This window comes from Azospirillum mesophilum, from assembly GCF_053470405.2.
Genome location: NZ_JBPXMQ020000011.1, coordinates 56,340 through 113,496, shown reverse-complemented (window position 1 = coordinate 113,496; position 57,157 = coordinate 56,340). Strand labels below are relative to the sequence as shown.

General features: G+C 68.1%; 46 protein-coding genes (2 of these 46 only partly in view). 30 read left to right on the top strand and 16 right to left on the bottom strand.

The genetic code is table 11. The features are described from left to right. On the top strand, window positions 1-366 hold the 3' portion of the coding sequence (locus ACSVC7_RS13150; RefSeq protein ID WP_448204742.1) for a response regulator. Its footprint begins 30 nt before the window's first position; 366 of the gene's 396 nt are visible here — the last part of the coding sequence; the start codon falls outside the window, past its left edge; it ends in the stop codon at window positions 364-366. 9 nt (window positions 367-375) lie between these two features. Here the strand turns inward: ACSVC7_RS13150 and ACSVC7_RS13145 are convergent, their stop codons facing one another. The 4 genes from ACSVC7_RS13145 to ACSVC7_RS13130 all read right to left on the bottom strand — a co-directional run bounded on the left by ACSVC7_RS13145 (window position 376) and on the right by ACSVC7_RS13130 (window position 9,684). After that, on the bottom strand, window positions 376-1,269 hold the full coding sequence (locus tag ACSVC7_RS13145; protein ID WP_448204743.1) for a transglutaminase family protein: 894 nt from the start codon (window positions 1,267-1,269) through the stop codon (window positions 376-378). Between the two features lie 28 nt (window positions 1,270-1,297). Further along, window positions 1,298-3,913 carry a circularly permuted type 2 ATP-grasp protein gene (locus ACSVC7_RS13140; RefSeq protein WP_448204744.1) on the bottom strand — a complete coding sequence of 872 codons (2,616 nt, stop codon included), beginning with the start codon at window positions 3,911-3,913 and terminating at the stop codon, window positions 1,298-1,300. Between the two features lie 125 nt (window positions 3,914-4,038). Then, window positions 4,039-6,087 carry a di-heme-cytochrome C peroxidase gene (locus tag ACSVC7_RS13135; protein WP_448204745.1) on the bottom strand — a complete coding sequence of 683 codons (2,049 nt, stop codon included), beginning with the start codon at window positions 6,085-6,087 and terminating at the stop codon, window positions 4,039-4,041. Window positions 6,088-6,330: 243 nt separating this feature from the next. Then, window positions 6,331-9,684, bottom strand: coding sequence for a transglutaminase family protein (locus tag ACSVC7_RS13130; RefSeq protein ID WP_448204746.1), 3,354 nt, complete (start codon window positions 9,682-9,684; stop codon window positions 6,331-6,333). A 306-nt stretch (window positions 9,685-9,990) separates the two neighbouring features. On the opposite strand from ACSVC7_RS13130, the gene ACSVC7_RS13125 reads away from it, so the two are divergent. Together ACSVC7_RS13125 and ACSVC7_RS13120 are read left to right on the top strand one after the other, a co-directional pair. Continuing rightward, window positions 9,991-10,914 carry a hypothetical protein gene (locus ACSVC7_RS13125; RefSeq protein WP_448204747.1) on the top strand — a complete coding sequence of 308 codons (924 nt, stop codon included), beginning with the start codon at window positions 9,991-9,993 and terminating at the stop codon, window positions 10,912-10,914. Window positions 10,915-10,925: 11 nt separating this feature from the next. Beyond that, entirely contained in the window at window positions 10,926-11,738 is an 813-nt protein-coding gene (locus ACSVC7_RS13120) for a lysozyme inhibitor LprI family protein (protein ID WP_448204748.1), read from the top strand. A gap of 3 nt (window positions 11,739-11,741) precedes the next feature. Here the strand turns inward: ACSVC7_RS13120 and ACSVC7_RS13115 are convergent, their stop codons facing one another. After that, on the bottom strand, window positions 11,742-12,647 hold the full coding sequence (locus tag ACSVC7_RS13115; protein WP_448204749.1) for an aldose 1-epimerase: 906 nt from the start codon (window positions 12,645-12,647) through the stop codon (window positions 11,742-11,744). 270 nt (window positions 12,648-12,917) lie between these two features. On the opposite strand from ACSVC7_RS13115, the gene ACSVC7_RS13110 reads away from it, so the two are divergent. Next, window positions 12,918-15,653: a protein kinase domain-containing protein gene (locus tag ACSVC7_RS13110; RefSeq protein WP_448204750.1), complete on the top strand. Its 2,736-nt coding sequence runs from the start codon at window positions 12,918-12,920 to the stop codon at window positions 15,651-15,653. 74 nt (window positions 15,654-15,727) lie between these two features. On the opposite strand, the gene ACSVC7_RS13105 is transcribed toward ACSVC7_RS13110, so the two are convergent. Further along, entirely contained in the window at window positions 15,728-16,255 is a 528-nt protein-coding gene (locus ACSVC7_RS13105; RefSeq protein WP_448204751.1) for a peptidylprolyl isomerase, read from the bottom strand. Between the two features lie 196 nt (window positions 16,256-16,451). Here ACSVC7_RS13105 and ACSVC7_RS13100 point away from each other — a divergent pair, with 196 nt between their 5' ends. Genes ACSVC7_RS13100 through ACSVC7_RS13085 form a run of 4 tightly spaced genes read left to right on the top strand, consistent with a single transcriptional unit; the run spans window position 16,452 to window position 20,497 of the window. Beyond that, window positions 16,452-17,870 (top strand): intermembrane phospholipid transport YdbH family protein, encoded by a 1,419-nt coding sequence (locus ACSVC7_RS13100; protein WP_448204752.1) that lies wholly within the window; start codon window positions 16,452-16,454, stop codon window positions 17,868-17,870. After that, entirely contained in the window at window positions 17,867-18,148 is a 282-nt protein-coding gene (locus ACSVC7_RS13095) for a YnbE family lipoprotein (RefSeq protein ID WP_448204753.1), read from the top strand. The genes ACSVC7_RS13100 and ACSVC7_RS13095 overlap by 4 nt, the downstream gene beginning before the upstream one ends. After that, a complete protein-coding gene (locus ACSVC7_RS13090; RefSeq protein ID WP_448204754.1) occupies window positions 18,145-18,474 on the top strand; it encodes a YdbL family probable chaperone protein in 330 nt (109 codons plus the stop codon). The genes ACSVC7_RS13095 and ACSVC7_RS13090 overlap by 4 nt, the downstream gene beginning before the upstream one ends. Before the next feature lie 10 nt (window positions 18,475-18,484). Continuing rightward, the gene (locus tag ACSVC7_RS13085; RefSeq protein WP_448204755.1) at window positions 18,485-20,497 is read left to right on the top strand and encodes an O-linked N-acetylglucosamine transferase, SPINDLY family protein; all 2,013 of its coding nucleotides are present in this window, start codon (window positions 18,485-18,487) and stop codon (window positions 20,495-20,497) included. A 7-nt stretch (window positions 20,498-20,504) separates the two neighbouring features. Here ACSVC7_RS13085 and ACSVC7_RS13080 read toward each other — a convergent pair whose 3' ends face one another. The 4 genes from ACSVC7_RS13080 to ACSVC7_RS13065 form a co-directional block, all read right to left on the bottom strand. Beyond that, complete coding sequence (locus ACSVC7_RS13080) at window positions 20,505-21,230, bottom strand: hypothetical protein (protein WP_448204756.1); 726 nt, start codon at window positions 21,228-21,230, stop codon at window positions 20,505-20,507. Window positions 21,231-21,392: 162 nt separating this feature from the next. After that, on the bottom strand, window positions 21,393-23,627 hold the full coding sequence (locus ACSVC7_RS13075) for an LPS-assembly protein LptD (RefSeq protein ID WP_448204757.1): 2,235 nt from the start codon (window positions 23,625-23,627) through the stop codon (window positions 21,393-21,395). 281 nt (window positions 23,628-23,908) lie between these two features. Further along, complete coding sequence (locus tag ACSVC7_RS13070) at window positions 23,909-24,151, bottom strand: Lrp/AsnC ligand binding domain-containing protein (RefSeq protein ID WP_448204758.1); 243 nt, start codon at window positions 24,149-24,151, stop codon at window positions 23,909-23,911. Between the two features lie 5 nt (window positions 24,152-24,156). Beyond that, window positions 24,157-25,689: a DEAD/DEAH box helicase gene (locus ACSVC7_RS13065; protein WP_448204759.1), complete on the bottom strand. Its 1,533-nt coding sequence runs from the start codon at window positions 25,687-25,689 to the stop codon at window positions 24,157-24,159. A gap of 278 nt (window positions 25,690-25,967) precedes the next feature. On the opposite strand from ACSVC7_RS13065, the gene ACSVC7_RS13060 reads away from it, so the two are divergent. Further along, on the top strand, window positions 25,968-26,510 hold the full coding sequence (locus tag ACSVC7_RS13060) for a hydrolase (RefSeq protein ID WP_448204760.1): 543 nt from the start codon (window positions 25,968-25,970) through the stop codon (window positions 26,508-26,510). A 32-nt stretch (window positions 26,511-26,542) separates the two neighbouring features. Beyond that, window positions 26,543-27,247 (top strand): alpha/beta fold hydrolase, encoded by a 705-nt coding sequence (locus ACSVC7_RS13055; protein WP_448204761.1) that lies wholly within the window; start codon window positions 26,543-26,545, stop codon window positions 27,245-27,247. 6 nt (window positions 27,248-27,253) lie between these two features. Here ACSVC7_RS13055 and ACSVC7_RS13050 read toward each other — a convergent pair whose 3' ends face one another. Further along, entirely contained in the window at window positions 27,254-27,808 is a 555-nt protein-coding gene (locus tag ACSVC7_RS13050) for a hypothetical protein (protein ID WP_448204762.1), read from the bottom strand. A gap of 113 nt (window positions 27,809-27,921) precedes the next feature. Here ACSVC7_RS13050 and ACSVC7_RS13045 point away from each other — a divergent pair, with 113 nt between their 5' ends. Continuing rightward, on the top strand, window positions 27,922-30,084 hold the full coding sequence (locus ACSVC7_RS13045) for a HAMP domain-containing methyl-accepting chemotaxis protein (RefSeq protein ID WP_483508345.1): 2,163 nt from the start codon (window positions 27,922-27,924) through the stop codon (window positions 30,082-30,084). A gap of 204 nt (window positions 30,085-30,288) precedes the next feature. Here ACSVC7_RS13045 and parE read toward each other — a convergent pair whose 3' ends face one another. Continuing rightward, on the bottom strand, window positions 30,289-32,277 hold the full coding sequence (parE, locus tag ACSVC7_RS13040; RefSeq protein ID WP_448204764.1) for a DNA topoisomerase IV subunit B: 1,989 nt from the start codon (window positions 32,275-32,277) through the stop codon (window positions 30,289-30,291). A 109-nt stretch (window positions 32,278-32,386) separates the two neighbouring features. Here parE and ACSVC7_RS13035 point away from each other — a divergent pair, with 109 nt between their 5' ends. Then, complete coding sequence (locus tag ACSVC7_RS13035; RefSeq protein WP_448204765.1) at window positions 32,387-32,782, top strand: acyl-CoA thioesterase; 396 nt, start codon at window positions 32,387-32,389, stop codon at window positions 32,780-32,782. A gap of 65 nt (window positions 32,783-32,847) precedes the next feature. On the opposite strand, the gene ACSVC7_RS13030 is transcribed toward ACSVC7_RS13035, so the two are convergent. Then, the gene (locus tag ACSVC7_RS13030) at window positions 32,848-33,135 is read right to left on the bottom strand and encodes a hypothetical protein (RefSeq protein WP_448204766.1); all 288 of its coding nucleotides are present in this window, start codon (window positions 33,133-33,135) and stop codon (window positions 32,848-32,850) included. A 271-nt stretch (window positions 33,136-33,406) separates the two neighbouring features. Between ACSVC7_RS13030 and ACSVC7_RS13025 the strand changes: the two genes are divergently transcribed. The 9 genes from ACSVC7_RS13025 to ACSVC7_RS12985 all read left to right on the top strand — a co-directional run bounded on the left by ACSVC7_RS13025 (window position 33,407) and on the right by ACSVC7_RS12985 (window position 41,647). After that, window positions 33,407-33,796 carry an FtsB family cell division protein gene (locus ACSVC7_RS13025; protein ID WP_448204767.1) on the top strand — a complete coding sequence of 130 codons (390 nt, stop codon included), beginning with the start codon at window positions 33,407-33,409 and terminating at the stop codon, window positions 33,794-33,796. 175 nt (window positions 33,797-33,971) lie between these two features. Then, window positions 33,972-34,988 carry a pyruvate dehydrogenase (acetyl-transferring) E1 component subunit alpha gene (gene pdhA / locus ACSVC7_RS13020; protein ID WP_448204768.1) on the top strand — a complete coding sequence of 339 codons (1,017 nt, stop codon included), beginning with the start codon at window positions 33,972-33,974 and terminating at the stop codon, window positions 34,986-34,988. Window positions 34,989-35,066: 78 nt separating this feature from the next. After that, the gene (locus ACSVC7_RS13015; RefSeq protein WP_448204769.1) at window positions 35,067-36,461 is read left to right on the top strand and encodes a pyruvate dehydrogenase complex E1 component subunit beta; all 1,395 of its coding nucleotides are present in this window, start codon (window positions 35,067-35,069) and stop codon (window positions 36,459-36,461) included. A gap of 13 nt (window positions 36,462-36,474) precedes the next feature. Continuing rightward, on the top strand, window positions 36,475-37,839 hold the full coding sequence (locus tag ACSVC7_RS13010; RefSeq protein WP_448204770.1) for a pyruvate dehydrogenase complex dihydrolipoamide acetyltransferase: 1,365 nt from the start codon (window positions 36,475-36,477) through the stop codon (window positions 37,837-37,839). Window positions 37,840-37,854: 15 nt separating this feature from the next. Continuing rightward, window positions 37,855-38,187 (top strand): chorismate mutase, encoded by a 333-nt coding sequence (locus ACSVC7_RS13005; RefSeq protein WP_448204771.1) that lies wholly within the window; start codon window positions 37,855-37,857, stop codon window positions 38,185-38,187. 3 nt (window positions 38,188-38,190) lie between these two features. After that, window positions 38,191-39,588: a dihydrolipoyl dehydrogenase gene (gene lpdA / locus ACSVC7_RS13000; RefSeq protein WP_448204772.1), complete on the top strand. Its 1,398-nt coding sequence runs from the start codon at window positions 38,191-38,193 to the stop codon at window positions 39,586-39,588. 34 nt (window positions 39,589-39,622) lie between these two features. After that, a complete protein-coding gene (locus ACSVC7_RS12995) occupies window positions 39,623-40,120 on the top strand; it encodes a DUF29 domain-containing protein (RefSeq protein WP_448204773.1) in 498 nt (165 codons plus the stop codon). A gap of 60 nt (window positions 40,121-40,180) precedes the next feature. Beyond that, the gene (lipA, locus tag ACSVC7_RS12990; RefSeq protein WP_448204774.1) at window positions 40,181-41,137 is read left to right on the top strand and encodes a lipoyl synthase; all 957 of its coding nucleotides are present in this window, start codon (window positions 40,181-40,183) and stop codon (window positions 41,135-41,137) included. Window positions 41,138-41,179: 42 nt separating this feature from the next. Beyond that, entirely contained in the window at window positions 41,180-41,647 is a 468-nt protein-coding gene (locus tag ACSVC7_RS12985; protein WP_448204775.1) for a type II toxin-antitoxin system RatA family toxin, read from the top strand. 12 nt (window positions 41,648-41,659) lie between these two features. On the opposite strand, the gene ACSVC7_RS12980 is transcribed toward ACSVC7_RS12985, so the two are convergent. Next, the gene (locus tag ACSVC7_RS12980) at window positions 41,660-42,163 is read right to left on the bottom strand and encodes a CinA family protein (RefSeq protein ID WP_448204776.1); all 504 of its coding nucleotides are present in this window, start codon (window positions 42,161-42,163) and stop codon (window positions 41,660-41,662) included. A gap of 32 nt (window positions 42,164-42,195) precedes the next feature. Continuing rightward, window positions 42,196-43,350: a bifunctional 2-C-methyl-D-erythritol 4-phosphate cytidylyltransferase/2-C-methyl-D-erythritol 2,4-cyclodiphosphate synthase gene (locus tag ACSVC7_RS12975; protein WP_448204777.1), complete on the bottom strand. Its 1,155-nt coding sequence runs from the start codon at window positions 43,348-43,350 to the stop codon at window positions 42,196-42,198. A gap of 166 nt (window positions 43,351-43,516) precedes the next feature. Between ACSVC7_RS12975 and ACSVC7_RS12970 the strand changes: the two genes are divergently transcribed. From ACSVC7_RS12970 to ntrC, 4 genes are all read left to right on the top strand, one after another. Then, window positions 43,517-44,332 carry a cytochrome C assembly family protein gene (locus ACSVC7_RS12970; RefSeq protein ID WP_448204778.1) on the top strand — a complete coding sequence of 272 codons (816 nt, stop codon included), beginning with the start codon at window positions 43,517-43,519 and terminating at the stop codon, window positions 44,330-44,332. Between the two features lie 125 nt (window positions 44,333-44,457). Continuing rightward, window positions 44,458-45,444, top strand: a complete 987-nt coding sequence (gene dusB, locus ACSVC7_RS12965) for a tRNA dihydrouridine synthase DusB (protein WP_448204779.1) — start codon at window positions 44,458-44,460, stop codon at window positions 45,442-45,444. Then, entirely contained in the window at window positions 45,444-46,634 is a 1,191-nt protein-coding gene (locus tag ACSVC7_RS12960) for a two-component system sensor histidine kinase NtrB (protein WP_448204780.1), read from the top strand. Before dusB ends, ACSVC7_RS12960 begins: the two co-directional genes overlap by 1 nt. After that, complete coding sequence (ntrC, locus tag ACSVC7_RS12955) at window positions 46,631-48,076, top strand: nitrogen regulation protein NR(I) (protein WP_448204781.1); 1,446 nt, start codon at window positions 46,631-46,633, stop codon at window positions 48,074-48,076. The genes ACSVC7_RS12960 and ntrC overlap by 4 nt, the downstream gene beginning before the upstream one ends. Window positions 48,077-48,267: 191 nt before the next feature. On the opposite strand, the gene ACSVC7_RS12950 is transcribed toward ntrC, so the two are convergent. Beyond that, window positions 48,268-50,652, bottom strand: coding sequence for a Tex family protein (locus ACSVC7_RS12950; RefSeq protein ID WP_448204838.1), 2,385 nt, complete (start codon window positions 50,650-50,652; stop codon window positions 48,268-48,270). 645 nt (window positions 50,653-51,297) lie between these two features. Between ACSVC7_RS12950 and hyfB the strand changes: the two genes are divergently transcribed. The 5 genes from hyfB to ACSVC7_RS12925 all read left to right on the top strand — a co-directional run. Continuing rightward, window positions 51,298-53,319 carry a hydrogenase 4 subunit B gene (gene hyfB / locus ACSVC7_RS12945; RefSeq protein WP_448204782.1) on the top strand — a complete coding sequence of 674 codons (2,022 nt, stop codon included), beginning with the start codon at window positions 51,298-51,300 and terminating at the stop codon, window positions 53,317-53,319. After that, window positions 53,316-54,272, top strand: a complete 957-nt coding sequence (locus tag ACSVC7_RS12940; protein WP_448204783.1) for a respiratory chain complex I subunit 1 family protein — start codon at window positions 53,316-53,318, stop codon at window positions 54,270-54,272. The genes hyfB and ACSVC7_RS12940 overlap by 4 nt, the downstream gene beginning before the upstream one ends. A 123-nt stretch (window positions 54,273-54,395) precedes the next feature. Next, on the top strand, window positions 54,396-55,085 hold the full coding sequence (locus ACSVC7_RS12935) for a hydrogenase-4 component E (RefSeq protein WP_448204784.1): 690 nt from the start codon (window positions 54,396-54,398) through the stop codon (window positions 55,083-55,085). Then, window positions 55,082-56,515, top strand: a complete 1,434-nt coding sequence (locus ACSVC7_RS12930; RefSeq protein WP_448204785.1) for a hydrogenase 4 subunit F — start codon at window positions 55,082-55,084, stop codon at window positions 56,513-56,515. The genes ACSVC7_RS12935 and ACSVC7_RS12930 overlap by 4 nt, the downstream gene beginning before the upstream one ends. A gap of 10 nt (window positions 56,516-56,525) precedes the next feature. Further along, window positions 56,526-57,157, top strand: the beginning of a protein-coding gene (locus ACSVC7_RS12925) for a hydrogenase large subunit (protein ID WP_448204786.1). It continues 928 nt past the right edge of the window; 632 of the gene's 1,560 nt are visible here — the first part of the coding sequence; it begins with the start codon at window positions 56,526-56,528; its stop codon lies beyond the right edge, outside the window.

Genomic DNA, 57,157 nt, shown 5'->3' with positions numbered 1-57,157 from the left:
GAAGACGAAGCCTTGGCCGCCATGGCGCTGGAGGATTTCCTGTCCCGCAAGGGGTACCGTGTGACGCTCGCCCAGGATGGGCTGGAAGCGCTGGAAGCGTTCCACAACGACCCCGCCGACCTCGTGATCACCGACCTTCGCATGCCGCGCATGGACGGCCACGCGCTGATCCGCGAACTGCGATCCCGGCACGCGGATCTGCCGTTGCTGGTGATGACCGGCTTCCTGTCGCTGGAGCCCGGACAGGACGACCTCACCGCCGACCGGTGGAAGCCTTTGGAAGTGCTGCGCAAGCCGGTCAGCCCGCAGGACATCCTGACGACGATGGCGCGTCTGATGAACCGGGCGGAAGACGCCGACGCGTGACGTGCCCTCCTACGCTGCCCCGCCATCTTCCAGCGGTTCCACATCCACGCTGACGGTCAGGGCGTGGCCGGCGCCGCCCTGGAGGACGCCGCGCGCCGGGCTGACGTCGTTATAGTCGCGGCCCCAGGCGACCGTGATGAAGTCCTGGTCCGCCCGGCGGGCGTTCGTCGGGCAGAGATCCAGCCAGCCGGCCGGCCCGCACCAGGCCGACGCCCAGGCGTGGCTGACGTCGGCACCGACGAGGCGCGGCTGGCCCGGTGGCGGCAGCGTGCGCAGATAGCCGGAGACGTAGCGCGCCGGCAGCCCAGCCGCGCGCAGGCACCCCACCACGATGTGGGCGAAGTCCTGGCATACGCCGCGCCGGTGGCGCATGACCTCGGCCATCGGGGTGGCCACGGTGGTCGCCGTCGGGTCGAAGGTGAAGTCCCGGTGGATGCGGTGCATCAGGTCCAGCGCCGCCTCCGCCACCGGCCGGCCGGGGGTGAAGGAGCCGGCCGCATAATCGCTCAGCACCGGCGACACCGCCACCAGCACGCTGTCGAAGGCGTACTGCACGATCTCCGCCCCATCGTCCGGGCCGGACAGGCCGCGCAGGGAATCGCGCACCGTCTCCCAGGGCGGCGTGGCCGCCGCGTCGAGGGCGGGCGGCGGGAAGACCTCCACCTCGCTGTCCGCGGTGATGGTGAATTGCCGGTGCGGCTCCTGCACGGCCACGTAGGTGGTGGTGTTGCCGAAATAGTCGGTGTGGTCGGACCGCGCGGCGGGCAACGGCTCTACGGACAGCACGCAGCGCCGGACCCGCTGGCGCGGGTGGGGGCGGGCGGTCAGGTGCAGCAGATGATGCGACACCGACACGTCCTCCCCATAGTCGTAGCGGGTGACGTGCCGCACGCGGTAGCGCACGCCGCCGGTCGCCGGGGAAGTGAGGGCGTCAGGCCGATCGGGCGAAGGCATGGCTGAAATAGGCGTGTGTGAGGAGGTTCGAAATGTCCGGCAGGGACATGGCGAGCGTGTCCAGCAGGCGGTTCAGGTCGGTGCTGGACCGCAACGCCTCCGGGTTGCGGAGCGACGCGCGGGCCGACTGGACGATGGACAGGGCCGAGGCGGTGGGGCCGCCGGAGTCGCCGCCCGCCCCGCCGGGCAGGGACTCGACGTGGCGTTCCAGCGCGGCGAGCTGGAAGGCGAGCGAGCGCGGGTTCGACTCGTCGGCCAGCAGCAGCTCCAGCACGGGGGTGCGCCTGACCTTGGTGAGGTAGCGGGACCGGTAGGTCATCACGCTCTCCCCAAGCTCCAGCAGGACGGCGAGCGTGGCGGCCTGCGCGCTTTCGTCCTGCCGGTCGAGGCCGGCGACGTTCACGCCTCGCATGATCGAGAGGGTGTGCAGCGTGCGCTCGATGCGGCGCCCGATCTCCAGGAAGCGCCAGCCCGGCCCGCGGGTCATGCTTTCCTGTTCCATGCCGGCGATGGCGGCGAGCAGCGTCACCAGATCGTCCAGCCGCAGCAGCATGGCGGCGGCGTCCAGCCGTTGCTTGGGCGGCTGGCTCATCCGTTCCAGCATGGTGACGACCCGCCACATGTCGAGCGACAGGCGGTCGCGCACCGAATAGGCGGTGCGGTGCAGCCGCTGCACCTGGGCGCGCAGGCTGTTCGGGTGGTCCGGATCGACGACCGAGGTGTGGAGCGCATTGCGCAAGGCCCGCCCGCTGCCCAACTCCGACACGCGGGTCAGGTCCCAGGGGATCATGCCCTCCCACGCCATCAGGCAGAGAAGCGGGCGCAGCTGCGCCGACGCGCCGGGCATGGTGCCGTCGGTCAGGCGGGTGTGGGTGGCGCGCAGCAGGCGCACCGCGCCCTCCGACCGCTCGGCGTAGCGGCCCAGCCAGTAGAGGCTGTCGGCGACGCGGCTCGGCAGGTCGTTGGCGGCGGGGCGGAGCGTGGGCACCGCCGATTCCTCGGGCGCCGGCTGCGGGCTCTGCCGCGCCGGGGCGGTCTCGCTGCGGCGCGGGGAGAGGATCCAGGTGTCCTTGCTGCCGCCGCCCCGCTGCATGGAGACGACCAGCTTGCCGGATTCGGTGGACACGCGCGTCAGCCCGCCGGGCATGACCGCATAGCTGCCGTCCGGCCGCGCGCACAGGAAAACGCGCAGCACCAGGGGGCGCGGCTGCAGCCGGCCGCCCTGCCAGACCGGGGCGGTGGACAGGGCCAGCCGTTCCTGCGCGACGTAGCACCAGGGACGGGCGTTGATCCGCTCCACCAGCGCGATTCGCTCGGCCGCCGACAGGTCGGCGCCGAAGATCGGCTCGAAGGCGAGGGAGGGGAAGGCGGGCTTCACCACCAGCCCGTCCAGATGGTCGATGACGTAGGCGCGCTCCGCGTCGTTGCCGCACCACCAGACGGCGACGCCGGGCATCTTCAGCTCCTCGCCCAGTAGGTGGCGGCACAGAGTCGGCAGGGACGACTTGACCGCCATCGACTCCATGAAGCCGGACCCCAGCGCGTTCGCCACCGCCACCGTGCCGGCGCGCACCGCCTCGACCAGCCCCGGTACGCCGAGCGAGCTGTCGGCGCGCAGCTCCAGCGGGTCGGCGAAGTCGGCGTCCAGGCGGCGGAGGATCACGTCCACCGGCTCCAGCCCCGACAGGGTCTTCAGGAACACCCGCCGGTCGCGCACCGTCAGATCCGCGCCCTCCACCAGCGTAATGCCGAGATAGCGGGCGAGGTAGACGTGCTCGAAATAGGTCTCGTTGTAGGGGCCGGGGGTCAGCAGCACGACGCGCGGCTGGTCGCGCCGGGGGCTGAGCGCCAGCAGCGTTTCCTTGAAGGCGTCGAAGAAGGGCGCCAGCCGCTCCACCTGACAGTGGCGGAAGCTGTCGGGCAGCACCTTCGACATCACCGCCCGGTTCTCCAGCGCGTAGCCGCTGCCGCTCGGCGCCTGGGTGCGGTCGGACAGCACCCACCAGCGCCCGTCCGGCGCGCGGGCGAGGTCGGCCGCGTAGAAATGGAGATGGATGTCGTTCGGCACCCGGATCCCGTGGACCGCGCGGCGGAACCCCGGATCGGCGTGGATGACCGCCGGCGCCAGCCGGCCGCTCCGCGTCAGGGTCTGCGGTCCGTAGATGTCGGCCAGGATGGCGTTCAGCAGCGTGGCGCGCTGCGTCAGGCCCGACTCGACGGCCTTCCACTCGTGCGACGGCATCAGCAGCGGCACCATGTCGAGCGGCCAGGGCCGCTCCATCCCCTTGGGGTCGCCGTAGATGTTGTAGGTGACGCCGTTCTGGTGCAGCAGGCGCCGCGCCTCCTCCCACCGCTCCGCCATCAGTTCGGGGTCGAGCGGGCCCAGCGTGCCCATGAAGGTCTGCCAGTGCGGGCGCAGGCGGCCCTGCCCGGTGACCATTTCGTCATAGACCTGCCCCGTGCCGTAGCCGAGCGCGTCGGCCTCGCCGAACAACGACCCCTGAAGGAACGGAACCGTGCGCAATCCCAGCGGCGCGGGACTGTTGGGATCCGGAAACGGAGGATCGGAAAAGGGGTTATCGCGGTCGGACAAGGCGGGTTCGCACGCTCACGTCTGGTCTATTGCGATGGGAGTGTGAACGCCCACCCCGGCCGATGCAAGCGGCGGATCGGAGAGCCCCGGCCGGATGAGAATCCGGCCGGGGTGTCGTGCCCCGGTTACAGGGTCTTCAGATACTCGATGAGCTGGAACCGCTGCTCGTCGGTCAGGGTCGCGCCATACTCGTGCCCGGTGGCGCGATTGCCGGGCTTGCTGGTGTCGAAGGTGAAGCTGTTGTCCGACGCCGCCTGATCCACACCGACCTTGACCGGGTCGAACGAGGTCGTGCCGACCCGGAACGTCGCGGACCGCTGGGACACCGGCAGCAGCAGCTCGTACAGGTTCGGGACCGAGCTGTTGTGCATGTAGGGCGCCGTCGCCCAGACGCCGTCCAGCGGGCGGGACTTGTAGGCCAGCAGCTTGCGGGCCAGCGTGGAGATCGACACGTCCTGCGCTGAGGGCTGCGGGTTGGCGGTCGCGGATGCGTTCCGGACGGCAACCGCCTTTTCCGCCGGCGTCGGGGCGGCGATGATCGTCGGCGTGTCGGGGGCCTTTTCCAGCAGCTTGGCGACGGCCAGCGCCTTCGTCACGTTGGTGGCGCTGGTGCCCGACTTGGTCTTGCCCTTGCTCTGGCCGAGCAGGCCGTTGACGATGTCTTCGCCGAACAGAAGGGCCAGCAGTTCCGGTTCGTCCGACACATTTTGCAGGATCGTGCCGAAGACCGCGTTCGACAGCAGGAGCGCCGCCAGATCGGGGTTGGCGAGCGGTGTCCCCGTCGGCACCTTCTTGGCGATGTCGGGGGCGATCGGCTTCAGCAGCTTCTTGAGGAGGGTGCTGATTTCGGCCGGCGGCATGACGGTGCCGGTGAGCACGCCGGGATTCACGAAGCGGCAGAGCGCGTCCACCGCCGTCTTCGGGTCGGCGCCGTAATTGACCGTGACGAGGCCCCGGTCCACGGCCTGCTGGACGCCCTGGTCCCCGGTGCACATCAGCCGGAACGTGTTCGCGACCTGCGTCGCGTCGTCCTCGTTCGCCCACTTGAACAGCGGGACCATCGTGGTCGGTACGGTCGTGTTCGGCTCCGTCCGCTTCAGGACGGCGTGACAGGAGGAGCAGTTCTGGTCATACAGCTCCTTGCCCGCCGCCACCTTGACGCGGTCGATCGGGCCGGCGATCTGCTCCGGCCAGACCGGCGAGCGCAGAGCGCGGAGCTGGTTTTCCATGTTGATCAGGTTGCGGGCGCGCACCGTGGACGGATAGAAATCCAGCGCGTGCTTGGGCTTCTTCAAGGTGGCCTTGCCGAAGACGCCCAGAACCTCGCCGGAATTGCGGCCCAGCGCGGCCAGCGCGCCGTTGTTGTCCATCAGGCCGTTCCACTGCACCACCGACTGGTGCGGCGCATCCCACAGATAGGGATAGCTGACCGGGGCGTCGGGGGCGGCGTTGTTCTTGTCGATGTTCAGGTCGATGGCCGAGACGCGGTTGAAGATCATCGCGAAGGCGTCGGTGCGCATCGGCCCCCAGGGGGTGGCCGGCGTGCTCTTCTCCACGAAATGGGCGAAGGAGGCGTCGAACTCCTGCAGCTTTGCCAGCAGGTCGCGCTTTTGCTGCGCGGTTGCGTCGGGGCCGAGCACGCGCTTGGCGAAGGGCTCGAACTTGCCATCCACCGCCACGGTGGCGTGCACCGCCCGGCTGAGCGCGCTGATGAAGCCGTACAGGTCGCCGGTCGTCACGGCGCCGTCGATGCGCATGGTCTTGTCGCCGACGCGCACGTCACCCGTGTGGCAGGCGGCGCAGGTCATGCCGACCCAGGCGGTGCTGTCGGAATCGGTGTCCTTCACGAAACCGACGGGCAACAGGTCCGGGTTGCCGGTGCTGGGCGTGCCGCGCAGATAGCCGAAGCGTGTGATGCCCTTGTGGAACAGGTCCTTGGTTTCCGGATCCTCCAGCGCCATGAACCAGTCGTAGCGGATGATCTGAGACCCCTGCGTGGTGTTGTAGTACCACTGGCGGTCCTGGTCGTTCCAACCCTGATCGAGATACCAGAGATCGCCGATCTGCTGCGGCGGCTTGATGGTGGTGTCCTGCGGCAGGGCCGGCGGCTGTTCGGCGCAGGCGCTGAGCAGCATGGTTCCCGCAGCAAGGGCGGTCAGCAGGCGGGCGTTCATTCCTTTCGCTCCTGAAGTCGGGTTCGGCGCGTGGCCGACGATCCTTCAAGGCTTAGCGGGATAACAATTCTAAGGGCGCAAAAGCTTTCCGATGCATCTGCAATGCGGGAAGAACGGTTCTATAAATCGCGTTTTGGATGCGGACCCAGTGCTTTTCGACCACGAATGAATGCAATGCGGAGCGCGCGTCATAGGCTGCCCGTCCGAGTCCTATGCGACTCGGACGGGTGTGTTGTCCGGCGTTTACCCGCGCCGCAGATCCAGCGTCATGGGGAACTGCGGGTTGCGCTCCTCCGCCGGCATGGCCATCGGGCCGGGGGTGTGGCCGAAGGGGAAGAAGCGGGCGAGCCGCCGGCCTTCTGCCTCGTTCGCGTTGACCGGGAAGGTGTCGTAGTTGCGGCCGCCCGGATGCATCACGTGGTAGGTGCAGCCGCCGATCGATCGCTCCGCCCACAGGTCCACGACGTCGAAGACCAGCGGCGTGTGCACGGGGATGGTCGGGTGCAGGCAGGACGGCGGCTGCCACGCGCGGTACCGCACGCCGGCCACGAACTCGCCCTCCGTTCCCGTGGGGATCAGCGGAACGCGACGGCCGTTGCAGGTGACGGCGTAGCGCGCGTCGGTCAGACCGGTGACGCGCACCTGCACCCGCTCCACCGAGCTGTCGACGTAGCGCACGGTGCCGCCGCCGCCCGGCTCCTCGCCCAGCACGTGCCAGGGTTCCAGCGCCATGCGCAGCTCCAGCGTGATGCCGCGCTGGACGACGTGGCCGTAGACCGGGAAGCGGAAGTTCATGTGCGGCGCGAACCAGCTCTCCTCGATGGGATAGCCGTGGTCGCGCAGGTCGGCGATCACGTCGGCCAGATCCTGCTGCACGAAATAAGGCAGCATGAAGCGGTCGTGCAGTTCCGTGCCCCAGCGCACCAGCCGGCCCTTGTAGGGCGCCTTCCAGAAGCGCGCGACCAGCGCCCGCAGGAGAAGCTGCTGCGTCAGGCTCATCTCCGCGTGGGGCGGCATCTCGAAGGCGCGGAACTCCAGCAGGCCGAGGCGTCCGCTGGAGCTGTCGGGGGAGTAGAGCTTGTCGATGCAGAACTCCGCCCGGTGGGTGTTGCCCTGCACGTCGGTCAGCAGGTTGCGCAGCGCGCGGTCCACCAGCCAGGGCGGGCAGTTGCCGGCCTCCGCCGCCTTGTCCAGCTGGTTGAAGGCGATCTCCAGCTCATAGAGCGTGTCGTCGCGCGCCTCGTCCACGCGCGGCGCCTGGCTGGTCGGGCCGATGAACAGGCCGGAGAAGGCGTAGGACAGCGCCGGGTGGTTCTGCCAGAAGGTCAGCAGGCTGCGCAGCAGGTCCGGCCGCCGCAGGAAGGGGCTGTCCGCCGCCGTGGCGCCGCCCATCACAACATGGTTGCCGCCGCCGGTGCCGCAGTGGCGCCCGTCGATCATGAACTTCTCGGCCCCCAGGCGGGACTGGCGCGCGTCCTCGTAAAGCTCCTGCGTGTTGCGGACCAACTCGTCCCAGCCGTGGGCCGGGTGGATGTTCACCTCGATCACGCCCGGATCCGGCGTCACGGCCAGCGAGTTCAGGCGCGGGTCCTTCGGCGGCTGGTAGCCTTCGATGACCACCGGCATGTCCAATTCGACGGCGGTCGCCTCGATCTCCGCCAGCATCGCCAGATAGTCCTCCAGCGTGTTCATCGGCGGCATGAACAGGTGCAGGCGCCCGTCGCGCGCCTCGCAGGTCAGGGCCGTGCGGACGATCCACCAGGCCGACTTGCCTTCCTCCGGCAGTTCGGTGCGCACCTCCGCCATGGCGCGTTGGAGCTGGGCGCGGCGCTTGTCCGGGTGGACGCCGCGATCCGGTTCCTGAACCGCCTCGCGGACGCGCTGGCGCACCGGCACGGGATGCGGGGGCAGGGGCGCGCGCTCCTCGAACGGGTCCACGTCCCAGGAATAGGGATAGTCCTGCGGCGCCACCCAGGGCAGGGAGCCCAGCGGCAGGCGGTAGCCGACGGGGCTGTCGCCGGGGACCAGCAGCAGCTTTTCCTGGCGCAGCGGCCACGCGCTGGACAGCCAGACCGGCCCTTCCTGCGTCACGCGCCGGTTGATCGGCATGGCGAAGCCGACCGGCGTGTTCAGGCCGCGCGTGAAGACGCGGGACAGCCGTTCCCGCTCCTCCTTGTCGTCCAGCTTGCTGTTCAGCGGATCGACGTTGACCGGCAGCTGCGATTCCCGGCGCAGGTAGTGCCAGGGGTCCTCATAGGCGGCCAGCACGAAGGCCGGGTCAAGGCCCAGCCGCTTCGCCAGCGTCGTCAGGAACAGCCCGGCGTCGTCGGTGGTGTGGCCGTAGTCGGTGTCCTCGCGCGCCAGCAGGTCGGCGTTGGCCCACAGCGCTTCGCCGTCGCGGCGCCAGTAGATGGTCATGGCCCAGCGCGGCAGCGACTCGCCCGGATACCACTTGCCCTGCCCGAAATGCAGCAGCCCGCCGGGCGCGAAGCGCTTCATCAGCCGGTGCACGAGGTCGGCGGCCCGTTTGCGCTTGTTGGGGCCGAGCGCCGTGGTGTTCCACTCCGCGCCATCCATGTCGTCGATGGACACGAAGGTCGGTTCGCCGCCCATGGTCAGGCGGACGTCGCCGGCCCGAAGCTCCTCGTCGATGCGGTGGCCCAGCGCCTCGATGCCCGCCCACTGCCGGGGGCTGTAGGGCTTGGTGACGCGCGGCGCCTCGTAGATGCGGGTGACGGACATCTCGTGCCCGAACTCCACCTCGCACTCGTCGATCAGGCCGGAGATGGGGGCGGCGGAGGAGGCGTCCGGCGTGCAGGCCAGCGGGATGTGCCCTTCGCCCGCCAGCAGGCCGGAGGTGGGGTCGAGGCCCACCCAGCCGGCGCCGGGCAGGAACACCTCCGTCCAGGCGTGCAGGTCGGTGAAGTCGGCCTCCGGCCCCGAGGGGCCGTCCAGCGCCTTCTGGTCGGCGGTCAGCTGGATCAGGTATCCGGACACGAAGCGCGCCGCCAGCCCCAGGTGCCGCAGGATCTGCACCAGCAGCCACGCGGAGTCGCGGCAGGAACCGGTGCGCTTGCCCAGCGTCTCCTCACAGGCCTGGATGCCCGGCTCCAGCCGGATGACGTAGCCGATGTCCTTCTGCAGGCGCTGGTTGATGTCCACCAGGAAGTTGATGGTCGCCGCCGGCTCGCGCGGGATTTCGGCCAGATAGGCGGCGAGCAGCGGTCCCGGCTCCTCCGCCTCCAGATAGGGGCGCAGCTCCCGTTCCAGCCACGGCTCGTAGGCGAAGGGGATGGTCTGGGCCTTCTCTTCCAGGAAGAAGTCGAAGGGGTTGATGGCGGCGATCTCGGCGACAAGGTCCACCTCCACCGTGAATTCCCGCGTCTTCTCCGGAAAGACGAAGCGCGCCTGGTAGTTCGACTGCGGGTCCTGCTGCCAGTTCAGGAAATGCTGTTTCGGCGAGACCCGCAGGGAGTAGCTGAGGATCGGGGTGCGGCAATGCGGCGCCGGACGGAGCCTGACGATCTGCGGTCCCAGATTGATCGGACGGTCGTAGCGGTAGACGGTCTTGTGGTTGAGAGCGACGTGGATCGCCATGAATGCTCCCCGTTTTCTTTGGCGGCGTGGTCTGCGGCGGCCGTTGCCGACCGGGACAGTCCGGCAGGCGGATGGGGCAAGTTACCACCGAAGTGGTAAGGCGCACAGCGCGCCTTCGCACCCGCGGCAAAAATCAGTTGCACAAAAGTCACGCGTCCAGCCCGCGACGGAACGGCGCCTTTTATTGCTTTCCGTGCGACTCTATAAGGGAGACCCTATTCTTGTAACGGGTATAAGTCCGGCCGAGGCAACAACTTTTTCGCGTGTTGCCCACCGCGTGGACGGAACGAAGGGTGTTCGCAGAGGATGGCATCGCTGGCGGCGTCGGGTGGCGGCGGCTTGCGGTCGGGCGGTTCGGCGCCCGGCGGCAGCGCGCGCGGCGTCGTCACCGGGCGCTACTTCAATCTGACGCCCCTGCCGCCGCCGCCGGACGTGCTCGGCAACCCGCTCGTCGTGCCCGACCTGCCGACGCACAAGATGCCCCAGGAAACATGGCGCGGACGGTTGCAGCGTATCCTGGCGCGCTTTCACATCGGCAAGCAGTCGGCCCACACCACGCTGCGTTGGAAGGTGCAGGACACCATCGCGTCGGTCGTCGCGTCGGTATCGCCCACCGTGACGATGGCCGGCGACCGGCGCGGACCGGGCAAGGGGAAGGGAAGGCCCGTCCCAGTCATCGTGGTGCGGCACCCCTATCACCTGCGCCATGTGTTCGAACTGATCTTCCAGATTCCGAACGAACTCGCCGCCGAGCGCCGCTTCCTCGAACTGCTGATGGGGCGCATTTTGCGTCGGTATGGGGAGCAGATGGCGCTCATGAAGGGAGCCGCCTTCTCCTTCGAAAACGAGGCGCGTGAATATTTCTTTGCCGGGTTCAAGCTGGAACGGCAGATCAAGAAGATCAACAGTCCCGATGAACGCTTCGCTGCGCTGCAGGCGATCTACACCAACTATTTTCATGCGCGGAATTATTATTACTATGCGTTGCTGCGCCGGGAAAAACTGACGCCGGACAACAAGTTGTTCATGCTTTACTCGCGCGCCGCCTATTTCATGGCCCGCGTGGACTGGAGCGGTGAGCTGCTGGACAAGCCCAACCAGCGGTCCTTGCCGAGCCGCGAGGACATGCTGTTCTTCGTTCAGCGTGACAAGACCGTTCTGACGCGCTATCGGACCGACCAGGATTTCCAGCGGCAGGTCAAGGCCGTGCTGGAAGCGTTTCCGGGATGAGGGATTTTCCGATGCGGGCAGCGATTGTTCTGGCGGGTCTGCTGGCGGCCGGTTCGGCCATGGCGGCGGAGACAAAAGCTCCGGCCCAAGCTCCGGCCCTAGACTGCGCGGCGGACAGCCCGGCGGGTCAACTCATCTGCCGCGACGCGGCGCTCGGCGCCGCTTCGGAGAAGATGGATGCCGCCCTCAAGGCTCTCGCCGACGCCGCCGGGGAGGCCGGGCGCGAACCGCTGGCCGCCGGCCAGCGCGCCTGGATGCAGCGGCGCGACGCCGCCTGCCCGGTGAGCGAGGCGGATCTGGCCGACCCGAAGAAGGGCAAGGACCGCACCGGCTGCCTGTCCCGCCAGATCGCGGAGCGCACCAAGGCGTTGGAAAGCGAACTGGCCGCCCGCCGCGCGCCGGTGGCCGACGAGCCGGTGACCATCACCGACGCCGCCCCGCCACCCCGTCTGGCGCCGGCCCAGGCCAAGCCGGCTCCGGCGAAGCGCCCGACCGGTCTGCCGGCCCTCGTCGGCCGCTGGGCCAAGGCTGATCCGGTGGCCCGCACGCCGGTCGACGACTGCCGCGTCTCCTACCTGGAACTGTCCAAGGACTCGACCCTCAGCCTGCACGACCCGCGCATTCCCGGCTTCCCGGTCGAAGGGCGCGTGAAGTTGGACGGCGGCGATCTCGCGCAGGAGGATGTCGCCTTCGCGTCCGACGCGGGGAACGGCCCGAAGGGTACCCTGCGTCTCGACGCGGCGGAGGCCGCGCGCCTCGACCGGCTGTTTCTGCGCCTGGAGCAGCCGCTTCCCTTCGGCGCGACCTTCGTCCGCTGCCGCTGAGGTTCAGGACGGAATCATTTCCAACCGCAGCCGGATCGTGCCGCGCAGGCTCTCGCCGGGCTGGAGCGTGCACAGGCCGGCATCGGCCTCCCGGCTGCGGTTGACCGCGTCGGTCATGTGCGTCACGGGCTCGACGCACAGGTAGTCCTCGCCCCGCGGTGCGTAGATCACCAGATGGCCAAAAGGACCGTCGGCGGTCAGCGTCAGCCGCAGCCCAAGCCCCGGCCACGTCAGGGCGGCGCGGCCGTCCCAGCCGGTGAAGCCGTTGTCGAGCACCGTCCGGTCCATCTCCACCCCCTCCGGAAAGTCCCAGGCGGCGGGCAGCGGCGCGCGCTCGGCCGGGAGGAGGGTTGGGTCGTTCATCCAGACGTTGTGGACGCGCGCGTCCAGCCGCGTCCCCGGCGGCTTCGGGAAATAGGGATGGAGACCGATCCCCGCGGGCATCGGCCGGCTGTCCTCGTTGACGAGGTCCAGCGCAACGTGCAGCCCGTCCTCCTCCAGCACGATGTCCTGCGTTGCGCCGTAGCGCCACGGCCAGCCGTCGGCGGCGTGGCGGTAGACGAGGCGGGCAAAGGATTCCTCGCGGTCCTCGACCGTCCAGGCGGCGCGCCAGCCATGCCCGTGGATGGCGTGCGGGCAGCCGTCCATGTCCAGCGGAAGCTCCACGTCGCGTCCGTCGAACCGGAAGCGGCCACCGTCGATGCGGTTGGAGAAGGGAACCAGCGGAAAGCAGCCCATGTCGATGGCCGACCCGCTGGCGAGCGCCCAGTCGGACGCCGGCCGCAGCAACTCGACGGTGCCCTCCGGCCCATGCCTGGTCAGGCGGGCGATCGACCCGCCCCGTTCCGGGCACAGCACGCACTCCATGTCGCCGCGTCGCAGCGCTAGGATTTCGGCATCCTTCCCCAAATCGGCCTCCAGGCGGTCGGTCGTCCGCCGGGTATCGCACAGCCGGCGCGGGAAAGAAAGTGCATCGCCTCACGCGATGGTGACGCCCGGAACACGCGCCCTGACGCGTGCGCAAGGCCTGGGTACGCGAAAAAAGGCGTTTCGATTCCGCAACCGTGACGCTTAGTATGCGTCGGGTTTATACACCGGCTCTTTACCGGTCCCCTCCGACAATGCACCACCACAGCTCCGGCCGACGCCCGTCGCGCCGCATTCCTTCGTAGGCACCGCGTGTCCAAGCCTTTGTCCACCATGCAGGCCGTGTCCTCAGGCTCCGTCGGCGCGATTGACGAGGCCGAACTATGCACCTCGCTCGCCGATTTCCATGGCGAGCAAGGACGGATGGTCATCGGCATCGCCTTGCGCCAGTATCTGGACACGATGGTCCTCACTCCGACCGAGGTCATCCACAACGCAAAGCTGTTGAAAGCCCTGCTCGACCAGTCGCAGCTGGTCGAGGTCGCCACCGCAAAGGTCGCCACGGTCCAGGCGCGCATTCCGGGCCAGGACCAGAAGGCCCGCCGCACGGCGGTTCAGAATGCCATCAACGAGACCTCCGCCAAAGCGCGCGTCGCGCAGGTCGCCTTCGCGGGACTTCCCAAGGGGCGGGTTCCGGTCGAGGCGGTGCTGGCCGGCGGTCCCGGCCGCGCGCCGACGGGCAATTTCGACTACGACCTGCGCGTTGCGATCAGCCTCGACCTCGCGGAGCACCGGACATGGTCGGCCAAGCTCGACCGGCTGGTCGAGCTGTACCAGGGCGACGGCGACCAGAACGAACGCCTCATGGTCGCCGTGGACGGTGTCATCGGCGACGTCCTCGCCTCGGTTGGGGCCGGGCAGGAGCTGTTCGGCGCGGCCCTGTCGCCCGGAGCGGTGCTCGCGAAGCTGTGCGACACCCTGTTCGGCCGCGTCCCCATGGAGACGTTCGGGCCGAACCGCATCGGGATCCTGAACGGCTGGTTCCGCCAGGGCAAGCTGCCGCTGGCGCGCGCCATGGTGCTGGAGCGGATCCGGCGGCAGCTGCGCGCGCCCCAGCCGCTGGGACGCGGTGCGGCCGACCAGGAGGCCGAACTGCTGCGGACGCTGATCGGCCATCTCCTGACCCCGGCCGGACTGACCGGCGGCGGCGCGATGGCCGATGCGATCACCGTCCGCTATTCGCGGCGGCTGGAGCAGGGCGGGGCCAGCGCCTACCGTCGGTCCATCGTCGGGCTCAGCGAGACGCAGTCCGACCTCATCTGCCGCATCCACTATCTGGCCGCCGTCTCCACGGTTCCGGCGGCCGAGCGCCACATGGGCGAGATCGCGGACGCGCTGGACGCGGCACTCGGCAACGAGTTGCTGGTCGAGAACATGATCGTGCAGACGCCGGACACGGCGCTCGTCCAGCAGTCGCTGGCGGGAGCGGTGGAAGCGCTGCGCGCCTGCGGTCTGCCCGACGCGGTGAAGGCGCGGATCGCCGGCCGCGCCGAGTTCATCGTGGACGAGTTCGCCAAGCGTGGCCGTCTCGCGCAACGCCTGCGCCAGATCGAGCCGATGCTGCGCCGCCGCACCATCCGTCTGGCGGAACTGGCCTGTTCCGGCCTCGTCCGCGAGGAAGGGGCGCTTCCCCTGCTGCGCCAGCACATCCTGGAAATCGTCCGGCAGCCGCAGTTCCAGGCCGACCTCGTCACCGTCCAGCACGACGAGATCGCCCAGGCCGAAGTCCGCCGGCTGTACGAGCTTCTGGACAGGCTGCGGCAAGTCCCGTCGCAGACCCAGCCGCCGCCCGACGCGCCAGCGCCAAAGACGGCACCGGTGCGCGCCACCGCCGCGCCGCCATCCGGTTCGCCACCGGGTTCGTCATCGGCGCCAACCGCTCCGGGGCCGCTTGCCGGCCGGCGTGCGCCGCGCCAGCTGGCGACCGCCGCCGAGACGGTGGCCGTCGACCTTTCGTCCCGTCCCGTCAGCGTCGCCACCGCCGCCCAACAGGCCGAGCGCCCGTCCGGGCCGGTGGGAGGCAGCGCGGTCTGCCCCAATTGTTTCAGCCCCAAGGGCCAACGCGAGGCCTGCCGGGATTGCGGCTACCCGTCGCAGATGGAAAACCGCAACGGCATCCACCTGATGCCGGGCACGACCCTGCTGGGCCGGTACAAGATCGGACGGATCCTGGGGCAGGGGGGCTTCGGCGCCACCTATCTCGGCTGGGACGAGCGGTTGCACGTCAAGGTGGCCGTCAAGGAATTCTACCCGGCCAACTTGATTTCGCGGGTTCCCGGCTCGCTCAGCGTCATGCCCTTTTCCGACGATCACGCGCGCAACTTCACCGCCGGCCTCGCCAAGTTCCTCGACGAGGCGCGGCTGCTCGCCCGCCTGCGGGACGTGAAGGAGATCGTCAGCGTCCAGGACTTCTTCGAGGAGAACGAGACCGCCTACCTCGTCATGGAACTGCTGGACGGCCGGACCATGAAGAAGTACGTCGCGGAATGCGGCGGGCGCATCGACGCGCGGCGGACGCTGACCATCCTCTCGCCGATCATGCGCGCGCTCCAGGCGGTGCACGAGCATGGGCTCGTCCACCGCGACATCAGCCCGGACAACATCTTCCTGACCACCGGCGGCGAGCGCAAGCTGCTGGACTTCGGCGCCGCCCGGCACGCGGCGGGGCGCGACTCCGGCCTGACCGTCATCCTGAAGCCGGGCTACGCCCCGCCGGAGCAGTATTCGCCGGACGGCAAGCAGGGACCCTGGACCGACGTCTACGCCCTGTGCGCCACGGCCTATCAGGCGCTGACCGGCAAGGCGCCGCCCGACGCGACCAGCCGCTTCATGAACGACAAGGTGCCGAAGCTGTCGGAGTACGGGGTGGCGGTGCCGCCCGCCTTCGAAAAGGTGCTGTTCGCCGGCCTGTCGATGCGCTGGCAGGAGCGGCCGCAGAGCATGCGCGACCTGCAACGCGCCATGACCGGCACCCTGAACGCGTCCTGAGGTCCATTGGAAAAAAAGCCCTTCTCCGTCGGGGAGAAGGGCTTTTTGGGTCGACCGCTACCGGGCTTTGGCCATTACTTGGCGTCGGCCGCGACCTGCATCTTGACGATCTTGTCGGGGTCGGAGACCTGACCGTTGCGGGCCTGGCTGCCCTTCTTGATGTTGTCGACGAACTCCATGCCTTCGACGACCTTGCCCCAGACGGTGTACTGGCGGTCCAGGAAAGAGGCCGGCGCGAAGCAGATGAAGAACTGGCTGTCGGCGCTGTCGGGATCCGGCGTGCGGGCCATCGACACGGTGCCGCGGACGTGCGGTTCAGCGGAGAATTCCGCCTTCAGCTTCTTGCCGGAACCGCCGGAACCGGTGCCGGTCGGGTCGCCGGTCTGGGCCATGAAGCCGTCGATCACGCGGTGGAACACGACGCCGTTGTAGAAGCCCTGGCGGGTCAGTTCCTTGATGCGGGCGACGTGGTTCGGTGCCAGGTCCGGGCGCAGTTCGATCACCACGCGGCCGTCCTTGAGGTCGAGGTAAAGGGTGTTTTCCGGATCCAAGGCCTTGGCCTCCCCCTGAACGAGAAAGAATGTGGCGAACAGTGCCGCCATGAGAATGCGCGTCCACCGCAACATGCGAAACTCTCCGATGTGCCGATTCCGCTGACGGACCATAGGGTAAACCGGCGCGGATGCAAAGCCGCCCGGCGAACACGATGTCCATACTTTGTCGCAAGGTCTGCCTCTCGCGCGCCGCTGGGCGTGGAAGGTAATCTCCCACGCCGGTGTTCATGACGGATGGTGGTCGATGGCCAAGGGGTGGAGCGTGCGGCGAGGGCTGGTATGGCTGGCGGTGGGCGGCGGGGCGATCGCTGTGCTTGCGGTCTACCGGGCCGAGTTGGCCGGCGGCGCCGCAACCCTGGCCCTGCGCCAAGCCGGCTTTCCGGACGCGGCGGTGACCGTCACCGACCTCGCCCCGGCCCACAGCCGCGCCACCCTGCGCCTCGACAAGGTCGGGGCGGTCGGCGGCACGGTGACGATCGAACATCCGCTGTCCACGCTGCTCAAGGGACGCATCGCCAAGCTGGTGCTGAGCCAAGGGCGCCTGCGGCTGGATGCCGGGAAGGATGGGCGCCTGCGCCTCGCCGGCCTACCCCTTACGGGTGGGAAAGGGGACGGTGGCGCCTCCGGTGGCGGGATCGCGCTGCCCGTAGACGATCTTCGCGTCGAGGACGCCGCCGTCACTCTTGCGACACCGCAGGGGACGGCGCACGGCTCGCTGCGGCTGGCGATGACGGGGGTGGGCACGGAGCAGCAGGGGACGGCGACGCTGACCGCCTCGGCAAAAGGGCTTCCCACCCTTGCCGCCTGGATGGGAGCCGGACCGGTCACCGAAGCGGCCGGAACGCTGACCGCCAAGGCCCGCTTCCGCTGGGGCGGGGAGGGGCTGAAAGGCGAGGGGGATGTGAGAATCGCCGATCTGGGCGGCCGGTTCGGTCCCATTGCCGTTTCCGGCATCAACGGTGTGGTGAGGCTGAGCAGCCTCCTTCCTCCGGTGGTTCCGCCCGGCCAGACCCTGGCGGTCAAGCTTCTGGACGTCGGCTTGCCTTTGACCGACGGGACAATCCGCTTCGGCTATGGGCGCAACGGACGCCTGTCCGTGGAGCAGGCCGAATGGCGCTGGGCCGGCGGGCTGCTGCGGGCCGAGCCGGTGGAGATAAACCCCGCAGCACCAAAGGGCACCGTCGCCCTGCGCGCGGAGGGCATACCCCTTGGGCCTCTGTTGAACCTCGCCGCGGTGGAGGGGCTGGAGGCCACCGGGACCGTGAGCGGCCATCTGCCCGTGCGATTCGCACCGGATGGCATTCATCTGGACGGCGGCGTGCTGGAGGCCGACGCGCCGGGCACCCTGCGCTACGACCCCGCCCGCCCGCCGGGATTCCTGCAGGGGGAGGAGGGCAGCCCGACCGACATGCTGATGGGCGCTCTGACCGATTTCCGCTACGAAAGCCTGCGCGCCACGGTGGATGGGCAGGCCGGCGGCGACCTGCGGGTCGGCTTCGCGATCCGCGGCGCCAACCCCGCATTCTACGATGGCTATCCGGTCGCGCTTAATCTTAAGGTGAGCGGCGCCCTCGACCGGATCCTGCGGCAGAGCCTCGATTCCTACCGCATCCCCGACGCGGTCCGCGACCGCATGACGGAGTTCGAACGAAGAAATCCATGAGACGCACGGTTCTCCTCCGCCACGCCGCCGCGATCGGCCTTGCCGCCGTCGCCGCCACGGCCTGCACGCCCACGGTCAAGATCGAGGCCCCCGACAAGCCCATCGAGATCAACCTGAACGTCAAGATCGAGCAGGAAGTCCGGGTCAAGGTCGAACGCGACCTGGACAAGGCCATTGCCGACGACCCGGCGCTGTTCGGCCTGCCGCCAGCGGAAGCCACCAAAGGTTCGGGCGCCACCAAAGGGTCGGGAGCCGCCAAGGGAGGGAAGGCGCCATGAACCGCATCCTCGCGACGCTCGGGCTGGTCCTCGCGCTCGGCCTCGCCGGACCTGTGCATGCCCAGGACGCCCTGGCGGCTGCCAAGGCCGCGGGGCAGATCGGGGAGCGGCCGGACGGGCTGGTCGGCGTCGTGTCCGGCGCGCCCGCCTCCGCCGCCCAGCTGGCGGAGCAGGTGAACGCCCAGCGCATCGCCCGTTACCGTGACATCGCCCGCGGCAACGGCACCTCCGTGGATCAGGTCCAGGCCCTGGCCGGGCAGCAGCTGATCGACCGGACGCCGGCCGGCCAGTATGTCCTGTCCGGCGGCCAGTGGGTCCGCAAGTAGCGGGACCGGCATGCCTCCCGACCTTCGCGCGCAGCTTCAGGCGAGCCGGCAGGCGCTGAAGGCCTCTCCCGGGGACGCCGGGGCACTGGCCGCCCTGTTCGCCGCCCTGGACGCCCTGGACGAGCCCGGCACGCCGGAGGAGGCGGTGGCACGCTCCGGCTTCGCGGAGGCGCTGCGGCGGCAGGGCCGGGCGGTTGAGGCCGAGGCGCACCACCGCCGCGCTCTGGCGTGGCTGCCCGACTTCGGGGGCAACCACTTCAACCTGGGCCTGACGCTTCAATCGCTCGGACGGCTCGCCGAGGCGGCGGAGGCCTACGGCGAGGCGGCGCGGCTGATGCCGCGTTTCGCGCCGGCGCTCTGCAACCAGGGCGTCCTGCTGCGGGCGCTCGGCCGGCTGGACGAGGCCGAGGACGCTCTGCGCCGCGCCGTTGCGCTCGACGCCGCGCTGGTGCCCGCGTGGCTCAATCTCGGATCGGTCCTCCAGGTGCAGGGGCGGGCGGAGCTTGCCGCGACCAGTTACCGCAGGACGCTCGCCCTGCGGCCCGATCTGGCGGAAGCGCACGCGAATCTGGCGCTCCTCCACAAGGAGGCGGGGCGAATCGCCGAGAGCCTGCCAGGCTTCGAACGGGCACTGGCGCTCGGATTGCCTGACGTTGGCGGCGTGCTGGCGCAGTTGGTGCAGCAACAGAGGCATCTCTGCCGTTGGGAGGGGCTGGCGGAGCGGTCGGCGCGGCTGGTCGCGGCGGTGCGAGACGGCGCCACGCAGCAGGTCCACCCCTGGATCTTCCTTGGCGAGGGCGCCGGGCCGGCGTTGGAGCGGGCCTGCGCGGAGCGCTACACGGCGTGGCGGACGCGCTCCATCCTCTCAAATCGGTTCCCGGATGGTGCGGGGCCACGGGACCGCCTCCGCATCGGGTACCTGTCGGCCGACTACCACGAGCACGCCACCGCCCTTTTGATCGCAGAACTCATCGAGCGGCACGACCGGCGCCGGGTCGAGGTGATCGGCTATTCCTACGGTCCCGACGATGGCGGCCCGATGCGCCGGCGTCTGGTCAGCGCCTTCGACCGCTTCCTCGACCTGTCGGGTTCGTCCCATGCGGAAGCCGCAGCAACCATTCACGGCGATGGCGTCGACGTGCTGGTGGACCTCAAGGGCCACACCCAAAACGCCCGAATCGAGATTCTGGCCCACCGCCCGGCACCGGTGCAGGCGCAGTGGCTGGGCTATCCCGGCACGCTCGGCGCCCAATTCATCGACTATGTGATCGGCGATCCCGTGGTCACGCCGTTCGAGCGGCAGCCTGACTTCGCGGAGCCGATCGTCCAACTGCCGGCCTGCTACCAGCCCAACGACCGCAGCCGGCCCATCGGCACCGTCCCTGGCCGTGCGGTCTGCGGGCTGCCGGAGCAGGGCGTGGTGTTCTGCTGCTTCAACGCCGCCTACAAGATCACGCCCACCCTGTTCGACCTGTGGTGCCGGCTGCTGGGCGCCGTTCCCGGCAGCGTGCTGTGGCTGCTGGAAAGCCACCCGGAGGTCGCCGGGAATCTGCGCCGCGAGGCAGCGAAGCGCGGCGTGGCGGCGGAGCGGCTGGCCTTCTCCCCCCGGTTGCCTTTGCCGGAGTATCTGGCGCGCTACCGGCTGGCCGACCTGTTCCTGGACACGGCACCCGTCGGCGCCCACACGACGGCCAGCGACGCGCTGTGGGCGGGCCTGCCGGTGCTGACGCTGCGGGGCGAGGGCTTCGCCTCTCGCGTTGCTGCAAGCCTGCTGCGCGCGGTTGGGCTTCCGGAGTTGGCGGTTGATTCCTGGGCCGCCTATGAAGCGGCGGCATTGCGCCTGGCGCGTCAGCCGGACGAGGTGGCGGCCTTGAAGGCGCGTCTGGCGGCGGGGCGCGAGCGTGCGCCCCTGTTCGACACCGACCGCCTCGCCCGCGCGCTGGAGCGCGCCTACGAGACGATGTGGGCCATCCACGCCGCCGGGGATCCTCCGCGCGCCTTCGCTGTTCCGGACGAGGCTTGAGCCTCGGTTACGGGAACGGGCAGCGGTCGGCCGTGACCTCCACGAAGGAACGCGGGCCGGCGGTGAAGGTGAAGCGGTATTCGGTGTTGTCGACCACCACCGCATGGTGCAGCGGCAGCACGCCCGTGGCGACGGATTCCTTGCCGCCGATGGCGGTGACCTTGATGGTGACGGGCTGCGCCGGGTCGAACCAGCTTTCCGCCGCGCCCTGCGGATTGCGGGCCGACTGGCCCTCGCCGCTGACGGTCACCGTGCCGTTGCCGAAGCCGACCGCGCGGTTGCCGGACTTCAGCAGCGGCGTGGACAGGGCGAAGCGCTTGTTCTCCGGCTGCTGGCAGTTGCGCGGCGGCTGTGCCTGCGTGATCACGAAGGCGAGGCGGTTGGCGTCCATGCCGCCCTTCAGGCGTTCGGCGACAAGGCTGCCCAAGCGGGCGATGTCCCCGGTCGGCACCTCGCGCTGGAGCCGGCCCTCAAGCTCCGCCGAGCGCGCCTCGGCGGTTCGGGCGGCGTGCTGCATCTGGCTGGCAAGCAGCTCCAGCTCGGCCTTCTGGCGCGACAGGGCGGCGTTTTCCTCCCGCAAGGTCACGTCGCGGCCTTTCAGCTGCTCGATGCCCATCTGGTAGGCGAAGAGGCCGACGCCGAGGATGACGACCGCGAACATGGAAAACTTCCCGAACCCCGCCCAGAAGCGGCGACGGTAGCGACGTTCGTAATCGTAGCGTCCCAGGGACATGGTGCGTGCGATCCGCTCGGAAGGAGAGGGTGCTATGGCTACCCAGAACGGGGCGTCGATGCAACCCCCTGACCTGACCTTTGGTCTGGGGCGTATTGTCCGTTCCCGGCCTGCGGCGATGGGGCGGTCCATCCCGAATGAGGGACCGCCCCGCCGGTTCGATCAGTGGCTGGCCGCGGAGCTGCCGAGGAAGCTGGAGCTGATGCCCGGCGTGCGGAACTCGCCGACGTTCTTGAACACGAAGCGGAAGAAGATCGTGTTGCCGTCGCTCTGCCCGTTCACCGTCGTCGTGTAGTCGCGGCGCGCGATGGTTTCGAAGATCAGGCATTCATCCTGGTAATGCAGGATGGCCTGGCTGGAGCGCGCGCCCGGATTCGGCCTCATGGCCTGGACATGCGCGAGGCTGACCGACCAGGTCGGGGTGAGCTGCGACGTGACGAAGAAGTTGGCCTGCTCCACCACGTCGCGCTGGATGGCGTAGCGGTTCTGCGTCTGGTCCACGTAGGTGTAGGTCGTGTACAGCCGCAACAGCGGAACGCCGAAGACGGCGTTGACAGAGTGGCGCCGCGGCTCGAGCGTGTCGTGGTCGATGCGGAAGCCGTAGTTCACGTCGAACCAGCTGGTCGGCTGGAGGTCGATGCGGCCGACATAGTCGGACCCCTTTTCCTCCAGGCCGGAGCCGCCCTGGAATTCCGACGTCCTGACGAAGCGGTAGCTCTGCCCCAGGAAGATGCCGGCCGACCCGGTCGTGTAGCCATTGATCGACGAACGCAGGCCGTAGGTGAAGCGCGGACCGCCGTCCAGCCGGTCGATACCGGTGAAGCGGTTCGGCATGAACAGGTTGATCTCGTCGAACTCGACGTCGAGGCTGTCCTCGTTCGGGTAGGTCGGGCTGTTCTTGGCCTTCGGCGCCACGGTAAGCTGGCTGATCGGCTCGATCAGCTGCTGCGAGCTTTCGCCATAGCGCACGAACGGGTAGCGCACGGTCGCCTGGGCCTGCGGGAAGAAGCGCAGGAGGTCGGTCGACTGGTTGCCGCGCGTGGTCGGGTCGAGCGGATTGAAGCGGTCGGCGTCGTAGGCGGCGAACAGCGTGTGCGCGGACAGGTTCGTGACGAAGCCGGTGCTGGAGACGATCTCGCGCTCCCAGCCGGGTTGCACGGCGAAGCGCCGGGTGTCGGGGCCGGCGGTTCCGATCCGGTTGACGGCCAGCAGGCTGCTGTCCATCGACCAGCGGCCACCGAACAGGCTTCCGGGTTCGCCCAGCGCGTTCCAGCGCGCCCACGGCAGCACATAGGGCTCCGGCACCGGGTTGCCGTACCGCAGGTCCTGGAAGCTGTAGGCGTTGATCGCCGCGTAGTTGCGGCCGTTGAAGCCCTCCACGTAGGCGCGGCTGGTCAGAACGTCGTCGCGGATGTCGAAATAGCGCCGCAGGTAGAATTCGTCGCTCGCCCGCTTGAGGTCGAAGCCCCAGCGCCAGACGTCGTCGATTTCGAACTGTCCACGCGCGAAGGCATGACCGCGCAGCCGCCGGTCCTTGGGATCCTTGATGCTGCCGTTCTGGAGTTCGCCTTCGGTGATCGAGCCGTCCAGTTGCAGCCGCCCCTGCTCGAACCGCTGGCGGTACTGGCCGCCGAGGTAGGGACCCTGGTTGGAGTAGTAGCCGAGATCGAAGGTCGCGTCCTTGTCGGGCGCGATGTCGTAGTAGTAGTGCCCGATCGCGCCGAAGCCGAGTTCGGAATTGTTGCGGAAGCTCGGCGTCAGGAAACCCGACCGGCGGTCGACGGTGGGATCGGGGTGCGACAGGTAGGGCATGTAGAAGAACGGGACGCCGAACATCTCCATGACGGCGTCCTTGTAGCGGACCTCGTGCTCTTCGTTGTCGTGCACGACGCGGACGGCGCGGATCTGCCACAGCGGGGCGCGGGTCGGGTCTGTTTTGCAGAGTTCGCAAGGGCTGTAGACGCCGCGGTTGATGCGCATCAGCCGCCCTTCGCGCCGCTCGCCCTCGTTGCCGGCCATGCGGCTGTTGTCGGTCATCAGGACGCGGATGTTCTGGACGAACGCGTCGCGCATGTCGTCCGTCAGTTCCGCGTAGTTGGAGAACAGGATGTCGCCCGACGGCTCCACGACCCGGACGTTGCCGGTCGCCGTCACCACCTTGGTCTTCTGGTTGTAGGTGATGGTGTCGGCGCGGACGGTGCGCGCGCCCTGCGACAGCTCCACATTGCCCGAGGCGGTGACGAGGCCAAGGCCCTCGTCGAAGGTCACCGTGTCCGCGTTCAGCAGGACGGGGGGATCCTTCTGTTCCGCCGGCTGTTCCGCCGGTTGCTGCGCGTTGGCCAGATCGCCCACGGCCACGCCGCAAGCGACCATCAGGGCGATGATACCGGAGCGCATGATCAGCGATCCGGTCGTCGCTGCATCGCGCTTCTTCAGGGTGGCGGCGCGAGCGCGCCGGGCATGTCGGGACGGGAGCTGGGACATGCCCGAACGTTTGGGGTAACCAACCGGCCAAGTCAACGCTTTCGCGTTGGACGCTGCGAATTGTCCAAGGACTGTGGCCGGTTAAAGCGGATCGTGATCCGCTTTGGACCGCAAAGGCGGTTCCGGACGCCCATGCGTCCGAAGCCCGGCCGGCAAATGAGGCCATTTAAATCTAAAGCGAACGGCAGTTCGCTTTAGGCGAAGGCCTTGTAGGCGATCAGGGTGAAGGTGTCGCGCACGCCGGCCAGGGTCTGGAGGTTTTCGGTCACGAATCGACCGATGTCCATGTCCTGAGTGAGATAGCACTTCATCAGGAGATCGTACTGGCCGGAGATGGAATGCACCTCCGACACCTGTTCGATCTCCTGAACGGCCTGATCGGCAACCTGATACGCCTTGCCCAGCTCGCATTTGACCATGACGAAGATGGTCTGCATGGCGATCACCCCTCCTGCGAGGATTGCTCGACCGGTTCAGCGGCGACCGACCGGCGGGCCGAACGCAGCATGAAGGCTGGCATATGGTCGCCGAAACCGATCACGGGTGTGTCGTCGTCGTCCTCGTCGCGGCGGCGGCGGCGGTCACGGTCGCGATCACGGTCGCGGCGCGGATCGGAACGGCGGCTTTCGGCGGCGGCCACCGACTCGCGGGGATGGCGTTCCTCGCGCGGCTGACGCTCTTCGCGCGGAGCCCGTTCTTCGCGGGGCGCGCGCTCTTCACGCGGCTGGCGCTCCTCGCGGGCGGCCTTTTCCTCGCCCCGCTCGCGCGGCGCCCGTTCACGATCCTTATCCTTGCCGCGTCCACGGCCGCCACGGCCACGACGCGCCTCGTCCTCGCTGAGGAACTCGGCCGACTCGAGGCCATCGATGGCGATCAACGGAATCTCCCGCTTGATGAGGCGGCTGATGGCCGCCACCTGCTTGCCGTCCAGCGGGCTGGCCAGCATGAAGGCGCGGCCCATACGGCCGGCGCGGCCCGTGCGGCCGATGCGGTGGACGTAATCCTCCGCGCTGACCGGCACGTCGAAGTTGAAGACATGGCTGAGGCCCTGGACGTCCAGGCCGCGCGCCGCCACGTCGGAGCAGACGAGCAGCGTGATGTCGCCCTTCTTGAAGGCCTCCAGCGTCTCCGTGCGCTTGGACTGCACCATGTCGCCGTGCAGCGCGCCGGCGTTGAAGCCGTGGCTCTCCAGCGACTTCTGCAAGATGGCGACGTCGCGCTTGCGGTTGCAGAAGATGAAGGCGTTCTTCACGTCCTCGGTGCGCAGCAGGTGGCGCAGCGCCTTGCGCTTGTCCTCCTCCTGCACCAGGGCCATCGCCTGGGTCACCGTCTCCGCCGGGGAAGCGGGCGGGGCGACGGTCACTTCCTTCGGGTTCATCAGGAAGGCATCGGCCAGACGGCGGATTTCCGGCGGCATGGTGGCCGAGAAGAACAGCGTCTGCCGCATCTTCGGCAGCTTGCTGACGATCCGCTCGATGTCCGGGATGAAGCCCATGTCGAGCATCCGGTCCGCCTCGTCGATGACGAAGACCTTGATGTCGTTGAGCATGATGTTGCCGCGCTCGAAAAGGTCGATCAGACGACCCGGAGTCGCGATCAGCACGTCCACGCCGCGGTCCAGCTTCTTCACCTGTTCGGTGAAGGTTTCGCCGCCGATCAGGAGCGCCATGCTCAGCTTGTGGTGCTTGCCGTAGGTCTCGAAGCTTTCCGCAACCTGAGCGGCCAGCTCGCGCGTCGGCTCCAGAATGAGCGACCGGGGCATGCGCGCCCGCGCCCGGCCGGAGGCCAGGATGTCGATCATTGGCAGGGTGAAGCTGGCCGTCTTCCCGGTGCCCGTTTGCGCACAGCCGAGCACGTCACGGCCTTGCAGGACCCAGGGAATCGCCTGTTCCTGAATCGGCGTCGGCTGGGTGTAACCCTTGTCCTCGATTGCCCGGAGGACGTCAGGTCCAAGCCCAAGTTCCGAAAATAGCATCCAACCTGTTTCTGTCTGGAGTACGAAGATCGAGCCGTCACGGCCCGACGATTAGATGGGGCCGGAGAATATGAAGTCAAAGGGCGCTGTCAATAGACCTTGTGCCGCAAGCGCGCATTGCGTGCAGCGGAAATCCTCGGCTTGGCGGGGCGCGCGCCGTCCGCTAGGCTCCGCCGCAAGCGTGCAAATGGCGGAAATCCAGGGGTTTCGATGGGAATCCGGGTTCCGACGGCGGGCTTCCGCGGCTTGACGCGGCCAAACAAAAAAGGACATGCACCATGCTTCTGTCTTCGGAGCGTTCGGTCCTCCTCGTGGTGGATGTGCAGGAACGCCTGATGCCGGCCATCCTCGAGTCCGCCCGCGTGGCCCGCAACGTCGGCATCCTGCTGAAGGCCGCCAAGGCGCTGGACGTGCCCGTTCTGGCGACGGAGCAGTACCCCAAGGGCCTCGGCCCCACGGTGGAGCCGCTGCGCGACCTCCTGCCGCCCGACTCCGTGGTCGAGAAGATCACCTTCTCCTGCACCGGCGAGCCCGCCTTCCTGGACCGTCTGGCGCGGATCGGGCGCGACCAGATCGTGCTGTGCGGAGCGGAAGCGCATGTGTGCGTGTTGCAGACGGCGTTGTCGCTTGCGGCGATGGGACGCACCGTGGCGCTCGCGGCCGATGCCACCTCCTCCCGTGCGGCCTCGAACCTCGACCTGGCGATCGCCCGCATGCGCGGCCACGGCGTGGAGATCGTCAGCACCGAGATGGTGGTGTTCGAGTGGATGGAGCGGGCGGGCACGCCCTCCTTCAAGGCGGTCAGCGCCCTGATCAAATAACCGTTTCACGCAACTGTTCGGGAGCGGAACGCATGAGCGAAGCACTTCCCCTGATCCTGCTGCCGGGCATGCCGCTGGACGCGGCGCTGTGGGAACACCAGACCCGCCATCTCGCCGACGTGGCGGAGGTGCGCGCCGGCGATCTGACGGGGCGGGATTCCATGGCGGCCCTCGCCGCCGCCGTGCTGGCCGGCGCGCCGGAGCGCTTCGCGCTCGGCGGGCTGTCCATGGGCGGGTACGTCGCGTTCGAAATTCTGCGGCAGGCGCCCGAGCGGGTTGCCAAGCTCGCGCTGCTCGACACCAGCGCGCGGCCCGACACGCCGGAGCAGACGGCCAATCGCAAGGACGCCGTTGCATTGGTGGGGCAGGGCAAGTTCCGGCAGGTCATCGCCGCCGGCCTGTCGCGGCTGGTTCACCCCGACCGGCTGGCGGACGCGGCGCTGGTCGAGTCGGTCCGCGCCCAGGCGCAGCGCATCGGGCCGGAGGGCTACGCACGCCAGCAGACCGCCATCATGAACCGGCCGGACAGCCGGCCGGGCCTTGCGGCGATCCGTTGCCCGACGCTGGTCCTGTGCGGCCGTCAGGACGTGATCACGCCGCCGGACCTCCATGAGGAGATGGCCCGCGGGATCCCCGGCGCGCGGCTCGTGATCGTGGAACAGTGCGGCCACCTTTCCGCCATGGAGCAGCCTCAGGCGGTGACGGCTCTGCTGCGGGAATGGCTGCTGTACGGTTAATGGTGCTTAACAGAGCGGCCCGCCGGCGCACCCCGCATCAGCCCGGCGGGCGGGGAAAAGAGCGAAGGTCATGTCGCTGATCAGGGCCTTGAAGTCCGGATCCGCCGGTCCTTGCGGGCGGTCGAGCCAGCCCGTCGCCGACGACAACGGTCCGCCGCCCCGGCAGAAGGCGCCCTGCACCACGATCGGACCGCCGGGCGGGAGGGTCGCGATCGGCTGTCCGCTGCACAGATAGGAGTTCAGCGTGGTCTGCGCCGGATTGAAGGCCAGCACCACGCGATAGTCCGGCCGCGCCGTCGCGTTCGGCGTGGTGGTGAAGTTCGTGCGCACGCCGATGACGCGGTTCTGCATGTTGTCGGTCACGAGCTGTCCGAAGCTCTGCGCATCCATGCCGAAGGGATTGCCCTGGATGACCACCCGCAGGTCGCGGTCGGCCGCCGCGTAGGCGACCTCGGAGGCCGTGTAGGCCGGTATGGGTTGATCCGCCACCACGCGCTCGTTGGAACAGGCGGCCGCAGCCGCGCACAGGGCGAGGGCCGCGGCGCGGAACAGGATCGTCATGGTGCGCTCCAGACCGTTGTCACAGCAGAGGAGAATGGAGCGCCGGTCCAGCCTCGGCAAGGCGGCGGCATCGAAAGCTTCTGCAATTGCAGGGCTGCTATCGCCAGGCCTTCATGGAAAATGTTGATAGTGGGGAAAGATCCTGTACAACGCTCAGTCGATGCTGCGGCGCGTCCCTAAAGTTCGGCACCGTGCCGCCCCCGTCCTGCACAAATGCTGAGCGAAATCCCATGGCCGCCCCGGTGTCTTCCCCCACATCCTTTTCCTTCCTGGCCAACCTCCGCATCCGCGCGAAGGTGCTTTCCGGTTTTATATGCGTGCTTATGATCCTTCTGGCCGTGAGCACCGTCGGCTTTACCGCTTTTCTGAAGGCGAAGACGGCGTTCAAAGGCTTCGGCGATCGGGTGACGGTGGTCGAAATCGCCCGCGACATCGACCGCAACGTGCTCGACCTGCGGCGCAAGGCCTCGGAGTACACGCAGTCGGGAAGCGAGGATGCCCGGGCCGCTGCGAAGGACGTCATCGCCCTGCTGCGGCGGAACATCCAGGACGGTCTGTCGCAGATCGAAGACCCGGAGCGGCTGGACCGGCTGAAGGCCGTCCAGGCGTCCTTCGAGCAATATGCGAAGAGCTTCGACCAGGTCGTCGCCCTGAAGCGCGACGAGGCCGCGCTGGTCAAGGACAGCTTCGACCCGCTGAGCAAGCGGATGCGCTTCGACCTGGAAACGCTGGTGGCCGCCGCCGGCAAGGCGCGCGACCGGGACGTGGCCGACATGGCCCAGACCGGTCAGCAGACCGTCATGCAGGCCCGCCTTTACGCGACGGTCATGATGGTGCGCCAGGACGAGGAGGCCGCCCAGCAGGCGGATCAGTACTTCAAGGAGCTGCAGAGCCTTATGAGGGCTCTCGACGCCCTGTCGGGCGACACTCCCTACCGCGCCGAGTACGACACCGTCGCGACCGGCACTGAGCGCTATTACGACTCGTTCAAGCGGGCGCGGGAGTTGAGCCGGCAGATCAGCCAGACGGTGAACCAGTCCATGAAGGCTGCCGGCGATTCCATCAGCCGGAACATCGCCGAGATCAAGGATTCGGCCATCGCCGACGAGCACGCGATCAAGGCCGATGCCGAAGCCACGCTGGAGAGCAGCGAGCAGCTGATGATCGTCCTGACGGTCGGTGGCCTCGTCGTCGGCATGCTGCTGGCCTGGGTGATCGGCAGCGGCATCTCGACCCCGGTGATCGGCATGACCGAAGCCATGAAGCGGATCGCCGGCGGCGACCTGTCCGCGCCGGTGCCCAGCCTCGGGCGCCGCGACGAGGTCGGCGAGATGGCCGACACGCTGGAGGTCTTCAAGCGCGGCATGGTCGAGGCCGAGCGCCTGCGCGCCGAGCAGGAGGAGGCCAAGCGCCGGGCCGAGGAGGCGCGCAAGCAGGACATGAACCGACTGGCGGACGAGTTCGAAAGCCAGGTGGAGGGTGTCGTCCAGCACGTCGCCTCCGCGTCGGCCGAGATGACCTCCACCGCTTCCACCATGTCGGCGGCGGCCGATCAGGCAAAGCGGCAGGCCACGACGGTCGCGGCGGCGGCCGAGCAGGCCTCGGTCAACGTGCAGACGGTGGCCGCCGCCGCCGGCCAGCTGCGCGAGTCGATCCGGGAAATCGGCCGGCAGATCGCGCGCTCCACCGAAACGACTCAGGCCGCCGTTCTGAAGGCGGAGCACACGAACGGCATCGTCGGCAGCCTCGCCCAGGCGGCGCAGAAGATCGGCGACGTGGTGGCGCTCATCAACGACATCGCCGGCCAGACGAACCTGCTGGCGCTGAATGCGACCATCGAGGCGGCGCGCGCCGGTGAGGCGGGCAAGGGCTTCGCCGTCGTGGCGAGCGAGGTGAAGAGCCTCGCCAACCAGACCGGCAAGGCGACGGAGGAGATCGCCCAGCAGATTTCGGCCGTCCAGGACGCCACCCGCCAAGCCGTGGAGGCGATCCGCGACATCACCGACACCATCACGTCGGTGAACGAGACGTCCAGCTCCATCGCCTCGGCGGTGGAGGAGCAGCAGGCCGCCACCGGCGAGATCTCCCGCAACGTGGAGGAAGCCGCGCGCGGCACGCAGGAGGTCGCCAGCAACATTGTCGGCGTGTCGGACGCCGCGCACGAGGCGGCGTCGGCGGCCGAACAGGTTCTGACGGAGGCGTCCGAACTGTCCCGCCAGTCGGACCTGCTCGACAAGGAAGTCGTCGCCTTCATCGCCAAGGTCCGGGCGAGCTGACGCGCCGAATCGACGCGCAAAAAGGGGGCTTCGGTCGTGTGACCGAAGCCCCCTTTGTTTTGGCTCCGCGTTCCGGGGTTATACGCGGTCCGAAAAATTCGGACCGCTGCGTTCACACGCCACGCAGGCTTCGGCCCTCGCGGGCCGCGGCCGCCGTCGCGGCCGATACCGTGTTCGAAAAGTCAGAACTTTTCGAACACGGTATTACACGTCGATGTCATCCACGCGGACGAACTTCGCGTTTTCCTGGATGAATTGGAAGCGCAGCTCCGGCTTGCGGCCCATCAGGCTTTCCACCAGGGACTTGGTGCCCTTGTAGTCCTCTTCCTGCTCCGGGTCGGCGGCGTTGGGGACAACGACGCGCAGCAGCGAACGCTTGGACGGGTCCATGGTGGTGTCGCGCAGCTGGGCCGGCATCATCTCGCCCAGGCCCTTGAAGCGGCTGATCTCTACCTTCTTGCCCTTGAACATCTTGCCCATCAGCTCGTCCTTGTGCGCGTCGTCGCGCGCGTAGACGGACTTGGCGCCGTGGCTGATGCGGTAGAGCGGGGGCAGGGCGAGATAGAGGTGCCCGTTCTGGATCAGGCCCGGCATCTCCCGGTAGAAGAAGGTCATCAGCAGCGAGGCGATGTGCGCACCGTCCACATCCGCGTCGGTCATGATGATGACGCGCTCGTAGCGCAGCTTGTCGCTGGAAAAGTCCTTGCCGATGCCGCAGCCGAGCGCTTGGGTGAGGTCGTTCAGCTCCTGGTTCGCCTTCATCTTGTCGACCGAGGCCGAGGCGACGTTCAGGATTTTGCCGCGGAGCGGCAGGATGGCCTGGGTCTCGCGGTTGCGGGCCTGCTTGGCGGAACCGCCGGCCGAGTCGCCCTCGACCAGGAACAGCTCCGTTCCCTCCGGCGTGTTGCGGGAGCAGTCGGCGAGCTTTCCGGGCAGGCGCAGGCGGCGCGTCGCCGACTTGCGCCCCAGCTCCTTGGACTGCTTGCGGCGCGCGCGTTCCTCGGCCTTCTCGATCAGGCGCTCAAGGAGGACGTTGGAGGAGGACGGGTCGCCCGACAGCCAGTGGTCGAAGTGGTCCTTGACCGCCGCCTCGACCAGCTTGTGCGCCTCGGCGGTGACCAGCTTTTCCTTGGTCTGGCCCTGGAAATGCGGCTCGCGGATGAAGACCGACAGCAGGATGCAGGCGTCGCCCACCACGTCGTCGGCGGTGACCTGCCCGGCGCGCTTGTTGTTGGTCAGCTCGCCATAGCCCTTCAGGGCGCGCATCAGGGCGGCGCGCAAGCCCGCCTCATGCGTGCCGCCTTGGGGCGTGGGCACCGTGTTGCAGTAGGTGTGCGAGAAGCCCTCGTCATCCTCCGGCCAGGCGATGGCCCATTCCACGCGGCCCTGCTGGTTCGGGAAGTCCAGGGCGCCGGAAAAGGGAACCGGGGTGAGCGTCTTCCGGTCCTTCAGCGCGGCGGTCAGGTAGTCGAGCAGGCCGCCGGGGAAGTGCAGCGTCTCCTGCGCCGGTGTGGTCGACTCGGGCGACAGCAGCGCCGGATCGCAGCTCCAGCGGATCTCCACGCCCCGGTACAGATACGCCTTGGAGCGCGCCAGCCGGTACAGGCGGTGCGGTTCGAAATGCGCCGCCTCGCCGAAAATCTCCGCGTCGGGGTGGAAGCGGATCGTCGTGCCGCGCCGGTTGATGGCGCCCTGCTTGGCGAGCGGCCCCTGCGGAACGCCCCGGCTGTAGTGCTGGATGAAGAGCTGGCGTTCGCGCGCCACCTCCACCGTCAGCCGGTCCGACAGGGCGTTCACCACCGACAGGCCGACGCCGTGCAGGCCGCCGGAGGTCTGGTAGACCTTGTTGGAGAACTTGCCGCCGGAATGCAGCGTGGTCAGGATTACCTCAAGCGCCGATTTGCCGGGGTACTTGGGATGGTCGTCCACCGGGATGCCGCGCCCGTTGTCGCGCACGATCACCGTGCCGTCGGCCGCCAGCTCCAGGTCGATGCGGCTGGCGTGTCCGGCCACCGCCTCGTCCATGGCGTTGTCCAGCACCTCGGCGACGAGGTGGTGCAGCGCCCGGTCGTCGGTGCCGCCGATGTACATGCCCGGCCGTCGGCGGACGGGCTCAAGCCCTTCCAGAACCTCGATATCCTGGGCGGAATAGGTGTCGGCCTTGCGCGCCGTGTTCTCGAAAAGATCGCTCATGGCCCCACTTTATAGGAATTTCGTCAGGGCTGCGCAAGCGCATGCGGTGGCCTTTATACACGCTTCGCACAATATTTTGTGATGCGGTTTTTCACCCTGCGGAGGAACGATGAGCAACGGCACGCCTGAGGAGTTCAACAGCGGCCCGGCGCTGCGCACCATAGCCATGCCGGCCGACACCAACCCCAACGGGGACATCTTCGGCGGCTGGCTGCTGGCGCAGATGGATCTGGCCGGCGGGGTGGTCGCCCTGCGGCGGGCCGGCGGACGCGTGGCGACGGTGGGCATTGAGGCGATGACCTTCCACAAGCCCGTCTTCGTCGGCGACGAGGTGAGTTGCTTCGCCCATGTGGAGAAGGTCGGCCGCACCTCGCTGCGCGTGCGGGTCGAGACCTGGGTGCGCCGCCAGCGCACGGCGCAGGAGCCGATCAAGGTGACGGAAGGCGTCTTCACCTACGTCGCCATCGGCGAGGACCGCAAGCCGCGCGAGGTCCCGCCGGAGTGACCGGCAATGGAAAGGGGGATGGAAAGGGGGCGGGCGGATCGCCCGGCCCCTTCCGTGACATCATGTCACTGGCTGCTGGAGTTGCCGCTGGTGGTGCCACCGCCGCCGGCCGCACCGCCGGACGTGGCCCCGCCGGGAGCTCCCGGAGCCGGGGTGGCGGTGGAGGGCGCGTTGCCGCTTACGCCGGAGGCGTTCTGCCCCGGCGTGCCGGCCGGGGGCGGCGGGGTCGTGGCCGGCCGTTCGGCCGTCGAGGTGTTGCTTTTCCCTGAGTCGTTCTTGGCCGACTGCTCGTTGCACGCGGCGAGGCCCAGGACCAGCGCCGGAACAGCGGCGAGCCAAAGCTTGCTTCGCATGGAGTGTCTCCCGTCCATGTTACGCAGTGGGTGCCGCGACCGCGAGGAGCGCCGCCACGGCAGTCCCCCCTTAACACGCGATGGGCGTCGGCTATTCCATCCCTGGGGGCGAGTTTGTGGAGCCCGTCTGTCGAAAGGGGTAGCGCCGTTGCCTTCGTTGGAAGCTTGAGCCTTCCAATACTGGTGTGCACAAAGAACGCGGTCCGCTGAATTCTATTTTAATGCTTCTTTTTCGTTTGACCGGCGGAATCGCGTGTGATTCCATCCGGCCATGACCATGCTCACGAACCTCACCGACTCGTTGAAACGCGCGGCGAAAAGCGCTTTCCGGCACACCATCGGCCCGGCCATCGGGGCGAGCGTCGTCGCGTATTTCGTCTACTACGCCGTGCAAGGTGACCGCGGGCTGGTCGCCATGAAGCATCTCGAAACCGAGATCGCGACGGCCGAATCCGTCCTGCAACAGGTGAGGACGGAGCGTGAGCGCATGGATCGGCGCGCGCAACTCATGCGCGGCGACCATCTGGACCGCGACATGCTGGACGAGCGCGCGCGCTCGATGCTGAACCTTTCGGGGCAGCATGACGTCATCATCGCGCTGCCGCCGGTCTATGACCAGGATGATCCTAGCGCTGAGAAACGGCCCAGATCAGTGAATTAACCGCGCGGCGGTTAACGCCGAAATTCGCTTTTAAAAACAGATATTTGCGCGGCTCACGCTTGTCGTGTACTGTGCGCCCCAGGTCCACTTCCGGTGCGAGGGGGATGTTCCCTCGTAACGTGTTGCCGCGCCGGCTGTTCGCATGCCGTCGCCGCATAGACTCTGGGGAGGAAACATGGCCGCGTCACGACGCCGTCCGAAGGCGCAGAATGAATCCGCGCCGAAGCAGGCCGCTTCGGCCGAGGAAATGATCAAGTTCTACCGCGAGATGCTGCTGATCCGCCGCTTCGAGGAGAAGGCGGGCCAGCTCTATGGCATGGGCCTCATCGGCGGCTTCTGCCACCTCTACATCGGCCAGGAGGCCGTGGTGGTGGGTGTGCAGGCGGCGCTGAAGGAAGGCGACGACGTCATCACCAGCTATCGCGACCACGGCCACATGCTCGCCTGCGGCATGGACCCGAAGGGCGTGATGGCCGAGCTGACCGGGCGCCGTGGGGGTTACTCCAAGGGCAAGGGCGGCTCGATGCACATGTTCAGCCGCGAGAAGAACTTCTACGGCGGCCATGGCATCGTCGGCGCGCAGGTGCCGCTGGGCACCGGCCTCGGCTTCGCGCACAAGTACAACAAGGATGACGGCCTCGCCGCCGTGTACTGCGGCGACGGCGCCATCAACCAGGGACAGGTTTACGAGAGCTTCAACATGGCGGCGCTCTGGAAGCTGCCGGTGCTCTACGTGATCGAGAACAACAAGTACGCCATGGGCACCTCGCAGGAGCGCGCCGCCGCCGGCGAGCTGTTCCAGCGCGGGTCCGCCTACGGCATTCCCGGCCATCAGGTCAACGGCATGGATGTGCTGGAGGTCCGCGAGGCCGCCGAAAAGTGGGTGGAATACATCCGCGCCGGCAACGGCCCCGTTATCCTGGAGATGAAGACCTACCGCTACCGCGGCCACTCGATGTCCGACCCCGCCAAGTACCGGACCAAGGAAGAAGTCGAGAAGATGCGGAGCGAGTCCGATCCGATCGACAACATGAAGCGGGTCCTGCTCGACGCCGGTGTCGTGACCGAGGATCAGCTCAAGGAGATCGACCGCGAGGTGAAGGCCGTGGTGACCGAATCCGCGGAATTCGCCCAGCAGAGCCCGGAGCCCGATCCTTCGGAGCTGTGGACCGACGTGCTCGTCGAAGCCTGACGACAAACCATAAGCGGGAGCGGCGCCAGGGGCCGGGGCTTCGAGCCACCGGTTAACCGCGCCGCCGGAGGTTGAGGAATGCCGATCGAAGTGCTGATGCCGGCGCTGTCGCCCACGATGACCGAGGGCAAGCTGGCGAAATGGGTCAAGAAGGAAGGTGACGAGGTCAAGTCCGGCGACGTGCTCGCCGAGATCGAGACCGACAAGGCGACCATGGAGGTCGAGGCGGTGGACGAAGGCCGCATCGGCAAGATCCTGGTGGCCGAGGGCACCGAAGGCGTGGCCGTGAACACGCCCATCGCCGTGATCCTGGGCGAGGGCGAGGACTCCACCCAGAACCTGTCCACCATCGAGGAGTCGTCGCCCAAGACCGTCGCCGAGCCGGTGGTCAAGGACACGGGCGCCCGCCCCGACGCCACCCTGCCGACCGGTCCGAACAAGGGTCCGGCCGCCGCCCCGCCGGCCAGCGACGAAGACAAGTTCTTCGACAAGGCGGTCAAGAAGACCGTCCGCGAGGCTCTGCGCGACGCCATGGCCGAGGAAATGCGCCGCGACCCGACCGTCTTCCTGATGGGTGAGGAAGTCGCGCAGTACCAGGGCGCCTACAAGGTCTCGCAGAACCTGCTCCAGGAATTCGGCCCCGACCGCGTGATCGATACGCCGATCACCGAATACGGCTTCGCCGGCCTGGGCGTTGGCGCCGCCTTCAAGGGCCTGCGCCCGATCGTCGAGTTCATGACGTTCAACTTCGCCATGCAGGCGATCGACCACATCGTGAACTCCGCCGCCAAGACGCTGTACATGTCCGGCGGCCAGATGGGCTGTCCGATCGTGTTCCGTGGTCCGAACGGTGCGGCCGCCCGCGTCGCCGCCCAGCACAGCCAGGACTTCACGCCCTGGTACGCCAGCATCCCGGGCCTGAAGGTGGTCGCCCCCTACTCGGCGTCCGACTTCAAGGGCCTGCTGAAGTCCGCGATCCGCGATCCGAACCCGGTCATATTCCTGGAGAACGAGATCCTCTACGGCCACAGCTTCGATGTGCCGGAGAGCGAGGACTTCATCGTTCCGATCGGGCGCGCCAAGATCCGCCGCGCCGGCACCGACGTGACGATCACCGCCCACTCGCTGATGGTCAGCTACGCGCTCGCCGCCGCCGACCTGCTGGAGAAGGAAGGCATCAGCGCAGAGGTCATCGACCTGCGCACGATCCGTCCGCTGGACGTCGAGACCATCGTCAACTCCGTCAAGAAGACCAACCGCCTCGTGTCCGTCGAGGAGGCTTGGCCGACCTGCAGCATCGGCTCCGAAATGGCCGCGCTGATGATGGAGCACGCCTTCGACTATCTGGATGCCCCGGTGATCCGCGTGAACGGCCTCGACGTGCCGATGCCCTACGCGGCGAACCTGGAAAAGCTCGTCCTTCCTTCGCCGGACCGCATCGCGGCCGCGGTGAAGAAAGCCTGCTACCGCTGAGGAGGGCGAGCCCATGACCATCCAAATCCTGATGCCCGCCCTCTCGCCGACCATGACCGAGGGCAACCTCGCCAAATGGCTGAAGAACGAGGGTGACTCGGTCAAGTCCGGCGATGTGATCGCCGAGATCGAAACCGACAAGGCCACCATGGAAGTCGAGGCGGTGGACGAAGGCCGCATCGGCAAGATCCTCGTCCAGGCCGGAACCCAGGGGGTGGCGGTGAACACCCCCATCGCCGTCCTGCTGGAGGAAGGCGAGGACGACAGCGCGCTCGCCAAGGGCGCTGCCCCGGCCGCCGGCACCGGCGGCTACGGCAGCCAGGGCGCCGGCGCTCCGCCCGCCGACCAAGCCGTCGCGCCGAAGTCGCCGGCCCCGGCCGCCGCTCCGGCCCAGCCGGCGAAGCAGGAGGCGGCCCCCGCCCATGGCGGCGGCAACCGCGTCTTCGCCAGCCCGCTGGCCCGTCGTCTGGCCGAACAGGCCGGAATTGACCTAAATGCGGTTAAGGGCTCCGGCCCGAACGGCCGCATCGTCAAGGCCGACGTGGAAGCCGCCAAGGCCGGCGGTGGCGCCGCCCGCCCGTCCGCTGCTCCGCAGCCCGCGGCGGCTCCCGCTCCGGCGGCGGCCCCCGCCGCGGCTCCGGTGGCCAAGGCTCCGGCCGGCGTGGACGCGAAGGATCTTTCCGACAAGCTCGGCATGGCCTACACGCCGGTGCCGAACACGACCATGCGCAAGACCATCGCGCGCCGCCTCAGCGAGGCGAAGCAGACGGTCCCGCACTTCTACCTGACGATCGACTGCCAGCTCGACGCGCTGATGAAGGTGCGTGCGGAGCTGAACGGCCGGTCCGACGCCTACAAGCTGTCGGTCAACGACTTCGTCATCCGGGCCGTGGCTCTGGCGCTGAAGAAGGTACCGGCCGCCAACGCCGCCTGGAGCGACGAAGCGATCCTCCAGTACGAGCACGCCGACGTGTCGGTGGCCGTCGCCACACCGACCGGCCTCATCACGCCGATCATCAAGAAGGCGGAAGGCAAGGGGCTCGCCCAGATCTCCAACGAGATGAAGGACCTCGCCAAGCGCGCCCGCGACGGCAAGCTGAAGCCTGAGGAGTTCCAGGGCGGCACCTTCTCCGTCTCCAACCTCGGCATGTTCGGGGTGCGGGAGTTCGCGGCGATCATCAACCCGCCGCAGGGCTGCATCCTGGCGGTGGGTGCCGGTGAGCAGCGGCCCATCGTGAAGGATGGCGCGCTCGCCATCGCCACGATGATGAGCTGCACGCTGTCCGTGGACCATCGCGTGGTTGACGGCGCCGTCGGGGCGGAGTTCCTGGCTGCTTTCAAGAAGCTGATCGAAGACCCGCTCAGCATGCTCTTGTAAGCGAGGACCGGATCAATGAGCGCCAGCCTCTCCCCTCTGCGCGCGGAAATCGACGCACTGGATGCGGAGATCATCGACCTGCTGGGACGGCGTTTCGACGTCGTCCGGCGCGTCGCCGTCATCAAGCAGAGGGAGGGGCTGCCCTCCGTCCTGCCCGACCGCGTCGAAGCGGTGAAGGACAGGGCGGCGGCGCTGGGCCAGGTCCAGGGGCTCGATCCGGGCTTCATGAAGACGCTTTACCAAACGATCATCGACGAGGCCTGCCGGGTCGAAGAGGATTTCTTTGCCTCCTGCGCCGCCGCGACGGCGGACGGCGCGCGCACGCCTTCGTCTCAGAGGGAGGAATAACCCTTGGCCGACATGAACTACGACGTCATCGTCATCGGCGGCGGTCCGGGCGGCTATGTGGCGGCGATCCGCGCCGCGCAGCTCGGCCTCAGCACCGCGGTGGTCGAGCGCGAAAACCTGGGCGGCATCTGCCTCAACTGGGGCTGCATCCCAACCAAGGCGCTGCTGCGCTCCGCCGAAGTGCTGCGCAACGCCAAGCACGCCGCCGACTACGGGCTGGTCATCCAGAACGCGTCCTTCGACCTGGACAAGGTCGTCCAGCGCTCCCGCAAGGTGGCCGGGCAGCTTAATGGCGGCGTCAAGCACCTGCTGAAGAAGAACAAGGTCGCCGTCATCGAGGGCGAGGCGAAGCTGCTCGGCAAGGGGCAGGTCGCCGTCGCAAAGAACGGCGCGTCGGTCGGCACCTTCGGCGCCAAGAACATCATCATCGCGACCGGCGCGCGGGCGCGCACCCTGCCGGGGCTGGAGGACGACGGGAAGCTCGTCTGGACCTACCGCAAGGCGATGACCCCGGACATCACGCCGAAGTCGCTGCTCGTCATCGGCTCCGGCGCCATCGGCATCGAATTCGCCAGCTTCTACAACGAGCTGGGCGCCAAGGTGACGGTGGTCGAGGTCGTGGACCGCATCCTGCCGGCCGAGGACGAGGAAATCTCGACCTTCGCCCGCAAGCAGTTCGAAAAGCAGGGCATGCGCATCATCACCGGCGCCAAGGCCGGCAACCTGCGCAAGACCGCGAACAACGTGACGGTGGCGGTCGAGGCCGGCGGCAAGACCGAGGACATCACGGTTGACCGCGTCATCCTGGCCGTGGGCATCGCGCCCAACACCGAAAACCTGGGCCTTGAGAACACCAAGGTGCAGACCGACCGCGGCCACATCAAGACCAACCAGTGGTGCCAGACCGACGAGCCGGGCGTCTACGCCATCGGCGACGTGACGGGCGCGCCGTGGCTCGCCCACAAGGCCAGCCACGAGGGCGTGATCACGGCGGAGCACATCGCCGGCAAGCACCCGCACCCGCTGGACGTGCGCAACATTCCGGGCTGCACTTACTCCCACCCGCAGGTGGCGTCCGTCGGCCTGACCGAGAAGAAGGCCAAGGAGGCCGGCTATGACGTGCGCGTCGGCCGTTTCCCCTTCATCGGCAACGGCAAGGCCATCGCGCTGGGCGAGGCGGACGGCATGGTGAAGACCATCTTCGACGCCAAGACCGGGGAGCTGCTGGGCGCCCACATGGTCGGGGCCGAGGTGACAGAACTGATCCAGGGCTACACGGTCGCCAAGACCATGGAGACCACCGAGAAGGAGCTGATGGAGACGGTGTTCCCGCACCCGACCCTGTCGGAAATGATGCACGAGTCCGTGCTTGATGCCTATGGCCGGGCGATCCACTTCTAGCTAGCATGCCGAGGTGACATCGACCGGTTGGGCTATGGACCGCACAAGCGCCGCGTACGACGAGGACTTCTACGCCTGGACCCAGGAACAGGCGGCGGAGCTTCGCCGTGCCGGCGCCGAACGCGCCAACACGCCGGCCAACACACGGATCGACTGGGCGAACGTCGCCGAGGAGATCGAGAGCATGGGGCGCAGTCAACGTTCGTTCATCCGGAACCGCCTTCTGGCCCTTCTGGTCCATGTGCTCAAATGGACCTATTGCCCGGAATTGCGGGAACGGTGCGAGCGGGGCTGGCGCTCGACGATCCGGGAACAGCGTCGTCGCCTGACGGACGAGTTGGCCGACAGCCCCAGCCTTCGCCCGTTCGCGCATGAGATTTTCGCCGGCGTCTATCGCAACGCGCGCGTCGAAGCGGCCGACGAGGCCGAGGTGGACCTTGGCCGGTTTCCGCTGGAACCGCCCTTCGCGCTTGACCAGGCGCTCGATCCGGCCTATCCGGCGGAGTTGTTTCCGCCGGAGTGGCGCGTGTGAGCGTACACCCGTTCAGCATCGGCGCTGCCCGTTGGCGGCCCGTTGGGAGCTATTGAGACCATGACCGTGGCCGATCAGCCCGATAAGCTTCGCCATCCCGAAAAGGCCCACAAGCCGGACAACCCCATCCAGCGCAAGCCCGCCTGGATCCGGGTGAAGGCACCGATGAGCCAGGAGTACAACGAGACCCGCCAGCTCATGCGCGGGCTCAAGCTCCACACCGTGTGCGAGGAGGCGGCCTGCCCGAACATCGGGGAGTGCTGGAAGCACAAGCACGCCACCTTCATGATCCTGGGCGCGATCTGCACGCGCGGCTGCGCCTTCTGCAACGTCGAGACGGGCCGCCCCGACAAGCTGGACCCGCACGAGCCGGACAACGTGGCGGAGGCGGTGGCACAGCTCAAGCTCAGCCACGTCGTCATCACCTCGGTGGACCGCGACGACCTGGAGGACGGCGGCGCGGATCATTTCGCGCGCACCATCCGGGCGATCCGCGTCGCCTCGCCGACCACGACCATCGAAATCCTGACCCCCGACTTTCAGAAGAAGAAGGGTGCCGTCGAGGTGGTGGTCGAGGCCAAGCCCGACGTCTTCAACCACAATCTGGAAACGTCCCCGCGCCTCTACCCGACGATCCGTCCGGGGGCGCGCTATTTCACCTCGCTGCAGCTGCTGGCGCGGGTGAAGGAGCTGGATCCGACGATCTTCACCAAGTCCGGCATCATGGTCGGGCTGGGCGAGACGAAGGAGGAGGTCGGGCAGGTGATGGACGACCTGCGCGCCGCGGACGTTGACTTCATGACCATCGGCCAGTACCTCCAACCGACGCCCAAGCACGCGGCGGTGGACCGGTTCGTGACTCCGGAAGAATTCCAGAGCTACGCAACTCTTGGCCGCGGCAAGGGTTTCCTGATGGTGGCCTCGACGCCGCTGACCCGCTCGTCCTACCACGCGGGCGCGGATTTCGAGAAGCTGCGGGAGGCTCGCCTCCGCAAGCTCGCATCCGCTGTGGGTTGAGGGCGCGGGCTGAGGGGCGGACATAGGAGAAACGGAGCGGGTATGCCGACGCACGCGGAAAAGAAGGTTCTTCCCTACACGCCGGAGCAGATGTACCGGCTCGTCGCCGATGTGGAGAAGTACCCGGAATTCCTGCCCTGGTGCCTGGCCGCCCGCATCCGCCGCCGCGAAGGCAACGTGATGTTCGCGGACCTCGTCATCGGCTTCAAGATGGTGCGGGAGCGCTTCACCTCCCGCGTCGAACTGAACGAGCCCGCGCGGCGCATCGACGTGCAGTACACCGAAGGGCCGTTCCAGTACCTGAACAACCACTGGATCTTCACCCCGCACGAGCGGGGCGTCTGCGTGGACTTCTACGTGGACTTCGAGTTCCGCTCGAAGATGCTGCAGAAGATCATGGGGGTGCTGTTCAACGAAGCGGTGCGCCGCATGGTGCAGGCCTTCGAGGCCCGCGCCGATCAGCTTTACGGCAACAGCGCCGTCCGCCCCACCGCTGCGCGGACGGCGTAAGCGAGTTCTCCCTCAGCGTAAGCTACCGCTTGGACGCGCCGCCTTCAGGCGCTCCAGGGCCGCTTGGACCGTGGCCATACGGATGGCTTCGCGGTCACCGGAGAAGGTGAATTCCTTGTGCTTGGCGGCGCCGCGCCGCACGGCCGTGGCGATGTAGACGCGTCCGACCGGCTTTTCCGGCGTGCCGCCGCCCGGTCCGGCAACGCCGGTGACCGCCACGGAAACGTCCGCCTTCGACTTTGCCAGCGCGCCAACCGCCATCGCCACCGCCACTTCCGCGCTGACCGCTCCGTGGGCGAGGATCAGGCTCGGCGGGACGCCCAGCATCTCCGACTTCGCCACGTTCGAATAGGTGACGAAGCCGCGTTCCACGACCTTGGATGAGCCGGGAATGTCCGTCAGCGCCCCGGCGATCAGGCCGCCGGTGCAGGATTCGGCGGTCGCCAGGGTGTAGCCGGCCAGTTCGAACTCGGCGAGCAGCTTGGCGGCGAATTCGCGGATGTGCTGGGGGAACATGCGGGAGGCCCTCTCTTCCGTGCGCGCCGACTTTAGCCCGGCAGCCGCACCGTCGCCACCGCTTGCGCGGCGATGCCCTCGCCACGGCCGGTGAAGCCCAGCCGTTCGGTCGTCGTGGCCTTCACGCTGACGCGGTCGGCCGGCATGCCCAGAATTTCGGCGATGCGCGCGGCCATGGCCTCGCGGTGGGGGCCGACCTTGGGGCGTTCGCAGATGATGGTGACGTCCACATGGGCGATGCGCCCGCCGCGCGCCGTCACCAGGTCCCCCGCATGGCGGAGGAAGAGCCCGCTGTCCGCGCCGCGCCACTGCGGGTCGCTGGGCGGGAAGTGGCTGCCGATGTCGCCGGCGCACAGCGCGCCCAGGATCGCGTCGGTCAGCGCGTGCAGCCCGACATCGGCGTCGGAATGGCCTTCCAGCTTGTGCGTGTGCGGAACGCGCACGCCGCACAGGGTGACGTGGTCGCCCCCGGTGAAGCGGTGCACGTCGAAGCCCATGCCCGTGCGGATGTCCGACAGTTGGCTGTCGAGGATTTGGGCGGCGCGGGTCAGGTCGTCGGGGGTCGTCACCTTGAAATTCTCCTCCCTGGCGGGCACCAGCGCGACGGGCAGTCCGGCGTGCTCGGCCACGGCCGCGTCGTCGGTCAACTCCAGGCCGACCGTTGCGCGGTGGGCGGCCAGAATGTCGGGAAAGCGGAAGCCCTGCGGCGTCTGGGCGCGCCACAGGCCGGCGCGGTCCACGGTGTCGGCGACCAAGCCGTCGCGTCCGCGCTTCAGCGTGTCGGCAACCGGAACGGCGGCGATGGCGGCCGGATGCGTGCCGAGCGCGCCGATGACCGACGAGACCGTCTCCGCAGCGATCAGCGGGCGCGCCGCGTCGTGAATCAGAACAAGATCCGGTGCCGATTCGGCCAGCCGTTCCAGCCCGTTGCGGACCGAGTCCTGCCGCGTCGCCCCGCCGGCCACCGGTTCCGGCAGATCCAGGCCGGCGACGGCGGCCTCGTAAAGGTCACGAAACGCCGGGTTGATCACGACCTGGACCGCGCTCACCTGGGGATGGCGCAGAAAGGCCTCCACGGTGCGGCGCAGCACCGGGCGTCCGGCGAGGTCCAGATACTGTTTCGGGCGCTCGGCGCCGAACCGCTGGCCGGTGCCGGCGGCGACGATCAGCGCGATGCAGGAAGGCATGGGACGGATCCGTACCGTTTGGGCTATATGTGTTTGGCGCGTAATCATTTAGGCGCTTGACGGAAGCGTGACGGAGCCTAGCCTGTCCCCAGCGATCCGCCAAGGCCCCTGGGAAAAGCCTGAGGGCAACGGACGTTCAGGATCGGGAAGGGCACGGGTCCGCCGCATGTCGCAGAACATCGTCTACAGCCTGACCGCTCTGTTGGCGCTGTTGCCGGCGTCCGTCTATCCCTACCGCCGGATTGCGGGGCAGGGTGGGGAAGGGCGGTCGCCCTATTTCTGGGGCGCGCTGCTGCTTGGCTTCGCCGGTCCCGCCCTGTGGTCGCTGACCCAGATCGCCGGACGCTGGCACACCGGCCTGTCCACCGCCCTGTGGGTGACGATCGCCGCCTGCATGCTGCTGTTCATGGCGCTCAGCGCCCTGACGCGCTCCGCGTGGCGGCTGTCGCCGCTGCTGCTGCCCTACCTGCTGCTGGTCGGCGCCTTCGCCACGCTGGCCGAGGAGGCACCGGCCCCGCTGCTGCGCGGTGGTGCGCCGGGCATCTGGATCGACCTGCACATCGCGGTGTCGGTCATCACCTACGCGCTGCTGACGCTGGGGGCGGTCGCCTCGCTCGCCGCCTTCCTTCAGGAGCGTGCGCTGAAAGCCAAGCGTCCGACGCCGCTGACCCGCTTCCTGCCCCCGGTCGCCGAGAGCGAACGGCTGCAACTGACCCTGCTCGGCGCGTCGGAAGCCGTGCTGGGTGCCGGGCTCGCCACCGGCATGGCGGTGCTCTATTACGAGCAGGGCATCTTGCTGCGGCTGGACCACAAGACGTTGCTGTCGGTCGCAACCTTCGTGGTCCTCGGCGGGCTGCTGCTGGCGCATGCCCGGACCGGGGTGCGCGGACGGAAGGCGACGCGGCTCGTGCTGATTGCCTATTTGTTGCTCACCCTCGCGTATCCGGGCGTAAAGTTCGTCACGGACGTTCTTCTCGGCTAATCTCTGTGCATGGCAGCCACCCCGACGCACAGGCGTTGGGCACTTGCAACGCGCCGAATCGGTGTGCTAGCCTGCTCAAAATCTCATCATATAGTCCTTATGCCCATCAATTGGGCAAGGTGAACATGACCATTCAAATCGGCTCCATCGCGCTCGACGGTCCGGTGATCCTCGCCCCTATGTCCGGCGTGACGGACCTTCCCTTTCGCCGCCTCGTGAAGAGGGCCGGCTGTGGGCTTGTCGTGTCCGAAATGGTCGCCAGCCAGGCGATGATCCGGGAGAACCGGCAGACCCTGCGCATGGTGGAGTGCGAACCCGAACAGTTCCCGATGGCGGTCCAACTGGCCGGCTGTGAGCCGGAGGTGATGGCGGACGCCGCCCGGCTGAACGAGGATCGCGGCGCGGCGATCATCGACATCAACTTCGGCTGCCCGGTGAAGAAGGTGGTCAACGGCCACGCCGGCTCCTCCCTGATGCGGGACGAGGCGCTCGCCGCGCGCATCCTGGAGGCCACCGCCAGGGCCGTGTCGATCCCCGTGACGCTGAAGATGCGCAAGGGCTGGGACGCGAACAGCCTGAACGCGCCGCGGCTGGCCCGCATCGCCGAGGACTGCGGGATCCGGATGGTTACCGTGCACGGCCGCACCCGCGACCAGTTCTACCACGGCACCGCCGACTGGGCCTTTATCCGCAAGGTGAAGGAGGCGGTGAGCATCCCCGTGGTCGTGAACGGCGACATCACGGATTTCGACGCCGTGGACCGCGCGCTCGCGGAATCCGGCGCCGACGGCGTGATGATCGGGCGGGGTTGCTACGGGCGGCCCTGGTTCCCGGCGCAGGTCATGCACTATCTGCGCACGGGGGAGCGGCTGCCCGATCCGCCGCTGCACGAACAGCTCGACACGCTGCTGGAGCACTACGACGCCATGCTGAGCCATTACGGCGTCGAGGGTGGCCTGCGCGTCGCCCGCAAGCACATCTCCTGGTATTCCACGGGTCTGCGCGATTCGGCCGAATTCCGGCAGGATGTCAACCGCCTGTCCAATCCGGAGGCGGTGCGCGGCCTCATCCGCGACTTCTACGCCCCGGTGATCGAAAGGATGGCTGCCTGATGGCCCGCAGTTCCGCCGCCACGCCGCTCCGCCGCCCGGTGCGGCCCCAGGCACCGTCGTCCTTCCGCCCGTCCCGCATCGACCCGTCGGTGGTGCTGGCGGCTCTGCCCGATCCCGTGCTGGTGGTCGACGGCGCCGGGGACATCCGCTACGTGAACCTGGAGGCGCAGGAGTTCTTCGACCTGTCCTCCGCCATGATGGAAGGCATGCCGCTGGCCGACCTGCTGCCGCCCGACAGCCCGGTGATGGGCCTGATCGAGCAGGTGCAGATGGGCCGGCGCCGCGTCTCGCAGGAGGGCGTGGTCATCGACACGCCGCGCATCGGCCCGCATCACGTCACCCTGCGCGTGACCGCGATGGGCGAGCCCGCCGACCATGTGCTGGTGACGATCAACGAGCGCAGCATCGCCCGCAAGATCGACAACTCCCTGACGCACCGCAACGCCGCCCGCTCGGTCACGGCCATGGCCTCCATGCTGGCGCACGAGGTGAAGAACCCGCTGTCCGGCATCCGCGGGGCCGCGCAGCTGCTGGAAGAGAATTGCGACGAGGCGGACCGCGTGCTGACCCGCCTGATCTGCGACGAGGCGGACCGCATCGTCGCCCTGGTCAACCGGATGGAGGTCTTCTCCGACCAGCGCCCGCTGGAGCGCAGCGCGGTGAACATCCACACGGTGCTGGAGCATGTGCGCAAGGTGGCGCAGAGCGGCTTTGCGCGGAACATCCGCTTCATCGAGCGCTATGACCCGTCTCTGCCGCCGGTGTACGGCCATCGGGATCAGCTCATCCAGATTTTCCTGAACCTGATTAAAAATGCGGCAGAAGCTGCCCCGGATCCGGGCGGCGAGATCGTGCTCAGCACATCTTATCAGCACGGCGTGCGCATGGCGCTTCCCGGCGGCGACACGCGCCTGCATCTGCCGTTGCTCGTATCCGTTCAGGATAATGGGGACGGCATACCCGAGGATCTGCGGTCGAACCTGTTCGATCCCTTCGTCACGACGAAGGTCAACGGAACTGGCCTTGGTCTTGCATTGGTGGCGAAAATCGTCGGCGACCACGGCGGCGTCATCGAGTTTGACAGTCAGCCGCGCCGCACCGTCTTCAAGGTCTCGCTACCCATGTACGATGAATCGCAGATTTCCAGCGATCCCGTCCCGGCCAGAGGCGTTCGAGGGACTCGGCGATGAGCGCGGCCACGATTCTCGTCGCGGACGACGATCGCGCGATCCGCACCGTGCTCACCCAGGCGCTCGCCCGCCTCGGCCATGAGGTCCGCACCACCGGCAACGCCTCCACGCTGTGGCGCTGGGTGGCGGACGGGCAGGGCGACCTCATCATCACCGACGTGGTGATGCCGGACGAGAACGGCCTGGACCTGATCCCACGCATCAAGAAGATCCGGCCGGACCTGCGCGTCATCGTGATGAGCGCGCAGAACACGCTGATCACCGCCGTGAAGGCGGCGGAGCGCGGCGCCTTCGAATACCTGCCCAAGCCCTTCGACCTGAAGGAACTGGTGTCGGTGGTGGAGCGCGCGCTGAACTCCAACACCCCGCTGGCGCCTCTGCCCGCCGACGCCGGGGAGTCGGACGAGCAACTGCCGCTGATCGGCCGCTCGCCGGCCATGCAGGAGATCTACCGCGTCCTTGCCCGTTTGATGGGCACCGACCTGACCGTGACCATCACCGGCGAGTCCGGCACCGGCAAGGAACTGGTGGCGCGCGCGCTGCACGACTACGGCAAGCGCCGCAACGGCCCCTTCGTCGCCATCAACATGGCGGCCATCCCGCGCGAGCTGATCGAGTCCGAGCTGTTCGGCCACGAGAAGGGCGCCTTCACCGGCGCCACCAATCGCTCGACCGGCCGGTTCGAGCAGGCGCAGGGTGGCACCCTGTTCCTGGACGAAATCGGCGACATGCCGATCGAGGCGCAGACGCGCCTGCTGCGCGTGCTGCAGGAAGGCGAATACACCACCGTCGGCGGGCGCACGCCCATCAAGACGGACGTGCGCATCGTCGCCGCGACCCACCGCGACCTGCGCACGCTGATCCGCCAGGGCCTGTTCCGCGAGGATCTGTTCTATCGCCTCTGCGTCGTTCCCATCCGCCTTCCGCCGCTGCGCGAGCGCACGGAGGACGTGCCGCTGCTGGTCCGCCATTTCCTGAACCAGTGTGCGTCGCAGGGCCTGCCGGTCAAGAGCATCGACCAGCCGGCCATGGACCGGATGAAGCGCTACCGCTGGCCCGGCAACGTGCGCGAGCTGGAAAACCTCGTCCGCCGCCTTGCCGCCCTTTATTCGCAGGAGGTCATCAGCCTCGACGTGATCGAGGCGGAATTGGCCGACGCCACGCCGGCCGCCCAGCCGGTCGAGGAACCGCAGGGGGAGGGCCTGTCCTCCGCCGTGGAGCGCCATCTGAAGGACTATTTCGCCGCGCACAAGGACGGAATGCCGTCGAACGGCCTCTACGACCGGGTGCTGCGCGAGGTGGAACGCCCCCTGATCTCGCTCAGCCTCTCCGCCACGCGGGGCAACCAGATCAAGGCGGCGCAGCTCCTCGGGTTGAACCGCAACACGCTGCGCAAGAAGATTCGCGATCTGGATATCCAGGTGGTGCGCGGGCTGAAGTAGCGCAAAAGAAGAGAGGCGGGAAAACGTGTTTTTCCGCCTCTCAACAACCGTCATCCCCGCGAAGGCGGGGATCCAGAACTCCGCACATTGGTGCTGGTGCGCTCTGGATCCCCGCTTTCGCGGGGATGACATTTTGGCGGTGTCGGAGATGAGGCGTGGTGGAGTTCCAACCGACGCCTCTCCTTCCGAGACTACCGCTTCTTGCCGGCCTGGGCTCGCGCGAAGGCTTCCGCGAAGGCGTTGTTGATCGGCTCCGGGGCCTTGGCGGGCTTCGGGGCCGGCTTGGCCTGCGCGGGCTTTCCGGCGGGCGCGCCGCGCCGGTCGTCCCGGCGGTCGTCCCGGCGGTCATCCCGATTGCGATCATCCCGGGGGCGCTCGGAACGCTGACCTTGCGGGCGCTCGGCGCGGGGGGCGGCCTCGGTCAGGCGCATGGTCAGGCCGATGCGCTTGCGGGGGATGTCCACCTCAAGCACCTTGACCTTCACGATGTCGCCCGCCTTAACGACCGTGTGAGGATCCTTCACGAAGTTGTTGGAAAGCTGGGAAATGTGGACCAGCCCGTCCTGGTGAACGCCGATGTCCACGAAGGCGCCGAAGGCGGTGACGTTGGTGACGACGCCCTCCAGCACCATGTCCGGCTGGAGGTCCTTCAGCTCCTCCACGCCTTCCTTGAACTCGGCGGTCTTGAACTCGGGGCGCGGGTCGCGGCCGGGCTTTTCCAGCTCCTTCAGGATGTCCTCGACGGTCGGCACGCCGAAGCGCTCGTCCGTGAACTCCTCGGCGTTGAGGGAGCGCAGGAAGCGCGCGTCGCCGATGACGCTGCCGAGATCCTTGCCGGTCTTCTTCAGGATGCGCTCGATCAGCGGATAGGCTTCCGGGTGAACCGCGGAGCTGTCGAGCGGGTTCTCGCCCTCACGGATGCGCAGGAAGCCGGCCGCCTGCTCGAAGGTCTTCGGGCCGAGGCGCGGCACCTCCAGCAATTGCTTGCGGGAGCGGAAGGCGCCGTTCTGGTCGCGGAACTCGACGATGTTGCGGGCGATCGTCTCGTTCAGGCCGGACACGCGGGTCAGCAGCGGGATGGAGGCCGTGTTCAGGTCCACGCCAACCGCGTTCACGCAGTCCTCGACCACCGCTTCCAGCGAGCGGGCGAGCTTGCCGGCCTGGACATCGTGCTGGTACTGGCCGACGCCGATGGACTTCGGCTCGATCTTCACCAACTCGGCCAGCGGATCCTGGAGGCGGCGGGCGATGGAGACCGCACCCCGCAAGGACACGTCCAGCTTCGGAAACTCCGCCGCGGCGGTCTCGGACGCCGAATAGACCGACGCGCCGGCCTCGCTGACCATCAGCTTGGTCAGCTTCAGTTCCGGATGGCGCTTGAAGAGGTCGGCGACCAGCTTGTCCGTCTCACGGCTGGCCGTACCGTTGCCGATGGAGATCAGTTCCGCCTTGTGGCGCACCGCCAGCGCCGCCAGCACGGCGATGGAGCCGTCCCAGTCGTTCTTCGGCTGGTGCGGGTAGATGGTCGTGGTGTCGACCAGCTTGCCGGTGGCGTCCACCACCGCGACCTTCACGCCGGTGCGGATGCCGGGGTCCAGGCCGATGGTCGTGCGCGGACCGGCGGGAGCGGCCAGCAGCAGGTCGTGCAGGTTGCGGGCGAAGACGCGGATCGCCTCGTCCTCCGCGCGTTCGCGCAGGTCGCCCATCAGGTCGGTTTCGACATGCGGGCCGATCTTCAGCTTCCAGGTCCAGCGGACCACGTCGGACAGCCACTTGTCGGCCGGGCGGCCCTGATCGCGGATGCCGGTGTGGGCGGCGATGGTGCGCTCGGCCGGGTGGGGCTGGCCTTCCTCGACCGGCAGGTCCAGGCGGATGTCCAGCACGCCCTGCGTCCGGCCGCGGAACAGCGCCAGCGCCCGGTGCGAGGGGACCTTCGCCCAAGGCTCGTCGAAGTCAAAGTAATCGGAGAACTTGGCGCCCTCGGCGCGCTTCTCCTCGATCACCTTGGAGGTGACGACGCCCTTGTCCGCCATGACGGAGCGGAGCTTGCCGACCAGTTCGGCGTCCTCGCCGAAGCGCTCCACCAGGATGTGGCGGGCGCCGTCCAGCGCGGCCTTCACGTCGGCCACACCCTTGTCGGCGCTGACGTAGGCGGCGGCCTCGGCCTCCGGGGCCTTCGCCGGGTCGGACAGCAGCAGGTCCGCCAGCGGCTCCAACCCGGCCTCGCGGGCGATCTGCGCCTTGGTGCGGCGCTTCGGCTTGTAGGGGAGGTAGAGGTCTTCCAGGCGGGTCTTGGTGTCGGCCTGCTTGACCTGAAGTTCCAGCTCCGGCGTCAGCTTGCCCTGCTCCTGGATGGAGGAGAGGATCGCGGTGCGGCGGTCTTCCAACTCGCGCAGGTAGCCGAGTCGCTCCTCCAGCCCGCGCAGTTGCGTGTCGTCGAGCCCGCCCGTGGCCTCCTTGCGGTAACGGGCGATGAAGGGAACCGTCGAACCCTCGTCGAGCAGCTTGACGGCCGAGGCGACCTGGGACTCGCGAACCGAAAGCTCGTCGGCGATGCGCTGGCTGATGGACAGCATGGAAAACCGGTGACTGGTGAAGGACAAGGCCGGTCCTATAGCGCGAAGGGAGTGCCCCCGGCCAGTGGCGATCTGGGGTATGCCTGCGCAGTCGGCCGGGACATGCCGACCCCAGGGGCTGGCGTGGAAGACGGGCAGGGCGCGGAACCCGTTCGATTGGCCCGCTCTTGAGACCAAAGTCCAATTGCGCGAAAGAGGTAGCTTCGTACAAAAAAGTAGAGGCGAAGAGATTGCTTGCGGCGTTTACCGCACGTTAACCATAGCGCCCGTATATCTTCGCCTGCAACTTGGTTGCGTTTCCTCCCGAACCAAACTTTGAGCGGCTCGCTGCATTTGTGGCTGAGCCGCTTTTCTTTTTTGCGTTGTTGTCCATGCGCAAAAAAAATCATCGCGGTGAAGATTTTTGGTTAATACGTTAACCAAAAATTCAGGGGCCGCGCGTAAAACCGTCTTCAGCAACTTGGTTGCGTTTCCTCCCGAATCGACTTTGGCGGCTCTCCTTTCCGGCGGGCCGCCTTTTTTCTGTGCAGCGTTGCCCTCCGCGCACAGTTCCACGCGACATCACGCGACAGAGTTTTTCCGCTTGCGGAGCTTGCGGGAAACATCCTTACTGTTGGTGGGTCTACTCCAAACGGTTTTGCGCCCTTGGAAATCGTCGTTTCGGCAATCGCCTTTCTGTTCGTGATGGCGGCAACGGGGGCCGCGGCTGCGCGGCTGCGGCGGGTGTCCGGGATCGTCTACGGCGGTACGGCGGGCGCCTGCGCGCTGGTGGCGCTCTGGGCCGCGCTCCGGCTGGCCGGAGGCGGGGCGGCGGACGGGTTGGTGCTGCCGGTCGGGCTGCCCTGGATCCAGGCGCATTTGCGCGCCGACGCGCTGTCGGCCTTCTTCCTCCTCGTGATCAACGCGGGCGGCGTCACCGCCAGCCTGTTCGGCTGGGGGTACGAGCGCGCCCATCACGATTCCCACGCCGGGCCGGTTCTGCCGCTCTACCCGCTGTTCCTGGCCGCCATGAACATGGTGCTGATCGCCGACGACGCCTTCAGCTTCCTGGTGTCGTGGGAGTTCATGTCGCTGGCCTCCTGGCTGCTGGTGCTGTCCACCCACCGGGAGCCGGAAACGCCGCGCGCCGCGCGCCTCTACCTGATCATGGCGAGTTTCGGCACGGCCTGCATGCTGCTCGCCTTCGGGCTGCTGGCGACGTCCCATGGCGACTACAGCTTCGACGCCATCCGCGCCCATGCTCCATCGGCCGCCGCGGCGGCGCTCTGCGTGGTGCTGATTCTGCTGGGGGCCGGGTCGAAGGCGGGCGTGGTGCCGCTGCACGTCTGGCTGCCGCTGGCCCACCCGGCAGCGCCCAGCCATGTCTCCGCCCTGATGTCCGGCGTGATGACCAAGGTGGCGGTCTACGCGATGATCCGCGTGCTGTTCGACCTGCTGGGCGAGCCGGCCGTCTGGTGGGGCGGGGTCCTGATGGCCTTCGGCGCGCTGACCGCCGTGATGGGCGTGCTTTACGCCCTGATGCAGGACGATGTGAAGCGGTTGCTGGCCTATTCGACGGTGGAGAACATCGGGGCCATCGTCATCGCGCTGGGCCTCGCGCTGGTGTTCAAGGCCAGCCACACGCCGGTGATCGCAGCACTCGCCCTGGCGGCGGCGCTGCTGCACGTCGTCAATCATTCCCTGTTCAAGAGCCTGCTGTTCTTCGCGGCCGGCGCGCTTCTGACGGCGACCGGGACGCGCGACCTGAACCAGTTGGGCGGCCTGATCCACCGGATGCCGACGACCGCCGTCCTGGCGCTGATCGGGGCCGCGTCCATCTCGGCCCTGCCGCCGCTGAACGGCTTCGTCGGCGAATGGCTGCTGTTCCAGGCCATCCTGAACGGGCCGGCGTTGCCGGAATGGGCGCTGAAGATCGAAATCGCCGTGGTCGGAGCCGCGGTGGCGCTCGCCACGGCGCTTGCCGGCGCCTGCTTCGTGCGGCTGTACGGCACGGCCTTCCTCGGCCGTCCGCGCTCCCGCGTGGCGGCGGAGGCGGTGGAGGTCGGGACCGCGATGCGGCTGGGCATGGCGATCCCGGCGGCGCTGTGCGTGGCGCTCGGCGTGCTGCCCACGCCACTGATCCGCCTGTTCGAGCCGGCGTTGCGCCTGATGGTGGAGGCCGGCCCCTTCGACGACCGCGCCTATCAGCCCTGGTTCTGGCTGGCCCCGACCTCGGCCATCGGCAACTCTTACAACGGCCTCATCATGCTGGTGGTGATCGCGCTGCTGTCGATCCTGCTGGTGATGGTGATCCACCGTCGCGCCAGCGACCGGGTGCGCTTGTCCATCCCCTGGGGCTGCGGCTTCGACGGGCCGGATCCGGCGGCGGTGACTCAGTACACGGCCTCCAGCTTCGGCCAGCCGATCCGCCGCGCCTTCGGCAGCACCGTGTTCCGCGCCCGCGACCATGTGGAGATGCCGGAACCGGGCGACACCCGCCCCGCGCGCCTGTCGGTCACCTGGACCGACCCGGCCTGGACCGTGTTCTTCACCCCCATCATCCGGGGCGTGAACTGGCTGGCCGACCGGGCGAACGCCCTGCAATTCATGACCATCCGCCGGTATCTGACGCTGATGTTCCTGGCGCTGGTGGTCCTGCTGGTGATGGTGGCGGTGACGCAACGATGACCATGCTGCTCGCCACGCTCTATCAGATCCTGCAGATGCTGTTGGTGCTTGTCCTGGCGCCCCTGCTGACCGGGTGGGTTCGGCTGGTCAAGGCTAGGCTGGTCGGCCGGCACGGGCCGTCGCCGGTCCAGCCCTACCGTGACCTTCTGCGCCTGCTGCGCAAGGAGGTGGTGCTGGCCCGCAACGCCTCCTGGCTGTTCCGCGCTGTGCCCTACCTGACGTTCACGGCCATCTGGCTGGCGGCCGGTCTGGTGCCCAGCTTCACCACGCAACTCGCGCTCGCGCCGACCGCCGACCTGATCGCGCTGATCGCGCTGCTGGGCTCCGCGCGCTTTTTCCTGGCGCTCGCCGGTATGGACGTGGGCACCAGCTTCGGCGGCATCGGCTCCTCGCGCGAGATGATGATCGCGGCGCTCGCCGAACCGGCCATGCTGATGGTCGTCTTTTCCGTCTCGATCCTGGTGCGCACGACCTCGCTGGCGGAGATCGCGGACTTTATGATGTCCGGCGCCGTGGGCCTGCGCATCTCGCTGGCGCTCGCGTTGATCGCGCTGGTGATGGTCGCCATCGCCGAGAACGCCCGCATCCCCATCGACAACCCGGCCACGCACCTGGAACTGACCATGGTGCATGAGGCTATGGTGCTGGAATATTCCGGCCGCCACCTGGCCTTGGTCGAAGCGTCGAGCATGCTGAAGCTGCTGCTCTACATGGCGCTGATCGCCTGCATCTTCTTCCCCTGGGGCATGGGGACGGCGGCATCCGGGGTGCTCGCCGCGCTGTGGGGCATGGCGGCCTTCACGGCCAAGCTGGCGGTCGGCGGCGCCCTGCTGGCGCTGTTCGAGACCTCCATCGCCAAGATGCGCGTCTTCCGCGTGGGCGAGTTCCTGGGCGGCGCCCTGCTGCTGAGCCTGCTCGGCGCGATCTTCCTTTACGTGTCGCGGGGGGTGTGATGACCCTTGTCGCCGGTCTATGCAGGAACCTTCCATTCCCGTCATCCCCGCGAAGGCGGGGATCCAGGGCCAATCGGACACTCGTCGGGACGGCCTGGATCCCTGCCTTCGCGGGGATGACGGATGAAGCACCGTCGCGGGGGGTGTGATGTGATCGACCTCGGGTACGACGCCGCGCACATGCTGGGGGCTCTGGTGCTGCTGATGAGCTTCGCGCTGCTGTACCAGCGGCGCCTGTTCTCGCTGCTGCACGTCTTCACCATGCAGGCCCTGGCGCTCGCCGCGACGGCGGCGTGGCAGGCCTTTTCCCACGGCGAGCCGCATCTCTACATCACGGCGCTGCTGACGCTGGTGCTGAAGGCCATCGTGATCCCGGTGGTGCTGCACCGGATCATCGTGAAGATGAACATCCACCGCACCATCGAACCGGCGCTTGGCATTGGCCTGACCATGGTGGCCGGCGTGTCGCTGGTGACGCTGTCGATCCTGCTGGTGCTGCCGGTGACGGAAGACGCGACGGCGCTGACGCGCGAGAACCTCGCCCTGTCGCTGTCGGTGGTGCTGCTGGGCCTGCTGATGATGATCTCCCGCCGCAACGCGGTCAGCCAGGTGGTGGGGTTCATGTCCATCGAGAACGGGCTGATCCTGGCCGCCGTGGGCGTGGCCGGCATGCCGCTGGTGGTGGAGATGTCGGTGGCCTTCTCCGTCATGGTCGCCTTCATCATCTTCGGCATCTTCCTCTTCCACATCCGCGAGCGGTTCGACACGCTCGACATGCAGAAGATCGAGAGCTTCCGGGGGGAAAGCGATTGAGCGCCATCGCCGTCATCGTCGCGACCCCGCTGGTCTCCGCCATCGTCCTGGCGATGGTGGCGAACTACCGGCTGGCCGCCCGGCTGAACATCGGGTGTTCCGCCATCACCTTCCTGGCGTCGCTGGTGCCGTTCGTGCGGGAGCCGTCCAGCGGCGCGCTGTTCGTGGTGGACGCCTTCAACATCTATTTGATCGCGCTGACCGCCTTCGTCGGCCTGACCACCAGCGTCTTTTCCGCCGGCTACATCGGTCACGAGGTCGCGATCAAGAGGCTGGATGCGCGCAAGCTGCGCTTCTACCACGCCATGTATCAGGCCTTCATGTTCACCATGCTGCTGGCGCTCAGCGCCAACAACCTGGGCGTGATGTGGGTGGCGGTGGAGGGGGCGACGCTGACCACGGTGCTGATGGTCAGCCTGTACCGAACGGCGGCCAGCATCGAGGCGGCCTGGAAATACTTCATCTTGTGCGGCGTGGGGATCGCGCTCGCCCTGTTCGGCACCATCCTGATGTATCTGGCCGCCCAACCGGTGATGGGGCCGGGCATGGCCGCGATGACCTGGACGGAGCTGATGGTCCACGTCGTGAAGGTCAACCCGGCGATTCTGAACCTCGCCTTCGTCTTCCTGCTGATCGGCTACGGCACCAAGGTCGGGCTGGCCCCGCTGCACGCCTGGCTGCCCGACGCCCACGCGGAGGGGCCGACGCCCATCTCCGCCGTGCTGTCGGGCCTGCTGCTGAACGTGGCGCTCTACGCCGTGCTGCGCTTCAAGATGCTGCTGGCGGCCAACGGCGCCGCCATCGCGCCGGGGCCGCTGATGATCGCCATGGGGCTGGCGTCGCTTCTTCTGGCGGGGTTCATGCTGTACCGGCGGCGCGACATCAAGCGCTTCTTCGCCTACAGCTCGATCGAGCACATGGGCATCATCACCTTCGCCTTCGGCATGGGCGGGCCGCTCGCCAACTTCGCGGGGCTGCTGCACATGGCCATGCACAGCCTGACCAAGTCGGCCATCTTCTATGCCGTCGGCCATGTCGCGCAGGTGAAGGGCACGCAACGGATCGAGAAGATCGGCGGGCTGACCGTCAGCCACCCCGTGCTGGGCTGGGGCCTGCTGGTCGGCGTGGTCGCCATCGCCGGCCTGCCGCCCTTCGGCATCTTCATGAGCGAGTTCCTGCTGGTAACCAGCACCTTCGCGCGGGAGCCGCTGCTGGCGCTTCCGCTGACGCTCGGCATCCTGGTCGCTTTCGGTGCGCTGGTGATGCGGGTGCAGCAGCTGTGCTTCGGCGCGCCGGGCGGCGAGAACGCGCCGGTCCAGGGTTCGCTGGTGCCGCTGTTTGCGCATCTGGCTGTCGTTCTGGTCGCGGGCGTCTGGCTGCCGGGGCCGCTGGTCGCCTGGTTCCAGACCGTCGCAAAGCTGTTGGGGTAGGGGAGGCATCATGTACGGAGAGCAGCCCCTGTATGGCCTGTTGAACCGCATCGGCTCCCCGGTCGCTGGGCACCGCCCCTGGCCGCGCTTCCGCCTGACCCGCGAGGGCTGGGGCCAGCTGATGGAGGAACTCGCTGGCAACGCCTGGAGCCTGCTGGGCCTGTGGGGAGAGCCGCGCGCGGTCCACGCCGCCTTCCGCGAGGATCTGTCGGGCGACATCGCCGTGGTCAGCCTCGACTGCCCCCAGGGGCGTTTCCCCAGCCTGACCCCCGTGCGCCCGTCCGCCAACCGGCTGGAGCGCGCCGCGCACGACCTGTTCGGCCTGACGGCGGAACGCACGACCGACCCCCGCCCCTGGCTGGACCACGACGCCTGGGGCGTGCGCCGGCCGCTGTCCGGTCAGCCGGCGGCCCCCGCACCCAACCCAGGCCCCTACACCTTCCTGCCGGTGGAGGGGGAGGGGCTGCACCAGATCCCAGTCGGCCCGGTTCACGCCGGCATCATCGAGCCCGGCCACTTCCGCTTCACCGCCAACGGCGAGACGGTGGTGCGGCTGGAGGAACGGCTCGGCTACGTCCACAAGGGCATCGAGGGGCTGATGCGCGGCAAGACCGTCGCCGAGGTCGCCCGGCTCGCCGCCCG

Coding starts and splice junctions, on each gene's coding strand:
- ACSVC7_RS13135 (WP_448204745.1), bottom strand. CDS start 6,087: ATGAACGCCCGCCTGCTGACCGCCCTTGCTGCGGGAACCATGCTGCTC.
- ACSVC7_RS13130 (WP_448204746.1), bottom strand. CDS start 9,684: ATGGCGATCCACGTCGCTCTCAACCACAAGACCGTCTACCGCTACGAC.
- ACSVC7_RS13125 (WP_448204747.1), top strand. CDS start 9,991: ATGGCATCGCTGGCGGCGTCGGGTGGCGGCGGCTTGCGGTCGGGCGGT.
- ACSVC7_RS13120 (WP_448204748.1), top strand. CDS start 10,926: ATGCGGGCAGCGATTGTTCTGGCGGGTCTGCTGGCGGCCGGTTCGGCC.
- ACSVC7_RS13105 (WP_448204751.1), bottom strand. CDS start 16,255: ATGGCGGCACTGTTCGCCACATTCTTTCTCGTTCAGGGGGAGGCCAAG.
- ACSVC7_RS13100 (WP_448204752.1), top strand. CDS start 16,452: ATGGCCAAGGGGTGGAGCGTGCGGCGAGGGCTGGTATGGCTGGCGGTG.
- ACSVC7_RS13095 (WP_448204753.1), top strand. CDS start 17,867: ATGAGACGCACGGTTCTCCTCCGCCACGCCGCCGCGATCGGCCTTGCC.
- ACSVC7_RS13090 (WP_448204754.1), top strand. CDS start 18,145: ATGAACCGCATCCTCGCGACGCTCGGGCTGGTCCTCGCGCTCGGCCTC.
- ACSVC7_RS13085 (WP_448204755.1), top strand. CDS start 18,485: ATGCCTCCCGACCTTCGCGCGCAGCTTCAGGCGAGCCGGCAGGCGCTG.
- ACSVC7_RS13080 (WP_448204756.1), bottom strand. CDS start 21,230: ATGTCCCTGGGACGCTACGATTACGAACGTCGCTACCGTCGCCGCTTC.
- ACSVC7_RS13075 (WP_448204757.1), bottom strand. CDS start 23,627: ATGCGCTCCGGTATCATCGCCCTGATGGTCGCTTGCGGCGTGGCCGTG.
- ACSVC7_RS13070 (WP_448204758.1), bottom strand. CDS start 24,151: ATGCAGACCATCTTCGTCATGGTCAAATGCGAGCTGGGCAAGGCGTAT.
- ACSVC7_RS13065 (WP_448204759.1), bottom strand. CDS start 25,689: ATGCTATTTTCGGAACTTGGGCTTGGACCTGACGTCCTCCGGGCAATC.
- ACSVC7_RS13060 (WP_448204760.1), top strand. CDS start 25,968: ATGCTTCTGTCTTCGGAGCGTTCGGTCCTCCTCGTGGTGGATGTGCAG.
- ACSVC7_RS13055 (WP_448204761.1), top strand. CDS start 26,543: ATGAGCGAAGCACTTCCCCTGATCCTGCTGCCGGGCATGCCGCTGGAC.
- ACSVC7_RS13050 (WP_448204762.1), bottom strand. CDS start 27,808: ATGACGATCCTGTTCCGCGCCGCGGCCCTCGCCCTGTGCGCGGCTGCG.
- ACSVC7_RS13045 (WP_483508345.1), top strand. CDS start 27,922: ATGGAAAATGTTGATAGTGGGGAAAGATCCTGTACAACGCTCAGTCGA.
- parE (WP_448204764.1), bottom strand. CDS start 32,277: ATGAGCGATCTTTTCGAGAACACGGCGCGCAAGGCCGACACCTATTCC.
- ACSVC7_RS13035 (WP_448204765.1), top strand. CDS start 32,387: ATGAGCAACGGCACGCCTGAGGAGTTCAACAGCGGCCCGGCGCTGCGC.
- ACSVC7_RS13030 (WP_448204766.1), bottom strand. CDS start 33,135: ATGCGAAGCAAGCTTTGGCTCGCCGCTGTTCCGGCGCTGGTCCTGGGC.
- ACSVC7_RS13025 (WP_448204767.1), top strand. CDS start 33,407: ATGACCATGCTCACGAACCTCACCGACTCGTTGAAACGCGCGGCGAAA.
- pdhA (WP_448204768.1), top strand. CDS start 33,972: ATGGCCGCGTCACGACGCCGTCCGAAGGCGCAGAATGAATCCGCGCCG.
- ACSVC7_RS13015 (WP_448204769.1), top strand. CDS start 35,067: ATGCCGATCGAAGTGCTGATGCCGGCGCTGTCGCCCACGATGACCGAG.
- ACSVC7_RS13010 (WP_448204770.1), top strand. CDS start 36,475: ATGACCATCCAAATCCTGATGCCCGCCCTCTCGCCGACCATGACCGAG.
- ACSVC7_RS13005 (WP_448204771.1), top strand. CDS start 37,855: ATGAGCGCCAGCCTCTCCCCTCTGCGCGCGGAAATCGACGCACTGGAT.
- ACSVC7_RS12995 (WP_448204773.1), top strand. CDS start 39,623: ATGGACCGCACAAGCGCCGCGTACGACGAGGACTTCTACGCCTGGACC.
- lipA (WP_448204774.1), top strand. CDS start 40,181: ATGACCGTGGCCGATCAGCCCGATAAGCTTCGCCATCCCGAAAAGGCC.
- ACSVC7_RS12985 (WP_448204775.1), top strand. CDS start 41,180: ATGCCGACGCACGCGGAAAAGAAGGTTCTTCCCTACACGCCGGAGCAG.
- ACSVC7_RS12980 (WP_448204776.1), bottom strand. CDS start 42,163: ATGTTCCCCCAGCACATCCGCGAATTCGCCGCCAAGCTGCTCGCCGAG.
- ACSVC7_RS12975 (WP_448204777.1), bottom strand. CDS start 43,350: ATGCCTTCCTGCATCGCGCTGATCGTCGCCGCCGGCACCGGCCAGCGG.
- ACSVC7_RS12970 (WP_448204778.1), top strand. CDS start 43,517: ATGTCGCAGAACATCGTCTACAGCCTGACCGCTCTGTTGGCGCTGTTG.
- dusB (WP_448204779.1), top strand. CDS start 44,458: ATGACCATTCAAATCGGCTCCATCGCGCTCGACGGTCCGGTGATCCTC.
- ACSVC7_RS12960 (WP_448204780.1), top strand. CDS start 45,444: ATGGCCCGCAGTTCCGCCGCCACGCCGCTCCGCCGCCCGGTGCGGCCC.
- ntrC (WP_448204781.1), top strand. CDS start 46,631: ATGAGCGCGGCCACGATTCTCGTCGCGGACGACGATCGCGCGATCCGC.
- ACSVC7_RS12950 (WP_448204838.1), bottom strand. CDS start 50,652: ATGCTGTCCATCAGCCAGCGCATCGCCGACGAGCTTTCGGTTCGCGAG.
- ACSVC7_RS12940 (WP_448204783.1), top strand. CDS start 53,316: ATGACCATGCTGCTCGCCACGCTCTATCAGATCCTGCAGATGCTGTTG.
- ACSVC7_RS12935 (WP_448204784.1), top strand. CDS start 54,396: ATGAAGCACCGTCGCGGGGGGTGTGATGTGATCGACCTCGGGTACGAC.